The following is a 57,671-nucleotide window of genomic DNA, read 5'->3' on the forward strand; positions in this document are numbered from 1 at the left end:
CATCGACGACACCGTCAAACCTGTCGTTTGAATCCTTGGTGAATTGAAATTCCCGGATGGCGGGCCTGCCTTCAAAGAACCTGTTTTCCATACCCTGGACGAAAAGATTCTGAAGCTGCCTGGTATTGGCTTCGCCCATGCCGGTGTAGAACGGGATATCGGTCGGAACATCCGGCATGCCGGAAATGTGATCGAAATGGAGATGCGTCATCAGGACGCCTTTGAGCTCGACACCTTTGGACTGCACAGCCGACAGGGGCTCGTTGCGAACTTTCATCCTGTCGAGTTTGGCAAAGTTGCGGATCACCAAGCCGACCCCGACCCCTTTAGGATCCTGCACGAAGCGCTTTGAAACGCCGGTGTCAACCATAAAGGCTCCGTGGCTCGGATGCCGCAGGAGATGCGTGTATATCTCGATCGGCTCCTCGCGATCCCTGATTCCTGCCTTGACGGCCACCGGGTGCTTCAGATTGAGTAGCCCCGACAGCGGAGCCACCCAGTTCGCACTCAGGATGGTCTCGACCTCGATCGGCCCGGGCTTATCGATCAAAGCCTCCATGGCCGATGAACTAATCGGCCTGCCCAGATTTGCTGCGGTAGTCGGATGCCTAGTCTGCATAAAGCACGCGATACACATGTTGGTCTCCCATTCATAATGATTGCTCCCGATGTGAACCGCGTTGATCGTGGAGCGGTGGGAACCAATCTTATATATGAAGGATCTTTCAGTTTTTGGATTCGCTTATTTGAATCAGTCCTCTATCGCCGCTAACCCCATGTAAATCCGCGCACTGGGATTGCCCGGTCGCGTCCCTTGACACCATTTTCGAGGCAACCATTCAGGTCTTGCCGGGCGACGACGCGACGGCGCGGAGTGATCGAGATTGAGATCGGCGGCGTGACGGTGATGCGGTCGGTCGGTCGACGTTCACGCCACGCCAAGAGTCAGGCGGGCTCGGATCTTGGCAACACCGACCGTCCGCGAGCTTGCTCTGGCACTTCAGGATGCGTCGCGCTGCTTGCGGGCATAGGCGTTGAGGCGGGCGAGTTCCTGGAGGTAAATGCGATGCAGCCTGCGCGGCGCGACGAGGCCCTCGACGAAGCCGGCGATGCCCGTCTCGCCATCAAACCTGGAGGTGATGTTCACCAGCGCCTGCTCGCCGTGGGGCGTCACGGTAAATGTCCTGACGAGGCCTGAGTTGCCGATGTCAGTCTGGACCAGGGTTCGGCCGGGCTCCGGCTCAGTGACCTCCATTCGGAGCTCGCGGACGCCGCCGGCGGATTTGATTTTGAAGCTGACGACGTTGCCTGCCCCCACGCCCCCTTCTTCGACTTGGAAGTCGTAGAAGGGGGGCGGCAGGAACCGAGCGTGAAGGCGCATGTCTGCGAGGTATCGGTAGACGTCGTCCGCGGGGGCGTCAATTGTGCGCTCGGCGGACGCGACGACGTGTTTTGCCATGGTCTGATCTCCATGTTTGTGGGTTGAAGTGCTGGTTTCTGTTGGCCATCGCAGTGCGTGGCCGGCCGCTGCGGTGACCGGCAGGGGTTTGTCGACCTATTGCGCTGCCATCGTCCTGATGACACCGGGAAGAACCGCCTTGATCTTGGAGCAGCGGGAACCTATTTTATATACGAAGGATCGTTCAGGTTTTGGATTCGCTTATGGGAAACGCCGTTCAACTGCCACTAACGCCCCGGAAAGCACCGCGTCAGGAGCGGGCGATCGCCACCGTCGACGCGATTTTCGAGGCAACCATTCAGGTTTTGTTGAGCGATGGCCTGATCCGCCTGAACACAACACGCGTTGCGAACCGCGCAGGCGTTTCGGTCGGGACGCTGTATCAGTATTATCCGAACAAGCAGGCCTTGCTTCTCGCGGTGCTGGAGCGACACCTGGAGATGCTGGTGGTCGCCATCGAAAAAGCGTGCGGAGAAAACCCATGCCCGAAGAAAGAGGCTATCGCCGAAACCATTGTGGGGGCCTATCTTCAGGCGAAGATGGCGCAAGCCGAGGTTTCTCCCTCCCTGTACCGCATCGCTATGGAACTCGACGCCCGCGCGCTGATCGAGGCTGCGGCTCAACGGAATGCGCAGGCAATTGAGGCGCTGCTCTCCAACGTTGCCGATGGCAGTTTCGCCGATCCGAGCTTGCTCGCTAAGACGTTAACCGCCGCCCTGTACGGAACGGTTCCTGCCTTTTGCCACCGGGTTTTGGCGCCTGCCGATGGCCTTGAAGCCCAAAGGCAACTCACAACAATGTTTCGCTCGTATCTTGTTGCAAGCCAATCGGGGTAGCGGAGTGGCGCCGCCCGTCAAAGCCAAGCGCATGCGCCTCGTCATATGGCAACGCTCCACATTGCCGCTGGATTCATAAATCAATAACCATCTTTTCGATTGCAAGCTTAGAGATGGAATACGAATAGCACCGATGAAAATTCCTTTCGAATACACAATTGAAACAAAAGAACTACGATTTGGTCGATGGATCTATGTCATTCAATTGAACGAGGGCCGAAGCCGGCCCAGCAGAAAATTTCGAACGTAGGAAGCTGCACTCGATGACGCTTACCAGATGCTCTCCCATATGCTCTGAACTATTACAGTGCTCGTATTTTTATAAGCGTCAGGCATTTACTACTGATGATATCGCCGCGTCTCTCGATGACGCCACCAATCAGATAAAAACCCTCGGCGGGTGTGGCTTTTACCTGCAAATTTCACAATTGAGACGCTAAGCTGCAGTCAGCCACTTCGCAACGTGTCGCACTGCCGGCGTCGGCAGTTTGGACCGATTGTTTAGTCCATCGAACGCGATAGATAGCTTGCGACTTCAACGACCCAAGGCCGTCTTAAGAGCATGCGAGCCGGATTGGTGCTTCTCCACGCTTGATTCCATCACAACGCTTCCACGCCCGGTTGATTTCGCACAATAAAGTGCCGCGTCTGCGCCTTTAAGGGCCGCCTCACAGCTGGTTCCGTTCGTCGCAACCTCGCTAATCCCAAACGAAGCGCCGATGGAAACTTCGCATCCTGGTAGATTCATCTTGTTTGAAAGGGAGGCTGACAAATGTCGGCAGATTTCCGCGGCTTCTACTCCCGATAGGCCCGGCATCATGATAGCGAACTCGTCGCCACCCAGCCGAAAGAGCCTATCTTCTGCGCGAATACCTGCTCGCAGCCTCTCAGCCACCACCTTCAAGAGTTCGTCACCCATGGCATGGCCGCGAGTATCGTTTACCGCCTTAAAGCCATCCAGATCAAGGCAGACGACCATCAACGGTCCTTTCTCAATCAAAGCGGTAAATTCCGGCTGCAGAAGCGAACGGTTGGCAAGACCCGTTAGGAAGTCATGTGTCGCGGCATGCCGCATCTGCCGTTCCCTGCTCACCAGCATCTGCGCTGTCGTCTGGGTGATGCGGATCATTAAGACAGTGCCTGCGATAAGTACCACGCCCACAGTCAGGATCAGGGGCAGCGACTGCCAAAGGATGTCAGAAGCAGGCGTTGGCGGAAGCCAGGACAGAACCTCGACTTCACCCTCTGTTCCCACTGCGATTTCGGCACGGGCGCGGTCTGGCGAAACGGCGGGAAGGGGACTGATTTGCGCGTCGTTGAGCAGAAAGCGCTTTCCGAAGAAATCCTGCAGGGTGCCGCCAATCGGCATGGCTGTGATGAGGATAGGTGCGCGATCGCCCTTCGGCTTGGATGTCCCAAAATCCGGCTGGAACAGGCTGGCCGAAAGGAGGACGGCTTCGTCCCCAATGACCACAATCCGACTGACCGCGAGCGGTGACGGAATGCCAGGTTTTTTCGGTTGATGCTCGCGAGAGCGGACAGTTGTCAGAAGTTCGGAGGCATCCTTCACCATCGCCGCCGGACCACGCACGAAAAAGGGCATGTCCTTCACGGTATCGTCCGTCCGGGTGTAGATGATCGCGTCATGTGAATCCAGGACGACCACAGAACGGGTCCTTGATGTGCCGATCAAAGAAGCGCCTATGTTTCTATCGGCCCACTCTGCGTCGAAGGAATTGTCCAGCTTTGCAATCGCCTCGTCCCAGATGGTCCAGGCTGTTAGAGAAAATTCGACGTCGGAAATCCACAACGAGATATTCCGCTCGACAAGCATCTCCTGACTTCGCCGTGCCTCCGCGTCGATCCGCTTCACACCGTAGTAGGGAAAGGTGGCCATTCCAGCGATGAATAATGCTATGCCGACAATCGCTGGGCCGACGAGCCTGAAATGTAAGAAGCGCATCGCTGCTGATCGTCCCTAATGTTTTGTCAAGTGTACTTTAGAATAATTAGCAGAGCTTACGATCACGTTATCGGGCTCTTTTGAGTGTCGCCTTGATCATCTTACGCCTGTGATCTGAACTCTTCCTTGAGCATCGCGCCTAGTTGTCCTTGCGAAAGATCTATCTGGCACCAATGTCGGCATTGCTGACAAGTTTTGCCGCGCTACGAGCAAGATAAATTTCCTCTCGCCTAGATTGTCTGCTATAGGCCACCCGCCCTGTCATTGCCCGCCACGCGGCGGTGACAGGACAGCCTCTCACAAAGCATTGAGCATTGAAGCCACGCGCAGTATTTGCCTGGTTCTTTGCGCGGTCTTGTTCGGAAACTTACAATTCCGTAAAGCGATCTGGATCGCACGCTACATCATGCGCTTCTCGCTACGGATCTCGCCATCACACTCTACGCTGCGGTGAGCCCATCGACCCAAAAACCGGGATCGGTTTTTGGGTCGATGGGCAGGTTCAAGAAATTGGAGTGTCCCTTGTACGTCCTATGCGGACACATGGCGCCTTAACTCCAGCCGGCGTAGAACACTCCTGCCAGGATGATGATGCCTAAGACGCCGCGATAGATCACGAATGGCCAAGTGGAGAAACGCTCCAGAAAGCGCATGAGACCCCAGATCGTCACGAAGGCGGAGATGCTTCCGACGATCAACCCGATCGCTAGAATCGACCAGCCTTCGAGCGAGAGATGCGCGCGGTAGAGCTCGAACAATTCCTTTAAGCCGGCAAGCGTAATGGCCGGAATGCCGAGCAGGAAGGAGAATCGGGCCGCCTCTTCCCGTTTGAAGCCGAGAAACAAGGCAGCGGTCAGCGTCGATCCCGACCTCGAAACACCGGGGAAAAGTGCGCCGACCTGCGCCAAGCCGACGATCAGGGCGTCGAGGACGCTCATCTTGTTCATATCCCGTCGATGTCTGCTGTAGAGTTCTGCCAATGCAAGGAGGCCAGCCATGACGATGCAGGAAACGCCGATGACCCACAAGCTCCGTAGGGGCGAGCCGCACGCGTTCAGGGACGAGGACAACAACAGGCCTCCGATCACGATAGGCACGGTGGCAAGGACGATGCCAAAGGCGAGCCGTAGGGCCGGCGAGGACCAATGTCCCTTCCTTACCGCGGCGATCGATTCAAACGCCACGTATCGGACGTCGCTCCAAAAGTAGGATACGATGGCGGCTAGGGCAGCCAGTTGCATCGCCGCCGAGAACGCCGACCCCGGGTCCTGCCAGCCAAGAAGCGCCGGAACGAGCCGCATATGCGCGGTCGATGATATGGGCAGCAGCTCCGTCAATCCCTGAACGACTCCCAAGGCCGCCGTTCGCGTATATCCAAGGGCAACGAAGCCCGTATCCAAGCCTTGCGTGCAAATGTCAGCCACGTTTCAGCACCTCCGTTTCTACTGGTATCGCTGCCCCAATCTGTTTGATTGTCGGCGCCAATTTCCTGTGCTTGCAGATCAAGCTGAAATGTACCTTAAGAAATGAAGGCAATGTCCATTCGACGCCGATGGGGCCATGACATCGCTTCGAAGCCGCCGGCTCTGCACCAACTGATCGGCCTCGTCAGTGATGAAACGAGCGAGAGCCCATCAGACTGGACGACGCGCGAGTATCTCGCCTATTTTTACCCGGATACGAGGGATCGAAGGCGTCAGCGAAACAGTCGAACGCTGCTTAATCAACATGTGGCTCGCTCATCATGTCCTTGACCTGAAGCGATGGATTGCCGCGATGCCTTTGATTGGCACTGGACAGCTTCCGCCTCCTCAATACCCCGGGGAGTGCCGGATCAATCGGCTGATAGGCCGAGATGAACGATGTCTCCCCTCGACCAGCCTTCTGCAAGGCCCATCAGAAACTCCATCTCCCGTCTCAGCGTGACGGTCCGACTGACATCGCCTGCATGGTCGGTTTCGGCGCGCACGTGATAAAATTCACCGACCGCAATTCCGGCCGCTTATCGTTTGTCTTCAAGCGAGGACTTCAAACCTGCAAGCTCCTCCCTGACAGCGAAGTAGCGCCGCATAACGGCGATCAAACGCAGGTCGTTTTCTGCTCCATTCATATTAGCGCCTTCCAAAATGCTTTCATTAGGAAGAAGCAGATTCGCTGTCTCCTGTCACGCCTCGACCGACGATGTCGAAATTGCATTTTCGCAATATGCAATATGGAGGGAATGTGGTCATGGCAAAGCGAGAACAGACGTCTTAGAAGACACCAAATCGCTCAAGCATCTTTCGAAGCCGCTGGTTCTGTTGACGGAGTTGTTGAGCCAGCAATGCTTTGAGGCGCGAATTTTCCATTTCAAGCACAGCCAGGTCATCGATCGGGGCTTCAAACTGAGTGGCAGCTGGTCGCTCGTCGTGTTCGTACGTCGTATGATCAGGATGATCTTGAGACCCATTTCGCGTATGCGCGTTAAGTCTCTTGGAGACCGCCGTTTGGGGGGACGCTTTTTCGAACGAGAGATGGAATTGCGAGGATCGTTATCGTGTTGCGATGCATCAATCTGCGCCGCTTCGTTCAATGAAGCGGCAACCTGAATTGGGTTACCGGTTTCACCGCGGTCGCGCTGAGCTTGCGGTCTTTGATCCACCCGCATTTCGCCATTCTGACCTGACGTCTCCAATCCCATTTTGACTTCGAACAGATGTGGCGCTTCTGTCTCGGCCTGACGCGCGAGTGCCTTAAGATCAGTGTTTCCCCAGATCGAATTGGGCCGTGTTGTCGACCGTCGGCGCTTCGACTTGACTTCGACAACGAAGTTTCATTGCGGTGTTTTCATAGGTGTCCAATCATTAAGTGCGAACCAAGCTCACGAGGCGCCAAACCGCTCAAGCATCTTCCTGAGCTGAGCATTCTGTAGCTGAAGCTTTTGAGCTAGTTGGCGGCGCAGCGTTTTGATGTCCTCGTCAAGGCTTGCCACCTCATCGAAGAAAGGATCTCGGGACGATGAGGATTGCGCCAGCGGAACCTTGTGTGCGACGCCTGTGCTTTGCGCGACCGCGTCGACCCGGGCTTTCTTCGCGGGTGCTCGACGCTTGACCGGAGGCTTACTTTGAGGCTCTGTGCTTGCTCCGCTTTGCGGCGCCGAGGTGCCGACTTCGACCGCCGGGTAAGGAACGTCGACAGGCGTAGCTGTTCGAGCCTCTTCGGCATCAGTCGGTGGCTTCAACGCCTCCACGACAACGTCGGGATTACCTTGCGCCTCATTCGATGCCGCCGACACCTGATCGACCGGAGCATCCTTGTCGTAGTCCGCTGTGACGATCGCTTCCGGTGATGGAGACGGAAGCGTGGACATCTGGTCCTCTTCGATCTTGGGAGCCTCGGAATCGGTGTCATGCCCGACCAAACTCTCTTGCGCTTTCGCCAGTCGCCGCCGCGACGTCAAGTCGGCAAGGAATCTCCACGGTGTTTTCATAGCATTTCAACCTCGCGCAGACCGGACCGCGATCCTGCCGCCGTTGCTATACCCTCGTTGTTCGGCGGCACGATGAAACGTGCCCGCCGAATCTCCCCCATTGAAAATGGCGCAGTTAAGGGTCGTGGCCGTGACCGGCCCTTCCGCTTGTCGATCAACCAAGCCCAAGCCGCTTGCGCAGCTCGGCGTTTTCCTGGCGCAACTTTTCTGCCAGGATTTTGCGAAGCCTCTTGTTCTCTTCCTCGAGCTGAATGAGATCTTCCAACTCATCGATCGCGGGCGCAGACGTCACTGCCGTTTGCTCGACAGGCTTCGCTGTCTGCTTCCTTGGCGCGCCCTTGCCTGCGCGCGCGCCACCCGTGACTTTCGTCTCGGTTGATTTGCGTCTCCCTCCCCTGGACCGCCGTCGGTTTTCACCGAACTCGCGGCCGGCGACGGCGCGGTCACCGCCTCCGATGCGACGGGAGTCGCTTCGACAGCTGCCTTTGGACGCCGCGGTGCACGCTGCTTCTTTGCTTCCCCGCTTTTACCGGAACATCGGTCTCCGCAACCCCAGTGGTGGAGCCCACATTATTCTCGCCAGCCATCGGTCCTCTCCTCCATAGCCAAGTCTCTTTTCGACGGAGTGCAAGGCCGAGTCAATAAAGCTGTCGGTAATCACTAACAACACGGCGCCGGGAGACTGTTGCCGCTTCGCCGGATGCTCCGGACGGCTATGTGTCGCGCTTGGCGACCTGACGCTGATGGATATCTTCACTCTGCCGAAGCAGTGTCACCTTTGGCGTCGGTCCACTCTTCGTGCTGCCGACGGCTACCGATGATGCGCTGGGAAGCCGCAAATGGCAGGCGGGCACCGCCGGCGGCGAAGAGATACTAGATGCTCCTCTTGCCGGCATCGCGGTGTGCCGAGATGGTGATGCTTTCTGTCATCAAGAGAAAAGGTGTCGCCAATTCAGCCGCCCCTCCCGCGGTTTCCGATTGGCAGCTACTTCTAACGATCCAATGTCTGGCGCGGCGTCTCGCCGAAGGCTCTGACATACAGGGCGGAGAATCGACCCATGTGGGAAAAGCCCCAGCGCTTGGCGATGTCGGAGATCAGCACATCCCGCGACCTCCCCGATTTGAGCTCACACCTTACCCCATCAAGGCGTAGCTGGCGCAGATAGGCCATTGGCGTCATGTCCTTGAATTGCCGGAAAGCCGCCTGTAGCCCACGGACACTGACGCCAGCTTCACGGGCAATGTCCTCTATCGTCAGCGGAGACGCAATCTGCGCCATCATGAAGTCAATCGCTCGTTTAACGTGTCTAGGAACGGCCGAGGGCTGACGACGATTTAGCAAGGCGGAATATCGATGCGGGAACGATTCCAGCAGCGTCACCATGATTGTGCGAACAAGCATTTCATTGGAATGCGTTGCGATGAAATCATTCGCGTTCGTCACAAGGTCGGTCCACAGTAGCTTGCACATTGCCGCCAACTTGCGGCCCGGACCATTGCGGGTGTCGGCGGTTACCATCAACTCGATATCTTGCATGACGGGCGCGTCAATCATCTCGCTGAGTTGCTGCGTAAGCGCTTTGCGGCTAAATCCAATGCCGATATGGCTTCGATTGGGGCGGAACCGCAGAGAATTCGAATGCCCGAGGTCGCATGCGAAAATCGTCCCTGGAGCCAACAAATGTCGTTGTCCACGTATCTCGAACTCCAACGCTTCAGTCAGCGGAAGATACATAGCATACATATCCGGGGGGTCGGAGATACAGATCTCCATGTCGGGGGGACAATTGCCGGCCCAAATGCCGAATTCACCAATGGAAAAATGCTGGTCTGCGACAGAAATCGCTTTGCTACCAGCGATTGTGTTTACGAGTGCCGGTTTGAGGGTTTCGGCATAGTGCTTACGAAGTTCGTCGACGCCGGCTTCACTGACGTTGAAACGGGAAACCCTTTCTTGACCACCCACGCTTGCGTTCCTCCTTGATCGCAACACCGTTCGCGCTTCCACCTCCGCATAAAGAATTGCGGATCAACTTAGCGCGATGCAGCAATGGGACGCCTGGAGCGCCGCACAGAACTCCCTTCCCGGTTTTTATTCGAGAGGTGAACGGATCGCGGTGCAATTTTACTCTTCAATTAAAGCCAAATCAGCCGAGCGCCTTCCTCCAAGGCAATACCGCGGGACACCTTGGGTCTCGCCTAACAAGTGAGAGTATGACCAACCGGCTACTCGCAATCATCATAGCTCTTACAGGGCCATTCCTCTTATTGAGTAACGTTTACATATGTAACGTTTACACAAATAAACGCTTGTATGTTCTGCTGTCAACGGTCTATTTCAAGACACTGTTACTTGGCCACGCATCCACGAAAGTTAAGAGTAATTTATGGTCGGAATCAGGGACATCGCAGCGCATTTGAACGTCTCCGTTGCAAGCGTCTCGCGCGCGCTTAACGGTCATCCATACGTTAACGAGGATCTGCGAACACGCGTGGTCGAATGCGCCCGGCTGCTTGGATATCAGCCAACTCAGTCCGGACGCAGCCTACGGCAGGGCCTATCGAGGACAGTTGGCTTTATGATCGAGACACATCCGAAACTTGCCGGACTCATAGACCAATTCCTCATGTCGATCTCTGACGGTGTTCAAAGTGTGATGCATCGTCATGCCCTCAATCTGGTCGTCCTTCCATGCAGCGCCGACGAGGATCCCGTGGACTTTGTCAGAGACGTTGTGGCGCGACGTTTTGTCGACGCGCTCATTCTCTCTGCCACACGGCCGAATGACAAACGCGTTGGAGTTTTGGCGCAGGCCGGCATGCCCTTTATAACCCTGGGACGAACTGGGTCTCGCCCCGAGCACGCATGGATCGACCTCGATTTCGAGAATTTTGCGGAACAATCGGTCGATCGGCTTTATCGGTCCGGACACAAAAGAATTGCGGTGATGGTGCCCGTCGGCCCGTTGAATTTCGGGCGCATCACTTTGGAGGGCTACAAACACGCCTTGGCAGCGCGTGGCATGCCATTCGACCCGGCGCTTGTTGCTCATGTGATGCTCGATGAAGCCAGTGCATCAGCGGCCTGTGATACTTTCCTCAAGAATGCAGATCCGCCGACAGGTATAATCCTGATCAACGAGGCTTTGGCTTCGGGCGTCTATAGGCGCCTCGGAGAAGGCGGTCTGGAGCCTGGTCGGGATATCGCCATCATCAGCCTCGAGGATGGCCGCCTACGCACCCTCCCCTCACCGCTCACAAGGTTTCGATTTGACACCCGTGAGATTGGTATTGCATTGGGCGAGGCGCTTCTTTCTCGGATCCCCGCATTTGCCGAGCTCTATCCTGCAACCAAGGATCAGCAACTCTTCCAGTTTGAGATCGTTGAGGGAACAGGGGCCGAAGGTAAAACATCCGACCCTCCCGCCAAAACCGCGTCGTCGAGTTGAGGATGACCAGTATCACTCGACAGCGGTGTTATCTGTCACTTGGCACCTAATCGCAAAATCCTGTCTTAACGACATCAGTTAGTTAGCATTGAAGTAAACTTGAGAACTGGCATCGAAATTGAGAACGGCGCCGGGCCGTTTTCCATTTAAGCTGAGCTTCGACTGCGGCGTGCTTCATAGTCAAACACTTTGGAAGTGAGCCCCCAACTTCAAAGAAAACAGGATCTTATCGCCTGCGAGAGTGCATTGAGGCTTGGAAATCTGCCGTTACGATTCTCATATTTTGGTGTCAAACGTCGTTAGAACGGTCGCATTCTCATGATTAAGTGCCAAGCGACAGAAGCGCTCCTCTTCAACGGGCCGGCTAAAGAGGTACCCCTGAATCTCATTGCAACCACTATCAACGAGGAACCGAGCCTGCTCCTCCGTCTCAACACCTTCGGCGATCACCTCCAAATCCAGTTTCTGGGCTAGCGAGATGATTGCCGAGGTTATAGCCATATCGTCGGCGTCGTGCGGAATATCAGCGATAAATGACCGGTCAATCTTGAGGCGCGACAATGGAAATCTCTTAAGCGCACTGAGGCTCGAATAGCCTGTTCCGAAATCATCGACCGCGAGCTTTACTCCCAACTTCTCCAATTCGTGCATTCTAGCAATCGAGCTGGCGAGATCCTTCATGATCAGGCTCTCTGTAATCTCAAGCTCAAGCCATGTTGGATCGAGCCCGCTCTCGCTCAACGCGTTCGCCACAGTCTCCATCAAACACTTTTCCTGGAACTGTCTGGCGGAGACATTGACACTGATCCTAATTGGTTCGAGCCCCTTGTCCTGCCATGCGTTGGCCTGCCTACACGCCGTCTGGAGTACCCATTCGCCAATGGGCATGATTAGGCCCGTCTCTTCGGCAAGCGCAATAAAATCTCCGGGATAGACAAGACCCTCGCTCGGATGGTTCCAGCGGACCAACGCTTCGGCCCCAACGATTCTGCCTGTTTGGAGGTCCACCTGCGGCTGGTAGTGCAGCACAAACTCGTCGCGGAGAAGCGCTTGCCGGAGTTCGTCGGTCCGGGAGAGCTTCCTTCGGACGGTGGCGGTCATTTCCGGCGTGAATAAAGCGATTCCGTCCCGACCCAGCTCCTTCGCCCGATACATGGCCATATCCGCGAAAGCGAGCAAGTCTCCTGCAGTCTTGCCGTGGCTCGGATAACTGGCGACACCGATGCTACAGGTCACCCTGAGTTCGATATCGTTGAGTGCGATCGGGCGCGCAACCGCCTCTTTTATTGCAGACAATCGACCTAGGCAGCCGTTAATATCCATTTGCTCAAGAATGATCACGAACTCGTCCCCCCCAATTCTAGCGAGAGACCCCTGGTCACTTGTCAGCTCGCAGATCCTGTCAGCGACGATCTTCAGCAGTTGGTCGCCGACCGAGTGACCGAGGCTATCATTGACGAGCTTGAAATTGTCGAGATCAAGGAATGCTAGTGCGACTTCACTCCCTACGGAATCGGCTGTTTGCATTGCAAGGGTGAGTTGTCGATCTAGCAACGCACGATTGGCCATCCCTGTCAGAGGATCATGATCAGCGAGAAACCCAATCCGGGCCTCCGCGCGATGGCGGCTGATTGCAATCCCGGCCATGTGCAAAGCAATCGAAACAAAATCGGAAAAACCAGGCTGATACCGTGTGCCCTCAGACGAATAGAGAGCGAGGACACCTTCGACTTGGCCATCGACGTCGGAAATTGCCAAACAGTGGCACTCATGGTCAAGTTCAGAGATACCCGCCTGATCAAAGACGAGCTTGAGTGCCGCGGCGGTGGCCGTGAGATCTGTGGGAATGGTACGAATGAATGTTGCATTGACACGCCTGCGATATTCCTCCGTCAAGCTAGGCGCAGCCGCCAGACGCAGCTCCCCTGTATCTGGCGCAATCGTCAGGAGCGCAGCGTGCACACCGTCTGCGAATCCCTCAATCATCCGGGCAAGTTCTTCGAGAAAATCGGAGAGGGGCATTCCGCGCGCTATCATTTCGAGCAGATAGGACTGAGAGCGCATCCGTCGTTCTGCCGATTTCTGCTCGGTGATGTCACGGGAAGCCCCGATAGTGCCCACGATTTTTCCGGATGCGTCTCGCAACGGGACACGCGTGATCATCAGCCATCGTTCCCGATCGCCGCGAAACGCCAACTCCTCGCTACCGAAATGGGGCTGCCCTGTCTCGGCCACATGGCGTTCAACATCGGCGGCTATTTGAACGATGTGGCTCGGCAGAAAGTCGAAATCGGTCCGCCCGACCAAATCCTTCAGATGGGACAGCCCGTTGTTGAAGACGACCGCTTGGTTCGCAAACAGAAAACGTCCTTCCAAATCCTTCGCATATATATAATCAGGGATCTGGTTGATCATGTTCTCCAGCCAACGCTGGCGTCCAGCCAAGTCAGCTTCGTGGCGAAAGTCCTCCGACGTTCTGCGCAACATGGCTGTGTTCGGAGCCAGCTCCGCCTCGGGGATCGAGACGGGCAGTTTGCCGTCAGCAATGGCGCCTTTAATCAAGGGAATTCCTCGGAATAGATGTGAAAGATCACTCTGCGTCAGCGAAGTTATCCTCGGGTGAACGTCGATTCACGACTGGGACGAAGCTGCGGTTATGGTGAACGAGTCCTTATTGGTGTGGTTTGGCGCGATGTCTGAGATCTCGAAGCGGCCGCCGCGTCCGGCATGCGAACCAATGACGGCCGCGTGCATTCCAGCAGCTCGCTCTGGATCAGCAGTATGAAACATGAACCGGAATCGGCATAGCTCATATCGACCTGGTTCGGGGTAACCAAGTGAAACGCCTTTTTTCAGGGCTCGCGATCCCGAACTCGATCTGCTTTTCCCCTGACGGTTCGTCCGGGTTCTTCGCCGACACGAGGGAAGGAATTATTTATCGCGTTCCCTTGGATCCGCAAACTGGCAACGTCATAGGCGATCACATGATCTTTCATGATAGCCGTGTTATTGCACCCTCCGGCCGGCTATTTCAAAGTATCAGGATGCCCTTCACGCAACCCAGTTGCCCGGCATTCGTTGGAGAACATGCGCAGGGCATGCTGGTCACATCTGCCTCAATCAATCTCTCCGCAGACGATATCCAGGGAAATTCAGCGCTTTACAGTAACGGCTTCGAAGGGGTGCTCGATCCCCATTTTGCGATTCAAGACTGGCCTGTGTAAGCCAGCTTTTGGCAATGAACCGTTGTTGATCCACAACACCGGTGCCGTCACCTAACCGACCTTCACATAGGCCGCCGGCATCATCCGCGCTTTATGTCCAAGCTGAGTGATCGAGTTTGCCCAGTAGTGCACGCTGGCGCAGGCGTCCAGCCCGATAAGACAAAGCTCTAGCTTGCTGAAGAATTCGACCACCTGCGATCGCCGTAAAGCGCGGTGCGTTATAACGGTGCCACCGTCGCCAACAGCGTAAAGCTTAATTGGACACGAGAACATCCATTTTGCGCGCCAACAGTCCATTTTGCGCATGGAAACCCTCATTCGTCGGGCGAACGGTGGAGTAGGCAAAGCGAAAACAGGATTTCGTTAAATGATTTCAGGCAAATAGATTATCTGGCCTGCTTTACTTTGGACGTCCCCAGAAGCGGCATTTCATCCCACCGCTCGAATGACTCGATCGGATCATTTCCCAGAATTCCCCACAGACAGGAGTTATGACGAGCTCCTGTACTTCATTCCGCGGGAGTATCGGATGAAACGTGCATTCCTTTCCTCAATAGGCTTCCTCGCCAGAACCTTTCCTTGTTGCTGCTGGTCACGCGAGACCTTTTCGCTCTTTCGTGGAGAGGCGGCGTTGACCACCACGTTCAGCCCTTAGCGGCCAAATAGGTGCAGCGCGTTGATAGCAGTAACGAGAACCGCCTCAATCCGGAAAATCCGGAGAGTGCATGAGGCAAATAGAAAAATGTTAGAAAGGGATAGGCTTCGGCTTATCGTAGATCGATCGTATGAGTGGAAAGCACGCCAATACAGCTTATCCGGTCCAGAAGCGGTTTGACGTTCTGTCGAGCGAACCGTGTGCCGAGGCGCAGAACGCCGACATGTTAGTTCGGGCAAATGCCGTCGATAGCAACAAAACGCGCCAGATGTCGTACCTGTCAATCGCTAATCTGGCTTCCTGGTCATTCGACGTTGGAACCGGTGGCCTTTGGTGGTCCAGCGAACTCGATCGGCTTCTCAATCAATTTCCAGAGAAGGTTGATCGGCACCAAATGCGGGAGGCTGTGGGTGGAGCGCTGGCGCCCTGGCTACAAGCCATTGCCTTGCGCTCCGCTTCGTCGGACGGCGATCAATGGCAAGACCTAAAACTAAAGGTTGATGCACCCAACAGCCCCGGCAAAATCATCCAATTTCAATGTCACGCAGGAGCACGCCACCACCGCTCAATGATCCTCACAGGAATTGCATATGAATACGAACACGAACCTGACAGTATAGATCAGCGTGACCGGTTGTTTCGCGAAGCATTCGAATATGGACCATTCGGCGCGGCGCTGATCGATTCACACGGTCGCTATCTGAAAGTGAATGAAGCATTCGCGGGATTGCTGGGTTACACCCGTGAGGAGCTTTCCGGGCGTTACGCCCGAGAGGTCACACCGGCCGGCGATATCAGTATCAACCGCGAGGCCATGCAGGCGCTTTTGCAGGCGGGTAACGGACGGACGACAATCTCCAAACAATATTTCCATCGTGATGGGCATTTAATCGATACCCGAGTGGAAATGGCGACAATCTCAGGAGATATAACAAGACCTGATGAAACCTTGCGCTTTCTTGCCTTCGTGCAGGACCTCACAGAGCTCCGGAAAACGCAGGCCGAGCTATACACGTCTCAGATTCGCTCTGAACTCGCACTCGAAAGCGCGGAAATCGGCATATGGGAATGGAACGGCGAGGACAATACAGGTTTCTATTCACCCCGCACTTGCGAAATCCTCGACGTTGACCTGAAGGAGCTTTCCTCTGAGGAAAGCTGGTTTGCACGCATCCATCCAGAGGATCTTCAGAAGTACGTTGACACCCGCACGCAGCATTTGAACGGCAATACCCCTCAGCAAAAAGCGGAAATCCGTATTCGCCAACGAAATGGTTCATACAAGTGGGTTGAGGATCTCGGCAAAGTCGTCGATCGCGACGAGCATGGTCGACCGTTGCGTGTGGTGGGAACATTGCTGGATATTCATGACCGCAAGGTCATGGAAGAAACATTGGCGCAGCAATCGCGCGAAATCGCTTCCCTCGCAGAACACTCTCCTGATGGGATGATTCGTTATGATTGCGAATTTCGCCGATTGCACGCCAATCCCGCAATGCGCCGCTTTCTAGGTGGAATTGATCCAAAAGAGGTCATCGGCCTGCCTGCAGCCGAAGGCGATATCACGGGCATTCCCGCTGATTATCTTGAGACGCTGCGATCTGTCCTGAGGACCGGCCAAGAGGCCGAACTGGAGACGAGCTACAAGTCAACCTCGGGATCTAACAACTGGCTGCACGCTCGCTTTACACCGGAAATCAATACCGACGGCAAGGTCTCGACCGTTCTGGTATTGATGCGCGACATTACGGAAGCCGTTTCGCACCGAGAAGATATACAGAAGCTCGCCTATTTCGACGCCCTCACGGGACTTCCCAATCGCGCCCGGTTCAACCGCGTGTTTGAAACCATACTTGCCGACGCTGAAGCTAAGAAGGAGCAATTCGCGCTCATCATACTGGATCTCGACAATTTCAAGGACGTGAACGATACGCTCGGCCATGCGGCAGGTGATCAGCTCCTCTGCGAGGTCGCCCGGCGTCTCTCGGCCGAGCTGCGGCATTCCGACAATTTTGCCCGCCTTGGCGGCGACGAGTTCGCGATTTTTCTGCAGGATGTAAGACGTCGCCAAGATGTAACAGAAATCACCAACCGGTTGTTGACGGCAATAGCCCGGCCTTTCCATTTTGACGGCCGCGATATGCTAGTGTCGGGCAGTCTAGGAATAGCATGCTACCCGGACGATGGCGCCTCCCCTCGCGATCTCTTTGCTCACGCCGACGCCGCCCTGTATGAGGCAAAAGCAAGAGGCAGGAACAATTTTCAGTATTACGATGAAGCATTTACCGTGCAGGCAAGACTGCGAGTGAAGCTCGGTAATGCCTTGCACACCGCGTGTGCCAATAATGAGCTGGAACTCTATTATCAGCCAAAGGTGAACCTCTCGTCCGGCGAAATTATCGGTGCCGAGGCATTACTGCGCTGGTGGCATCCTGAGTTCGGACTCTTGATGCCCAATTCCTTCATCACCATCGCTGAGGAAAATGGGACGATAATCGAGATTGGCGACTGGGTTATTCGAGCAGCCGCGCAAACGGCTATCGACTGGAACTCCAAGCGCAGTAAGCCACTGAAAATCGCCATCAATTTTTCGCCTCGGCAATTTAAGCAGAACGACCTTGCAAAACAGATTGAACTCGCCTTGACGCAGACGGGTTGCCGAGCGGAATGGTTGGAATGTGAAATCACCGAAAGCTTGCTGCTTGATGACGAGGCCAGTGTCCAAGCGACTCTGGAAAAGCTGCGGACGATGGGGCTAAGTATTGCCATTGACGATTTTGGAACCGGCCATTCGGCGCTTGCTTATCTCAGTCGTTTTCCCATTGACGTTCTGAAGATTGATCGTTCTTTCGTCGCCCAAATGGCCAAAGATCATCGCAGCAGAGAGCTGATAAAAGCATTCACGTCGATCGCCGATGCGCTTGGAATGACCACCGTGGCCGAAGGCATCGAGACGAGTGGGCAAGCTGATAGTCTAAACGAATTCGGCTGCGAAATCGGGCAAGGCTATCTGTTCGGCAAGCCGGTTCCGCTCCAAGACTTCGCGAAGTATTTTGAGCACCGTTCACCTGTATGATCCGTAGGCTTGCAAGTCCATGTAAAGACGGTCGGCTATCTCTTTTGTCTCGGTGGAGGATCTCTTGTCGTCGCTCGATGTAAGCTCTTGAAGAGGAATCGAACCACGGACCTACACTTTCCGTTGCTTCCAATCAGCACTCAAGTAGCTGAAACACAACGAAAGCTTAATCGATCCCTGCCGGCCCGGCGCCCCCACGCCGAGGTCCGTGGCAATGTCCCAGAGGCTATGGCCGGCACGGGTAACGGACCTCTTGTGCCTCTGGGTTTCCGTACGCTTGGAAAGTCGTTTCCCGCCGGAGAGCGGGAGGTTTTACTTGGTGAGGTCCGCGATGCGATTGAGTGCGCCGGCAAGGCCCTTCAGGGAGACGGCCAGCGCCAGCGGTTGGGCCGGGCTGGCGGCGGAGACGGTGACGTTGAGGGCCTTGCCGGCCCTGAGCTTTGCAATCGTGTCTGCCTCGAAGGTCAGCGGTACGAGGCAGCCTTGCGGCAGGCAGGTCGAGAACGGCAGAATATTGCCGAGCGCGGCATCGTCGATCTTCAACTGAGCGCCCTGGGGCAGCGCCAGCCCGAGCGGCAGCACCAGTGTGCCCCGGAACTTGCCGTCGGGGGCCTTGCCGATCTCGACCGCCAGGACGGTCTGCTTGGTCTGGTTGTTGGTTTGGACCTGTCTGACGAGGCAGGACGGAGCATTGGCCTGCATCTGGCACACGACGCCCCAATCATCGTAGGTCTCGACGAGCGAGCTGGCCCCGCCCGGGAGGGGCGCTGCAATCGCGGTACCGGCGACGAGAACGAGCGCCGCCGTCAGGCACGAACGTTTCAGCAAAAGAAAACGGAATGAAGTCATTCTAACAAGCCCTATGGTTTAGAGGCAAATCGCCTTTGAGCACGGTTTGGGGCCGCCAATGGTCCGGGATCGGCGGCCTGCGAAGGTCGGCAGGGTTAATGTCTTGTCCCCGCCGGAACCGAGATACAGCTACTATTGTCGAGGCAGATGACCGTTCCGTCCAAGCGCGGGTCAGCGAACAGAACGTGGCTGCCATCGGCAGTTTCGGTGTTGTCGGATTGCGCCGGGGGGAGCGGTGCGAAGCGGCCCACATCGAAGGCCATCGTGACGGAACTCGCCGTCGTGCCGGGTTCAGGGTTGGCTGCCTGCTCCACTGTCAACACACCGGGAAGGAAGGTCATACTGTAGTTGGCGGACGCGGCCAACATCCCTTGGGTGATCGCATAGGCGCCCGGCGCACTGAGGCTCGTCGCCAAGGTAGCGAGTCTTCCTGAAAGCCTGTCGCCGTTGACCAGGCTCGCACCCCCGACCGTGTAGGTGAGCGCCGGATTGGCGAGGCCATAGCGGCGGCTGAGAGAATCGGCGGCGACCGTGATGGCGCGTTGGTTGACGGTGAGGTCTGCGCCCGTGTAGCTGATGGCGTAGTTGGCGTTTGCCAGCGACCCTTGCGTGATCGCGTAGGCGCCGACATTGGCATATTGCCCCGCCATGGTCGAAAGCGATCCGGAGAGCGTGTCGTTGTTGACGATGCCCGTCGCCGTGTAGCTCAGCGTCGGGTTTGCATCGCCGTAGGTCTTCGACTGCGCATCCGCCGTCACCGTCAGCGCTCGTTGGTTCACGCTCAAGTTGGCGCCGGCATAGGTCAGGGCGTAGTTGCTGGAAGCCGCGAGCGTCCCCTGGGCGATCGCATAAGCACCCACATTCGAATACTGCCCCGCTGAAGTCGACAGCGATCCCGAGAGCGTGTCGTTGTTGACAAGGCCTGTCGCCGTATAGGTCAGCGCCGGGTTGGCATCGCCGTAGGCCTTCGACACCGCATCTGCCGTCACCGTCAGCGCACGCGCATTCACGGTAAGGTTGGCACCTGTATAGCTGATGGCGTAGTTGGCATTGACCAGCGATCCTTGTGTGATCGAATAGGCGCCGACATTGGAATATTGCCCTGCAGTGGTCGAAAGCGATCCGGAGAGCGCGTCGTTGTTGACAAGGCCCGTCGCCGAATAGGTCAGCGTCGGACTGGTGTCACCATAGGCTTTCGACAGCGCATCGGCCGTCACCGTCAGCGCACGCGGGGTGATCGTCAGATTGGCGGCATTATAGGTAATCGCGTAATTGGCATTGCCGAGGCTACCGATGGTGATCCCGTAGCTGCCCACATTCGAATACTGCCCTGCCGAGGTCGAAAGCGACCCGGCGAGCGTGTCGTTATTGACGAGGCCCGCCCCACCGACGGTATAGGTCAGCGCCGGATTGGCATCGCCATAGGTCCTGGAAATGCCATCCGCCGTGACCGTGATCGCGCGCTGGTTAACGCTGAGGCTACCGTTGACAAAGTTGAAGCCATAGCCGCTCGACGCGAGCGAGCCCTGCGCGGCGATGATATCAAAGGTTCCGACGCTCGCTGACGATGCCACGCCGGCCGAGGTAACGCTGGCCGATCCCGAGACGACATCTGAAAGTGTATCGCCAAGATAGGCCCCGGTTACGCCCGCATCCAGGCCGGTGATCGTGGCATTCGGCAGCGTCGCGACGTCGCCATATGTCTTGCTTGTATCGACAGCGGCCACGGTCAAGGTCGGGTGATAGGCAAAGACGTAGCGATTACCTGTCGCCGACACCGCGTTACCAGCCGCTGTATTCCAAACGGCCGTGTTGCCGCTGTCAAGCCCATCGAACGTGTCGCCAGTCGGGTTGGCGGAATAGATCAGCCAGCGGCCGGATGTGGCTGCGACCGCACTTGATCCGGCATTGTTGATGAAGGCACCACCGGCCACGAGCGTAGGGGAACTGCCGGAAATCGCGGCGCCGGATGCGATCGTCAGGTCGCCCGCCGTCGCGATCTTGATCTGATCGCCGGTCACGCCTGTGACGAGGCAGTTGCAGGCATCAGTGACGTTCGCCGCAACCGTCAAAGAGCTGGCGTCGTAGATGTCGATAGCTCCGCCGGATGCGACGAATTGGCTGAACTGATTGCCGCTGTTCGTGAGCGTGAATGTGTTGCCCGCCCCCTGCAGCATCAACGTATTGGCGGAAATGGCGGCGGTTTGAGTGACGTCCCCGGGGCTCGACAGGTTGACCGTGCCGCTGACCGAAAGTGCCGTATCGACGGCGAAGTCGTTCACCGCAAAGATGGAGCGATTGGCGAATGTGAGGCCGGATGCCGTCGTGCCGGCAGTCGCGTTGGCATAGGCTGCGTCAAGCGCCGACAGCGTACCGAGGGCGGTCGTGTCACGCCGCCAGCCGCCCGAAACATCGACATTGTTGACGGTACCAAGCGCCGTGCGGAACGTTGCCCCATCGGCCGCACCCGTTATCGCGTTGGCGGTCGTATAGGCCAGCACGTCGGTGCCGTTGGTCGTATCGATCGTGCCATTGGCGACGATTGCATAGTAATAGCCGTTCGCCCCCGTCGTAACTGTCTGCACCGCGCCATTTCCGACGCGCACATTGACGAGGCCCGCACCGCCCGCCCCCGAGGCGAGCGCGGTCGTGCCGCTGTTCTGGTAGGCGATGCCGGAGATAGCCTGGACGCCGTTGGCATAGAACGGGGTGAGATATGCGTAAAGGCCGGGCGAGACGGTGAATGACGAGCCAAGCCCGGTGCTCGAGGAACCATCCTGCAATTGCGCCGTCGTGAGGCCGGTCACATTGCCCGATACCCCAGCGGAATCGTTTGCGATACCCGTGGTCGTCCCGCTCGTTTGTGTGTCCCAATAGGTATTGGCTATCGAGCCGCCATAGGCATATCCGACAAGGCCGCCGGCGGTGCCGCCGCTGACCGCGCCGGTCGAATAGGCATTGCGCAGCGTCCCATATAAGAACCCGATGAGTCCGCCGACGCTATTGCCGCCAATGACGGCGCCCGTGGCGTAGACGTTGGTGATCGTGACTCCATGAGAGGACGAGTCGGTCCCACCGATAAGGCCGCCGGCGCTGTTGCCCGTGTCGACAACAGTGCCCGTCGCGTAAGCTTTATAGACGGCACCGCCGTTCACAAATCCGGCGAGGCCGCCCACATTTGCGGTCCCGCTGACAGCGGCGGAGGAATAGGCGCTGTTGATCGCGCCCCCGTTCAGATAACCGACGAGACCGCCGGCGTTGCTGCCGCCACTCACCCAGCCGGTGACATAGGCGTTGTTGATGGTGTTGCCGGACTGGTATCCGACAAGGCCGCCGACGTAACGTCCAAAGGGATTCGTATTGGCGACCGAGACGTTGACCAATCCGATGTCCTGAATGAGGCCGCTGCTGTAACCGAATAGCCCTGCGCCGTCAGCACTCTTGGAGATCGTCAGATTGTTGATCGTATGGCCAAGGCCCTCGAACGCGCCGGTGAAATAGTTGAGGTTGTTTGGACCAATCAGCGCATCTGTATATGTGGCGCCCGACGCATCGAGACTGTTGGCGAGTGCATATTGCCCGGCCAGACCGACCGAGGTGATGTTGGCCACATCCGCCATCGAGTAGAGAAGCGAATAGACCGCGCCATTGACGGTGAGCGAGCCGCCCTGGTTCGATGTGGCGAGTGTGCCATCGGCGTTCAGATAGGTGAGGTTCCCGGTGAAGCCGGAGCCGGTCAGACCGAACGAGAGATTGCTGGCCGACGAGCTGTCGTAGGCAAGCGCGACGGAGCCCGCGCCCTTGACCGTGATCGGAGCATTGATCGTGAGCGCGCCGCCTGAGAGCAGGCGGAGACTGCTACCTGCCGCCAGCGTGAGCGGGCTGGCGACCGTCAATGGCGATCCGCTCGCTGTCGACACGGTCAGCCCGCCTACCGTCACTGCCTGATCGATCGTGAAACTGGCGCCAAGCGCGTTGATCAGAAGGTTGGACGTACCGTTGATGGCGGCGGTGGCGCCTGCATCATTACCGCTTGCGGCTAAGGCGGCGTCTTTCGTGATGCCAGCGGTTGAATAAAGCGTCGAAACCGTCGAGCCCGACAGCGTGTTGCCGAGGAGATTGAACCCGGTTTGAGCGGGCTGGTTGGATGCGGTGGCGAAGGCCGCAGAGTTGGTCGCGCCGGTTCCGGGGTTGGCAGTCGTATAGGTGATGAGCGCATTGCCGGGCGCAAAGGCACCCGCAGCGCCAAAGATGTAATAGTACCCGTTAGCGCCTGTTGAGGCCGACCCAAAGCGACTGCCGTTGGCGAGACCGGTCACGGTGACCGCGCCGTTCAGGCCGGAGGCTGCTGGTGTCACCTGGTTGTCGATATAGGCGGTGCCAGAGATCGCCTGAATTCCGTTCTGGAAGATACTGGTGAGATAGGGATACAGACCATTCGTGCCGCCGGCGAAGGCGGAGCCGAGGTTGATGCCCGCCGTCTGGAGACCCGACGTAGCAAGCCCGCTCACATTCCCTTGCTGGCCGGCCCCATCATTGCCTATGCCATTGCCGGCGATGCCACTCGTCGACGTGTCCCAATAGGCGTTGCTTACCGAGATCGTGCCACCGCTCTGCGGATAGGTCCAGCCGATCAACCCGCCCGCATAGGTCTGAAAATATTGAGTCGGTGCCGTGACCGAGCCCGTCGCATAGACATTGCTGATGCTTGCCGTCCCGCCGTAGGCCTGAAGCATTCCGACAAGGCCGCCGGCCTGGCCGTATGCCACGCTGGACACTGCACCGGTCGCGTAGGCATTGGTGATTGAAGCGTTAGCGGACGTGAACGCGTAATTTTGTCCGACCAGGCCGCCCGCCGCGCTGCCGCCGTAGACCGCACCGGTCGCGAACGCGTTGTCGATCAGTGCGGAGGCGTTGGTCGAAGCGCTGTTCACTCCGACCAGGCCACCGGCTGCTATTAGTCCCGCCGTCGAGCCGACGGTTCCGGTCGCGTAAGACGAGGCAATGGAAGCTGTCATGTTTATGTAGGCGAAGTTCTGACCCACGAGGCCGCCGAGCGTGGCGTTCGCGTCACCGGTGACGGTCCCGGTCGCGTAGGAACCGGTGATCGCAGCGGTATCGGAGTTGGCATAATTATAGCCCGCGAGGCCACCGGCGGAACCGAGGCTTCCCGTCGTCACCGTGCCCGTCGCGTAGGAGCCGGTGATCGTGGCGGAACCCCCTTTGGCATAGTTCTGTCCGACGAGACCGCCGGCGAGGCCCTGCGATCCCGCCGCCACCGTGCCCGTCGCGTAGGAATTGGCGATCGTAACCGGAGCGCCGTTGCTCAATGTCGCGCCGACAAGGCCGCCGACGTTGGCGCTCGTTCCACCGCTCACATTGGTCGAGGCAAACGAATTGACGACCGAGGCTTGCGTACCATTGCTGACCGTCGTCAGAAGACCGACCAGCGCGCCATCCGTCGCCACGGGATTAGGGTATTGGGGCGAGATGCCTACGCCGCTGACGGAACCGCCTACAAGGCCGATATTGCGGATCGTGCCGCCCGTGACCGTGCCGAACAGGCCGACGGCCGCATTATTGGTCGTGCTGTTGATCGTCAGGTTGGAGATCGTATGGCCGAGGCCATCGAAGCTGCCGCTGAAAGTTGGGATCGGTGCATCGGTAAAAGGTATTGCCGCAAGATCAAGGTTACTAGCGAGGGCGAAACTGCCCGAGTTTGCTGTGCTAACGTTCAGCAGATCCGCGGCTGAATAAACGAGCGTCTGCTGTGCGCCATTGAGGAACAGCGCTTGCGAGCCCGGCGTGCCGGTGAAGTCGATGCGGCCGGCAAAGCCCGTCGCCGACAGTCCAAAGTCGACCGTGCCGCCCGCCCCTCCTCCGACATTGGTGTTCAGCATAAGCGCGCCAGTGCCGCCGACCGTGACGGTCGCATCGATGTTGATCGAGTGAGCGGCATTGAGCTGGAGGAGATTGGCGCTCCAGGCCAGCGGTGCTGCGATGGTGATGTTGCCGGCCTGCGAGCCGGCAGAGCCCGCTCCGCCGGTCGATACCGTAACATTCGCCGTCTGAAGCGCATTGGTCAGCGTGTTGACATTGATGACACTGTCATTGCCGCTAGCCATGAAGCCAGAGGAATTGCTGTCCGTCGCCGTCGAGATCGTCACGTTGTACGGATCGAGCAGGAGGTCGCCGAAGGAACCGTTGGCGGCGGAAAGATCGGTAAAGCCGGTATAGGAGAGTAGCGCCTTACCGGAGACTTCCGCATTGCCGCCATTGCCGGAGAGCGAACCGCCGCGGGCGGTGATGGTGCCGGCGAAGCTGGTGAGATTATCCGACCACAAGACGACATTGCCGCCATTGCCGGTCGTGACCGCATCGGCATTGATGGTGGTGTTGGCGTCGACTGACAGCGTCTCGGCGTGCTTCAAGGTGCCGCCGCCCTGCCGCCCGCCGCCGATATTGACGATGCCGCCGCCGGTCTTGCCGGAAGCATTCACCTTTGCAGAAGCGAGCTTGATCGACCGGCCCGTGACGGTGACCTTGCCGCCCGTGCCGGCGGCATTGCCGGCATCGAGCGCACCGGAGACAGCCACCTCGCCGTCGCCGCCGGTGAGCGTGATGTCGCCGCTCGTGCCGGAAACACCCTTGGCTTCGATCGTGCCGGACATATTGACCGCCTGGCGCGCCATATCCCTGGCGGCGGCGGCCGAAAGCTGCACCGTACCGCCATTGGCGGAGATCTTGCCAGTGTTGGAGACGAGCGCTTTCGTCCCCGCGGCCGCTGTCGGGATCGCCACCTGCAGGAAGCCGTCACCGGCCAGATCAAGCGTCGCCTGCTCGCCCGAGCCAAGCGCCGCCTTGCCCATCGGCACAGTGATCACGCCGGAGTTCTCGACCGAGCCGCCGATCAAGGCGAGATAGCCGCCACGATTGATGGTGATCGTGCCCGCATTGGCCACGGAACTGGATGCACCATTGCCGGTAAACGTCCGCTTGCCGGCCATGAAGTCGTCGTCGGAGATGCCGAGCGTTGAGGCGACGAATGCGCCGGTATTGACGGTCCCCGTTGGCGTGATGGCAATGCCGTTGGGGTTGACCAGATAAACCTGCCCGTTGGCGGTGAGGCTGCCGGCAATCGTCGTCGTGGTCGAGCCGGTGACGCGGTTGAGGATGGCCGAGGAAGCATTCGGCTGGACGAAGGTGACGCCGTTGCCCTGGCCGATATTGAAGTTCTGCCAGTTGACGACGGCATTGGCGCTCGTCTGGTTGATCGTCAGCGTGCCGTTTGATGGCGTGCCGATCGTCGCACTGCCCGCCGCGACGCTTCCGCCCGTCGGCAAGGACTGGGTGAAGGCCGGATTGGCCCCGACCAGTGCCGTGGAGGCAAGAAGGGCGATGAGCCTGGTCCTCGTGCGGACGGGACGGACGATGGAGCGGCGGTCTTTGACGTGCAGCATGGCGATGGTCCTAGAACTGGAACGCTGCCGAGAGCGTGAAGCGATTGTCGTTCGAACCATCACCGAAGCGCTCGGTGCGGCCGTATTCGAGGCTGAGGGTCGTGGAATTGAAGCTCGCCTGCTCGGCGGCGCCGAGACGCAGGCCCGCCCCATAGGACGCCCCTTGCGTCCAGGCTGTTTCCAGCGCGGTGGGGTCGTGCAGGAGCACACCGCCATAGGCGCCGAACAGATAGGGTGAGACGAGGAAGGCGCCGCTTGACGCTCCGTCCGCCGGCAAGCCTGTGCCCTGCTGTGCCGGGAAAGCGGGAAGCGCGAACGGCAGGCTGAACGGCATCGTGAACGGAAACTGCGCCTCGGCGCGGACGACGAAGCCGTCATCGCCCTGCATCAGGCCGGACGGGAACGTCGAAAGGCCGGTGGTCGAGGCAAGCCCGATCTGCTCGGAATTGAGCAGCGGTTGGCCAAAGGAGGTCTGCGCCGTGGCGCCCAGATCGAAGGTCAGGTGTTCGGCGACCGGCTGGCGATAGCCAAGCGTGAGTTCGAGCTTCTGGAAATCGTCGTCGGCACCCTGCCGCGACAGCGGCGTATCGCTGGCGGCAGCGTCCGCAGCACTGCGCGCGCCCAGGCCATTGATGCCGAAGGAGCCGGTCAGCCCGGCCGAGAACAGCGAATCACCGAATACATACCAGGAGAGGTCCGCCCCGGTGCGCAGGATGCGCAACCGATCCTTCGACAGAGCGACGCCGCCAAGATTGATGGCGCTCAGCTCCTCGTCCTGCGCGTCGAATGCGCCGGTCAGGTTGAGCGTCAGGTTGCGCGACCGGATCAGCGGGTAGTTGAGCCTGGCGGAATAGCGGGTGAAGTCCGACTGGAAGGCATTGCTGCCGGCCTCGGCTTCCGGCGCGGTGCGCGAGGCCGTCGCCTCCAGATTGAGGCTCAGTCCGTCATTGCCGAGCGGTACGGTGACGCCGCCGGCCAGCATGCGGTTGCGCGGCGACCCCGAGAAGAAGCCGGTGTCGCCATCGAAGCGCGGTGCGCCGGAGGCGCGCAGATAAATGAGTTCCCCGAAACCGAACACCGAATTGAAGTCGATGCCCATGCCCGTATTGTATTTGCCGAGCTGGTCCGACTGCCGATTGTCCGTGTTGAGGGAAAAGAGCACCGGCTTGTAACGGGCCTCGATCGTCAGCACACTGCCGCCAGCCGTCGTCCCCCTGGAAAGGGTAGAGCGCAGCACGGCACCCGGCAGGTCGCCGGCCAGCAGCACGCGTCGTTCGATCTCGGCATTGCTGATGCTTCTCTTACCTACCAGGGGCGCCAGCAGCTTCGCGACGCGTTCACGGATGTTGTCCGGCAGATGCGAAGTGTCGATCCTTTCCAGGAAGCCGTCGATGACGGCGATGCGCAAGGTCGCGCCGTTCACCAGGCGTTGCGCCGGCAGGAGCACGCGCACCAACGGATAACCTTTTGCGGCATAGGCTGTCTGCAAACGGGTCGTGGCGGCGAAGAGATCGGCAGCGGTGACCGTCTTGCCGGCAAGTTCCGCCTTTAGCTTCACCGCGTCTTCCGCCAGCGCCGGCAGACCGCCCTCGATGACGACACTCCCGATATGAACGTTGAGCTTTTCCGCACCGGCGGGCGCGGTCTGCCCCGCGCCTTCGGGAATCACGATACCGCGCGCTTGCTTCTGCAATTGTGGTTCGAACGTCTGCGGCGTCACCTGCGAGGCGGTCTGCGCCAGAACCGGTCCCACCGAAAACAGCATGATCGCCGCTCCGGCGAGCAGCGCGGCCCGCCGCGCATCGTCATATCTCGAAATCAAATTTAGCCCCGACCTACCTGTTTCCCCCGCATGCTTTATCCGCCCGTGAAGCGGCTACTTTGCCTGCAATCGCGAGAACTGGCCGTTCGAGGGAACCTCTTCCGCGCAAGAGCTAGAAAAATTCTCCGCGATTGTCTGCGTCCATTTTTGACTGCCCGTGAACAGGCATCCGCGATTCACTACGCGTCAGGGGGTGCTTGAACCGACTGCTGCCGAACAACGTCGGAACCTATGCGATCACGCAGGGGTCGCTTGCAGAGCGTTGCCGCCGTAGCGGCTTGAGTGCCAAGTGGTATTTGGCGTCTATCGAGGGTCGCCGGTCGGCAGGCCGATTTCGACGAGCGTTCGCAGAATGGCCTGGGTGGCGGTGAGGTAGGTGTCGCTCGCGTTGCGACTCGACAGTGGGAGAGTGCGGACGGTGAAGTCAGGGCGTAGCGCCATGCCTTTCAGGAACGCTTCCCATGCCTCCTTCTTGCGGCCGAGGCGCCGGTAGGCAGTCGCTAGCAGCATGTAGGAGCGGCCGGAGCCAGGAGTGATGGCAATCGAGCGTTCCAGCAATCCGATTGCTTCTGCGTTGCGATCGAGCAGCAGGTTCGCCCAGCCAGCCCCGAGCAGCCAGGTCCAGCGGGAGACCGCCGGCGTATCGAAGCGGTCGGCCTCGGTGAATGTCCGTAGCCCATCCTCGAAGCGGCCGAGTTGGACCTCCGCGAGACCGATCTGATAGAGCGCCGCGCCGTCCCAGGGATTGAGCGTCAGCTCGCGCGCGCAGGCGACAAGACTTTCGGCGAACTGGTTGGTCGCCGTCAGGAAGCGGCAGTATGCGCCCAGCACGGGTATGGATTGCGGTCGCGACCGTAAAGCATCTTCCAGCAAGGCGCGGGCATCGGTTTCGGCGGCGGCGCTTTCGGCGGCGCTATACCAGCCCATTTGCACAGCGCGCAGATGCAGGCCGACAAGCGCCACTCGCAGGTCGACGTTTTCAGGATCGGCGGCGCGATACTTCTCAAGAATCTCCCGTGCCGTTGCGAAACGCTCGCGCGTCGTCTGGTTGATCGACGCGACGGCCTGCTGGATCGCGATATCCGCGCCTGTCCTATGCGTACTGTCCGGTTGAGCAAGATTGTTCATCCGGACGGCCAGCGCATAGCCGACGCCCGCCGCAAGGCGGGACTGGAGACGTTGTGGATCTGTTTCCCCCGCGTTCACCGATATCTCGGCGACTGTTTGGATCTCACCGCTGACGACATTGATAAGGCGCGCCTGAATGGTCCAGGATTGTGCAGTTTTGCTGAGATCAGCTTGCACCCTGTAGGTGGCACGCGTGTTCGATCCCTCGTTTACGACGAGATCGATGCCTTCGATCTTGGAAAGGCCGCCGATCAGCTCGGCGGTGATGTTGCGGGAGAGCGCGACACCCTCGGGACTACCGGCGGCATCTGTAATCGGTAGTACTTCCAGCACAGGCCGGGATGGTTGGAAAAGAAGGGAACGGCTGAAGAGAATGAGGAGCGCTACAACTAGAACGCCGAGGCTGGCGAGCATCGCGGCGCGAAGTCTCCGGCGTGGCCTTGTGCTCGGCTGGTTTCCCGCTTGCCGGAGCTGCGGCGCCGCCTTCTCGTGCCCCTGTCCGTTGGTGACCTCGAGGGCGAAGAGATAGCCTCGGCCGGAGACCAGCTTGATCATCTGCCGCTCGCTATCACCGAGCGCGGTGCGGATTTCGCGGATGCACTGGAAAAGGCTGTCCTCGCCGACATGGATGCCGGGCCAGACGGCCTCCATCAAGTCCTGCTTGCCGAGCACGCGATGGCTGTTGGCAACGAACAGTTTCAGCAGTTCGAAGGCTTTTGGGCGCAGCCGGGTCACGGACCCGTCGGGCGCGCGCAATTCGGCACGGTCCGGATCCAGAACGAAGCCCGAAAATAAGAACAAGTGCCCCCCACGCCCTTTCGCAACACGGCGCACCATAATGAGCACGCGGCGGACCCGTCAACCGGCAGGGTCCGCATGCGGGGACGGGATGACGCGCCGGTGCCGGCGGGCAATTTCAGAAAAGAATCAGAAAATTTCAGAATTCCTCCGGCCTGCCTTCAGGACGTTGCGCCGCCATCCCGGCTATCTGTCGAACGGGTCGCAGGGTGGCGGCTTGTGACCGGGGAATGACCGTGCCTGATAAAAAGAAGAGAGTGCAGATCTGTCTGTCATGGCTCTATATCGCTCGAGTGGCTTGCGATGACGTCCATGCTTGAGCGGCGCTTCCGCCTTCTGCCGGAAGCGAGCGGGATCGACCGTTTGATGGCGGCGGAAGCCTTTGACGATGCGATCGGGTTGCTGGCTCAGAATTTCGTCGCAAGCCACGTGGCCGCGCCGCGTTCATCGGCGCAGTTCGCCTCGCAGCAGCGATGGCTGCTCTCCCAGGCGGCGCTCACACGGCATTTTCGCGCCGCAGAAGTAGGCGGACCGGGCGTGTCGCGGCGGGTTATTGGGCATCTCGCCGTCCAGCACAACATTTCCAGCCGCAACACCGCCTATGCCTTTTTCGACGAAATCCTGAAGTACCGTCTGGTCCTTCCGGCGCTCGAAGGGAGCCGCGCGGGGGAAGTGGTGCCTGCACCCGAAGCACTGCCGGTGCTCGGCGGGTGGTATGAGGTGCATCTTGCCGCTCTCGACTGTATCGACGGGGGGGATAGGAGCATCCGCTTTCGCAGCGCGCCCGAACGGCTGCTTCCTCTTCTCGTGCCGGCTATAGGAGATCGCCTCTTGGCGAGCCCTGAGATACGAATGCCCGGGCCGCTCTACCGGATCTTCGCCTGGAGCGATGCAGGTGGGCATTTGATGGACCGGCTTGTCGCGGGCATCGACCGACACGCATCGCAGCCTGGCGGTTACCTCACGGATGTCAGATCGATCACGCATCTCGCCGATTTCCTGGCGCTTTCACGGGCGCATACCAGCCGGAAGTTCGCCGAAGCGGAATCGATCGGCGGCTTAGGCTGGAATGGCCGTCGCGGGCGCTCGCGCATCTGGATTTCGGACGGTTTCTATACGGAATACGCAATAGCGCAGGCGCACAAGCTCATCATCTTCCAAGAGGCATTCGCAGAGATCGAAGGGCGAGCCTCAAAAATGAACGACGAGGATTGTGCCGTTTTTTCATAGTTTCGGCAGAGCTTCTCTTTTCGGTGCCTGAGGTGTGCTGTATCTCCAACGCCAGACGTATATCCAGCGACATCAGAGGTAACGGCGCGCTACGCACAACGATTTTGTTGCCAATCCAACGCAGGATGGCTCGCGCCGCACTTGGAATGGGTGTTACGAACTCGCGGGGGCAGCATTCGTAGAACGAGCTTCTGGTGCGTTTTGAACGAGGCGACGAACTGAAAAGCAAGCACTGCCAGCGCAATCCGAACAATATTGGAAGGCGACGGATCGTGTTCATCTAGGGCGAATATTCGAACTGAGGTGGCCTGTACATTCACCCGAAAGACCGAGATCGGTGGCAGCCGCGACAGCAGAACAGATATATCACCTTGAGGAGATCAGAACTCACGGCGCCTCATTTCATGTCGGGACGTTCTGCCGCAATTTCAGCGGTTTAGATGCGAGATGGAATGCACTCAACCGAAATTATTGATGACTTCCGCTTAGGGGTTCAGCGCATTGTTGAGGTCGTGCAATCCGACCATCAGCATCATGGGTGTCAGACGGAGAAGACAGGAAGCCGACAGCCTCATAGAAGACTCGTGCGTCATCTGAAATCGCATGAACCAGCACGCCTCGGATGCCTAGTACTTCAGCGGCATTGAGCAGGCGCAGGCTCGCGTCGCGCACCAATGCCCTGCCAATACCACGCCCCTGGTAGGATTGATCAATGGCGAGGCGACCAAGCACAGCGACCGGGATTGGATCAGGCATATTGCGCCGAAAACGGCCAGGTGCTTCCGGCTGTCTTACCGCGCCGGAGGCGAGCGCGTAATAGACGACAACGCGGCTTCCCTCGCACACGACGAAGGTCCGCGCCCCGCCTGCTTGATTGGAACGGGCGCGGCGACGCAGCCAATCGTCCAGTTCAGGGACGCCGGAATTGAATTCGGCCAGCTCATGATGATCGGCTAGGGGTGCCGGTGCGCTGAGGGTCACACCTCATCCCACGGCGCTTTAGTCGACATGGTGCGTGTTAGACGCTCATTGAGCTGCGCAGGCGCATCGAGCCGGGCAAGGTATTCGGCATAGATTTCGGGGCTTACCGTGAAGATAGTGCGGTCGAGCAGCACCTCCTCGGCACGTCGCTCGGACACCTCCAACATGAAATCCGTGCGCGTCTTACCGAGCAACTCAGCGGCGCGATCAATCAAGTTGCGGGTCGTCCGCAGTTTCAGCGGGCTCCGATCTCTGCGAATGAACCCCGACTGAATGGTGCCTTCAGCTTCCGTTCCAACGCGGGCGTCTAGAAGAAAGACGTTCAACCGCGGTCCTATCCGCCTGAGGAGACACAGTCATGATCCGCACGTCTTTCATTGCAACCGCACTCGTCGCACTCGTTGGTCTCACCGCCGCAGCTCCCGCCATGGCCAACGATGTACGTATCGAACAATATGGCTGGTCGAACTCTGCCGGTGGCGCGCAGGAAGGGTACGGAAACCGGATCAGAACCTACCAGAACGGTGGCTACAACCGGATTGTCGGTCATCAATATGGCCGTCATAACCTTTCGGCTGTCGGTCAAGAAGGCAATGACAACTATGGCGCCACCTATCAGAACGGCGACCGCAACGTGGCCGGCATCGGCCAGTTTGGTTCCAACCACACGACCATCCTTACCCAGGACGGCAATGGCAACATAGCGGCTGGTGTCCAGGTCGGTCGTGGCTGCAGCGCCAATGTCAGTCAGGGCGGCAACGGCAATGTCGCGGCCTTCGTCCAGGCCTGCCCGTAAGCGGCCGCGCGATGACGCAAAATGAGGTCAAGATCGCAACAGCAGACCATTAGGGGAGACGACCCATGCCAAATAGCGTCACACATCCACGCCGCCTGATGGCGATTCTCGCGCTAATCCTGCTTCCCGTCGGCGCCGTTGCGGCCGTGACGACTGCCAACCAATCTGACGAGGAGCAGCTTTGCGAAATCAAAGCAACACCTGGAGCAGGTATGGTGAGACTGGATGCGCTCGTCCACGCCGACAAGCATGTCGGCGGGACTTACACCTTCCATGTCGAGAAATCAGGAGATGACGGAAGCTCTACGATCAATCAGAGCGGCGACTTTGATGCGACGGGGGGACATGCGGCAACCCTCAGCTCCGTCTCGCTCGGCTCCAAGGGAACCGAATACAAGGCGACACTGGATATCGTGATCGGGGATAAGAGTTTCAGTTGCACGAAGCAGATCCACGGCAACTGATCGGCCTCCACACCCTGCAGATCTCTTCAAAAGGGCGCCGGTTTCTGGCGCCCTTTTTGCTTTCGATCAGGCCACAACAACTGAACGACAACTGAACGGGCAATTCCGACTGGGTTCAGCTTAAAGATGCGAAAGTTGATCATCGGCTAAGGCAGCCGGCAAATGGAGATCAGGATGACCCGCAACGTGTTTAAGATCCTTACCGTCACTCTTCTTGCCGCAAGCCTGGGGCAAGTAGCTTTGTCTGTACCAGCCTATGCTGGCGGCCGGATCTCGTTCAACCTCGCGCCGGACAATGCCGAGGACGCGGGTCTTTTCTCAACCGGGCTGCGCGTCTATTCGCTCTACCGCGGCCTGAAAGACGCCGACATCCGGCAGCTGGGCCGGAGTAACGCCGCTGGCATTGCCCAGGTTGGCCGTGGCAACCTCGGCTTCATCCAGCAACGGGGCAATGGTCATTCCGCAACCTTACGGCAGAATGGCAACAACAATGCCTATGGCATTTTCCAGTATGGGCGAAATACTGAAACCGACGTGGTGCAGGATGGGGATAACGGCAGTGGCGCTACCTTCAGCTATGGCTGGTAAGGCAGTTCACAACAGTCCCGAAGGCGATGTCACGTTGTTTCATCAACGCCTGGACAAGGCTTGCCCGTAATTCAGATAAAAGCCCTCCTCGCAGACAATTCCTGCCTTCAGACGACGGATCGGCAAGACCTTTACCCTGCGAAAAAGCCAACCCCTTGACCAAACCCTGATCAGAAAACCATACTTAGAGGTGGCTCACTTTTCGGTGGAAAAACCGGCTCAGTTCTGCGCGGAAATCAACACCTCCGGCCGTCCCTGTCACCACGCCGTCTTTTTTGTCTGTGGTCGTCATTACCTCCTCCTTGCGCGGATATACCAACTATTCTTCATCGACTTGCAGAACTCCAGAGCCGTAGTAGCGCGCAGAAAAAAGTCATGTGAGCGTTGAGTTTATGGGCTTCCGTAGTGCCGTCCTCACAGGGTCAACCACCGTCTGCCGCGAAGCTCAGAGGCGTCCTATTCTTGCTCACGATACCGACTTCAGACGTCCGGCCTCATCCTTCGCGGCCTGCACGGAATTCCTGGTAGCGGATCACCCCATTGATGCCGAGCCACGCGATCGGCTCGGGCGGCAACTTGCTCGGCTCCGGTTGATTTCTGTATTGTTCGAGTTCAGGGCTACCCGCCCCTGTCGCCAGATCGGCAGCCATCATCCCCGCGAGTGTGCTCTTGACGGTGCCGAGACCGTTCTCGCAACAGGCGGAATACAGCCCTTCCTCTATCTCTCCGAACGCGGGCGCATGGTTCCGGCTCAGGCATAGACGGCCGGACCAGGTGTGTTCGAAAGGCAATCCCGTAAGACCGGGGAATCTAGCGTCGAAAGCGCGGCGATGGCCTTTGGCCATCTTCATCATGCGGGACTGCGACGCCGTGATGGTGGTCTCATAGGTATATTTGGTGCGGATGACGATGCGCGATTGGCCGTCCATGGTGAATTTTCTGAGGGTCGCCCCCATGGAATCTGCAGGTAGCAGCGCCCACCGGTCTCGGCCCGAAACAACGCAACCTTGCTGGTCCGCCGGAAAGGGGGCGGTCATCGATGCGTAGGCGAAGATATGCATCAATCGCCGGCTGAAATGCCCAAAATCCTCGATATGGCCATTGACGCCGAGGATGACATTTGGTGCCGTGACGGTGCCCCGCGACGAGATCGCCGTCCAAACCCCGTTTTGCCGTTTCAGCGACGTCACGGGTGAATTTTCGAAGAGATCGACCTTGGTCGCGAGACCGGCTGCGAGTCCCCGGATGTAATCGGCAGGTTGGATCGTTACCGCACCCGGCGTGAAGAGGCCCCCTTGGTAATACGAGGTTCCCGCAAGTTCGCGCATTTCGACCGCATCGAGGAAGGTATGCGGCTCGCCATTGGCTCTCAGGGAATGCCCGAAGCTCTCATTGAGCTTCATCCCGCGCTCAGTCGCGGCTGCATTGATCTTGCCCGATCTATTGAACGTCTCGGCCGACATGCCAAACTCTTCGGCTATGTCGGCAGCAAAACCGATGGCGAACCGGTTCTGTGCCATTTCCACTCTGGAGGCGTCGGCACCACCACTGGCATATTCTCCGGATGAAAGATTATGCGGCACGTCGATCATGAAGCCGGAGTTTCGTCCCGCGGTATTCACGGCGACCTCCCGCGCATCGAGTACGACGACCTTGTCGCCAGGCTTGACTTGTGTAAGGCGCCGGGCCGCTGACAGCCCGGCAAATCCTGCACCGATGATCACCCAATCGGCGGTGACATTGCCCTCGAGAACGCGGACGGGGAAGGTGCGCTTGCTGATCGCAGTCCACCCCGACACGCCGTTCTCCGCGGGAAGCCGCTTTACCGTCTTCTCAATCATCGGATGGTCTCGTCGACGGAGCGATCGGAGATGTCGATCCAGATGGTCTTGAGTTCGCAATAGTTGTCGTGTGCGAAGATCGACTTGTCGCGGCCGCCGAAGCCGGATTCCTTGTAGCCGCCGAACGGGGTCGTCGCGTCGCCTTCGCCGAAGCAGTTGACCGTGACGAGGCCGGCCCGGATGTCGCGCGACAGGCGGATCGCATGCTTCAGGCTGCCGGTATAGACCGATGCCGTCAGGCCATAATTGGTGTCGTTGGCAAGGGCGACCGCCTCGGCCAGCGTGTTGAAGGTCGTCACCGACAGGATCGGCCCGAAGATTTCTTCCTTGAACAGCCGGCTGGAGGAGGTGACGCCGTCGACCACCGTCGGCTCGACGAAGATGCCGCCATGTGTTTCGCCGCCATGGGCGATCGTCAGCTTCTCGCTTTTGACGTCGTCGAGGAAGGAGGTGACCTTCTCATAGTGGTTCTTGCTGACGAGAGCACCGACGCGGTTTTCCGGATCGAGCGGATCGCCCGTCTTCCACTCGCGCATATAGGCACCGATGCGCTTCAAGAGCTCGTCCTTGATCTTGGCATGGACGATGAGGCGGGAACTGGCGCTGCAGTTTTCGCCCATGTTCCAGAAGGCGCCATTCACCACCTGCTCGGCGACGAGATCGAGATCCTCTGCATCCTCCAGCACCACGGCCGGGTTCTTGCCGCCGCATTCGAGCACGACCTTCTTCAGGTTGGAATCGGCGGAATAATGCAGGAAGCGCCGGCCGGTCGGCGTCGAGCCGGTGAAGGCCACCATGTCGACATCCATGTGCAGGCCGAGCGGCTCGCCGACCTCCCGGCCGCTGCCGGTGACGACATTGAAGACACCGGCCGGGATGCCGGCTTCATGCGCAAGTTCGGCAACCCGCAGCGTCGTCAGCGTCGTCTCCTGCGCCGGCTTGACGACGACCGAGCAGCCGGCCGCCAATGCCGGGCCGATCTTCCAGGCGAGCATCAAAAGCGGGAAGTTCCAGGGCAGGACGCAGCCGACGACACCGATCGGCTCGCGCACCACCATCGCCAGCGCATTCGGGCCGACCGGATTGGTATTGTCATAGAGCTTGTCGATTGCCTCGGCGTGCCAGCGAAGGGTATGGATGGTATCGGGCACGTCGACGGTCTGGCATTCGCGAACCGGCTTGCCGCTGTCGAGGCTTTCCATCACCGCCAGTTCATGGCGGTTGTCTTCCAGCAGCTTGGCGAACTTGATCAGCGTCGCCTTGCGCTCGCCAGGCGACAGTTGCCGCCAGCGGCCATCCTCGAACGCCTCTCTTGCCTTGAGGACGGCGTAATCGACATCGCTTGCGTCACAGGCGGCAACGTCCGCCAGAAGTTCGCCGGTCGCCGGGTTCGTCGTCTTGAACGTCTTGCCGGAATTGGCCGGACGGAAGCTGCCATCGATGAAGGCATTGGTCGGGAACTGAAGGCCGGCGGCGATTGCCTTGTATTCGGCTGCGGTCAAGGGTTCATGCATGATTGGCTCCCGAGGTGATCTGGGCGACCGTGCGCTTCAAGGTGGACACAACGGTCTCAAGGGTTCTTTTCTCTTCGGAGTTCAGTCCGCGCAGCGGCGCGCGGACCGGACCGGCTTTCAGGCCGATGATCTCGCAGCCATGCTTGATCGACTGCACGAACTTGCCGGTCTCAAGGAAATCCATCAGCGGCAGCATCGCCGCCATGATCGCCCGGCCCTTGTCGAAGTTCTTTTCGAGCACGCAGGCCTCGTAGAGCGCCACGTGTTCGCGCGGCAGGAAGTTGGAGCCGGCGCAGACCCAGCTCCTGGCGCCCCAGGCGAAGAATTCGAGCGCCTGGTCATCCCAGCCGCAGGACAGCGCGATATGAGGGAACTTCCGGGCGAGCCGATGCAGGTTGCCCATGTCGCCGGAGCTTTCCTTGATCGCCACCACGTTCTTGGATTTGCCGACGCGGGAGAAATACTCCTCGCCCATCATCACACCCATGCGGGCGGGATAGTTGTAGAGCATGATCGGCAGGTTGGCGGCGCGGTCGACGGTCAGCGCATGAACGGCGTTTTCGCGCTCGGTCGGCAGGGCATAAGGAGGCGACGACACCAGGATCGCATCGGCGCCGATGTCCTTCGCCGCCTTGGCATATTCGACCGAATCTTCGGTCCGCGTCGCGCCGGTGCCGATGATCAGCGGCAACCGGTTGCCGATCACCTCCTTGGCATAGGCGCCGAGCTCGAAACGCTCCTGGCTGCTCTGGGCATAATATTCGCCCGTCGATCCGCCGACGATGATGCCATGCACGCCGGCATCGATCAGGGATTCCAGGACCGCAGCAAACCCGGCCCGGTCGATCTGCCCGTCCGAGCTCAGCGGCGTGATCGCAGGCGTGTAGATACCTTCAAACTTCACGGCAGTTTCTCCAATGATTGCACGCTCGGACCGCCGATCATGGCGTCCGACTTAAGTCCTTGTGGCGCGATGAACATTTCCATGTTCTCGCGGGACAGTTCCCAATGCTCGAAGACCAGGTCGACGACGGCGTCTTCGTCGTGAGCGCTCAAGGCCTCGATGAAGCTGTCATGGTGCTCGACCGCCACCTGCAGGCGGCGCCGCATGTCCTGATTTCTCGGACGGAAGAAGGTGTGCCCGATGCGCGCATGGTCGATCAGGAGCCGGCCGAGGCTCGGCTGCAGATAGACGTTGGCCGACATCTCGCCGAAGATTTCGTGGAAACGATTGTTCTCGAGAACCATCGTAAACGCGTCCATGTCCACGCTGGCCTGGCGAAAACGCTCCTGCGTCTCCTTCAGATCGGCAAGCTGGGCCGGCTTGAAGTTCTGTACCGCGAGGCGGCCGATCGCCGCGTAAATCATCGGCGCAACCAGGAAGAAGTTCCTGAGCGTCGCGTGGTTCATCGGAATGACCCGGGCCCCGCGGTTCTCGCGAATATCGATATAGCCCTCCCCCGCAAGCCGCCGGAAGATGTCGCGAACCGGGGTGCGCGAAAGGCCGTAGCGCACGCTGAGGCTCACCTCATCAAGATCGGCGTCAGGATCCAGCTCCATCGTCAGGATCTGGCGCTTCAAATCGCCGTAGAGATCGTTCTTGCCACTCTTCACTGAAGACTCCACTGAAAAGAGCTGCTGAGTCAAACCCAGCAGCCCTTAGATGGATCATTTTGCCGCCTTGGCCTCGGCGATCCACTTATCCCAATCGGACTTATGGGCGGCAATCCAATCAGTGGTGTGTTTCATGATCTGCCCGTTCGACTTCTCCCCGTCGTTCACAAGCTTGTTTTCGGCATTGATGTCTTCGATCGGAATCTTCACGAGTTCAAACCATTTCTTCGCCGAAGGGTTCGCTTTGACGAATGCCGTATTCGCGATGACCATTTGGTCGTTCACCGGGAAGCCGAGATTCCCAAGGCCAGGCACCGTGGTGTTGTCCGTCTTGCCGTCGGGAAGCTCGGTCTTTTTGACGTTGAGCCAGACGACCTCCTTGCCCGGCCGCAGCACGGCCGACACCCATAGCGGCGTCCAGGTGTAGTAAAGCGTAGGCTTACCTTCCTTGATCCGCTCGATCGCGTCAGGGATGATCGTGAAATAGCCGCCCTGCTGATGCTCGACGGTGTCACGGAGCCCGTAGGCGTCGAGCTGGTGTTCGATGACCCGCTCACAGCCCCAGCCGGGCTCGCAGCCATAGAGATCGGCCTTTCCGTTGCCGTTGGTATCGAACAGCTTGGCCTTCTCGGGGTCCTTCAGATCCTCGAGATACTTGATGCCGGTGGCGTCGGCGGTCTTCTTGTCGATCAAATAGCCTTGAAGGCTATTGCTCGTAAGCTTGCCGAGGCGCACGAGTTTGTCATCGCCGCCGCCTTCTTTCCAATAGGCCTCATGCAAGGGTTCCCAGTGCGCTGCATAGAATGTGAGATCACCGTTCGCGACCGCCACATGAGCGAGCTGCACCTGAGTTTGTGTCGGTTCGGCCACGTCGTAGCCTAGTTGCTTCAGCCCCTCCGACACGACATAGGTCTGAAAGAGTTCTTCGGTGATGCCGGACCATGCTGGCATGACCTTATCGGCCGCGGATGCCGCGCTTGTAATCGTTAAGAATGATGCGGCCGCCAAGGCGGCGATCGTCTTGATTTTCATGATGCCAGTTCCCTCTTTTGATTAACGCTCGACCATCCAAAACCGCGCAGCGCTGAGCGTCTTTAGCCCTGCATCTCAGTTCTTCCTCCCGAGGAATGGTCTGATTGGTAACACATGTTTTTCGAATGCAACGCCGCAAAAAAGTAGACCGTCAGGTGACTTTAATGCACTGATCTCCTTGCATTGTTTTAGAAAAAGACGGCGGTCACTAATACTATGGAGCGTTTCGCGCGGCAGGGATTCGACGCGCACTGCGATGCCTAGTCTCCTTCGCTGGCAGCACCTTCTTCATGCGTTCGAGCCTGGTTTGTTGAGGGCTGCGCCCATGCTGAATACGGAAGCATTTAGAAAAGTGAGTGGCTGAAACAAAGCCGCATGCCACCGCGATGTCGACGATCGGTTTGCTGGTGGCTTCTATGAGCTGTCTCGCTCGATCTAGGCGTAATGTCAGGTAATATTTATGTGGAGAGGTACCAAGATAGGTTTCGAACAAGCGCTCCAGTTGTCGCCTAGAAATCGTCAGGGTATCTGCGATCTGTTGAAGCGAAAGCGGCTCGTCCAAGCTCCCCTCCATCAGCGCGACCGCTTGAGGCAGTTTGTCGCTTGCGCAATAGGCGGCCCAAGGAGACCAACCCGTCTGCCGCTGCGTCCGGTCTCTCGCTCCATCCGAGACATTGCGTTTGCAGACGTCGACCGTAAGGTATGTGCCAAGTGTATGCTCAAGAAGCGCTATTGCGAGATCAAAAGCTGAGGTTTCTCCCGCACAGCTCCATATCCCGCCATCTCCGGTATAGATGGCGTCACTCACCTTGGGTCCGTTGAATGTCTCCGAAAACGCGGCCAATTGCTCCCAATGAATAGTGCACTCAGTGTTGTTCAGCGCCCCCATCTCGGCGAGCAGCCACGTGGCCGTTCCGAGAGCGACCACCGGAATGTTTTGGCGGATACATAGGCGCACCGCACCTGATAGCTCTGCGCACGGCATGAGTTGGCTGATCCCGTCCGCGACCATGACAACCATTTCCGTGCGAGGGGACGATGTCATTTTGGGCATGACGTCGGCGAACCGAAATTGGGTCGGCATCGAGACGCCGAGGCTGGAGGTTTCGGAAATCCCCGATTTGCTGGCGAAGACCCAGCGGAACCTCTGCCGTTCCAAAATCGCGTTGGCCTTTTCGAACGGCGCGAGAAACGAGGATAGGCTGAGCAATGAGAAGCCGGGGAATAGAAGCACCGCGATCGTAGCCGTGTCGCGTGAGTTTCTAGCAGCCGGAAGGGGTGCTATGGTCGCCTGGCCCGCCACGTTTATGGCGCCATCGCCCGCCCACTCCGATATTGATCTCATGTTTGAGTTCCCTTCCGAAAGCGGCCGCTGTCCGAAGTAGTCAATGATCCTCGTTAAGTGCGTCGACCGCCGGGATTTCGCGGCTGCGGCGGTCGATATAGGCGCGCAATGCTTCGTCGACGGATTCCTCAAGCTTCGGTTCCTGGTATTCCGACAGCAGATAACGGGCCTGCTCCAGTGCGCGCTGCTTGATGTCCTTTGAGCCGTCCGCCACCCATTGTTCGATGGAATTGTTGTCGAACAGTTTCGGAATGAAGAACGCCTTTTCGAAGTTCGCCTGGGTGTGTGGGTGGCCGAGATAGTGACCGCCCGGCCCGACATCTCGAACGGCCGACAACGCTTCGTCAAAGTCATCCCACTTGATGCCTTCAGCCATGCGATAACCCATGGCGCAGACCTCGGAATCGACCATGAACTTCGCTATCGAGCAATGCATCCCTGCCTCGTTCCAGCCTGCCGAATGCCAGATATAGTTCGCACCTGACATCAGCACCGCCATCATCGTCATCGCGCTCTCGTAGCCCGACTGGGCATCGAACATCTTGGCGCCGCCCAACAGGTTTGACGTGCGCCACGGGACATTATAGTGCCGCGCCATCTGGCCAATCATGAAATTCATCAGCGAAATCTCGGGCGTACCGGCCATCGGCGCACCGGACTGCATCGAAACCGTCGAGAGGTAGTGCCCGTAGATCGCAGGGCATCCTTTGCGCACAACTTGAGTGTAGGCGAGCGCAGAAAGCGCTTCGGCGTTGAGCTGGGCAACGGCCGCAGCCGTCGAAGCAGGGGTGTTCGCGCCTCCCAGAACAAATGGAGAGCAGAGAACCGGCTGGTTGCGCCGATTGAACGCTCGCATGGCGCCAAGCATGGTCTGGTCCCAGACAAGCGGCGAGTTGCCGTTGCAGTTGCCGGTGGCGACGGCATGCGTTTCCATGAAATCCGCGCCGAATAGGATGGCACACATATCAAGCACGTCTTCGGCGTTCTTGGGCGATGTCGTCATGCCCATGAACATCTTGTCCGAATACTTCATCGACGAATAGGTGATGTGGAGATGACGATGCGCCACCACGATATCCATCGGTTCAACAATGTGATGCGCGGACGAGTGCAGCGCGGGCATCATGTGTGCCAGTTTGTGGAACGTCCCAAGGTCGGCGATCGTCGGGCCACGGCGGACATCGTCGAGGTCCCGCATATAGGGTGCACCCGTCATTGGCACGAAGATCGACTTTTTGCCGCCGAGGTCGACATTGTTCTCCGGATTCCGGGCGTAATATTTGATCTCGGAGGGAATCGTCTTTATGAGTTCCATGATGAGTGCGCGGTCAAGATGAACCCGTTCGCCCCGCACGTCGGCGCCAGCGCGCTTCCAATCCTCAAGGGCAATTGGGTCGCGAAACACAACGCCCACCTCTTCGAGGATGTCCATTGAAGCGTTATGAATGCGCTCGATCTGCTCCTCGTCCATCGGCTCAATGTTCGGAAGCCCGCGCCTCAATGTGGGAAGCATTTGGAATTTCGGAGTAGTCCGCAGCGCCCGGCGAGCGTCCCGGCCGCCTCTTCTTGCCCCAGTGGATTGCACGTTCATAACGCTTGCCCTCCCAATAATGTACTCTTGTGTTCGGAATTCTTGACTATTATGTACGGGAAGCTCAACGCCGCACACGAAATCGAATGATGACCGAGGCTCTTGGAATGACCAAATGCAAAAGTCTCACGTGTCAGTTGACTATTATGCTAGCGTCGCGACTCTTCTCTGCCTTTGGAAGGAGGTAGGCACATGGTTCGCAGGTTTTATGACCTTCCATCACTCACCACACTGGCTGTGTTCGAGGCGTCTGCGCGTCATCTTAGTTTCAAGCTGGCCGCTAGCGAATTGAACGTGACGCCGGGTGCTGTCAGTCGCCAGATCAAGACAATCGAAGAGGAAATAGGAGTTCCGCTATTTATTCGAAACGGAAAAGGTGTTGCTCTCACCCATGCCGGCGAGGAACTCTACGGTGTCTTGGCCAACGGATTTTCCAAGGCTTCGGAGATGGTCCGTTCGATCAAACGACGCGATCGGGCCCGAAATGTGACGATCGCCTGCAGCGACGCGTTCGCCACCATGTGGCTGATCCCCAGAATGGCTGATTTCTGGCGGCGGCACCCCGAAATCGCGGTAGATCATCTCATTTCGGACGACGCAAAGGACTATCGCAGAGCCGAGGTCGATCTTCGGATACGCTACGGCTTCGGTGCGTGGCTCGACGAAACCGCAGAACTGCTGTTCGACGACACGATCTATCCTGTCTGTGGGCCCGCCTTCGCCGCCGCCCACGAGGGCGCCACCGCGCGCGAACTCGCGGAGCTGCCACATTTGCATGTTGATTGGGTTGATCCCGATTGGGCTGGATGGGAAGAGGTGCTACTGCGAGCGGGCATTCCGCACTCGCTGAGTGCCGGACGGCGATTTGGGAAGTTCTTTGTTGCCATACAGGCCGCCATGGCAGACCAGGGTGTCGCAGTTGGATGGGGGCGCCTTGTCCGTCATCTGCTCGAGGAGGGAAAGTTGGTGAGGCTCACCGAATTATCTATCCCAGCGCCAGGTGCCTATTACCTGACTACCAACAACAACCGCGAGCTATCGACTGCAGCTATTGTCCTTCGAGACTGGCTTCTGGAAATGGCTGAGCAGGAGCGCAATATCGTCATGGACGACTTAAAATCGGCCAAAAGACATAACTGGTGAGCCGGACTTCGCCTTGTCCGGCGCCGTAGTGATGCGAAGGACCGAACTTGATGACCTTATCTACGCGGCGCGGCGTCGCAATGTCTCCTTTGACCTGCCGGCCGGCGATCTTGACGTGAATCTTTGGACAGACTTTGGAGCTGGCGTCCGCGAGTGCGCGGCTGCTTTTTGGGCACTTTCGCGGTGACTAGATTGGCGTTGTTGCTTCGGTGCAGTGGCAACCCATGATGCATTCGTAGGCGGCACGATCGGCCGCCGCTTTTGTAGGAAACGATACCAAATTCCCCGACGCCTCTGCGTGTAACGGGAAGATCCGCATCGTTAGCGGTGATTAGGGTCAGTTTCGTCGTAGTCTTCACCGCCGAGTGCCGAAGATGCGACCTCCCAAGAATTGGCTGTCGAAATAAAGTCACCTGGGACGCTACTTTTTTGCGCCGGGTAATCAGCCAACGATGTGATAATTAAACTGATAATCAAATAACGAACTAAATGAGGGAACAGATGGCTGAATGCGGAATTCTCGATCCGTTTGCTTGTAGTAAGCTTCCACTTGCTGACTGGATGACTGTTGGCCTCAGATGGCTGGTGGACAATTACCGCCCCTTCTTCCAGGCCGTGAAGACTCCCATCGACTCGATGCTGCAGTCCTTCGCAACCACGTTGAGCACCGTGCCGCCCACTTTTGTTGTTGTCGTGGTCATGCTGGTCGCCTGGCAAATTGCCGGCTTCCGGCTGGCTATCGCATTGACGGTCACCTTGATCTTCGTAGGCTTCATCGGCGTATGGCCCGAGACGATGCTCACCTTGGCCATCGTTCTGACCTCGCTGCTCTTCTCCATCGTCATTGGTCTTCCGCTCGGTATATGGGCGTCGCGCTCCGATACGCTCTATGCGATCCTCCGGCCCCTGCTCGACGGGATGCAGACGATCCCGGCTTTCGTCTACCTGGTGCCCGTCGTGATGCTCTTCGGGATCGGCAATGTGCCGGGAGTCATCGTCACCGTCATCTTCGCGGTCGCACCGGTTATCAGATTGACATATCTTGGTATGAAGCAAGTCCCGCCTGATGTGGTCGAAGCGATGCGCGCATTCGGTGCGACGGAATCTCAGCTGCTCTGGAAAGCGCAATTGCCGCTCGCCCTGCCGACGATCATGGCAGGTGTCAACCAGACACTGATGATGTCGCTGTCGATGGTCGTCATCGCTTCGATGATCGCCGTCCAAGGCCTTGGCCAGATGGTGCTGCGCGGCATCGGACGTCTCGATATTGGCATCGCGACGGTCGGCGGCCTCGGGATTGTCGCTTTGGCGATTGTGTTGGACCGTTTGACGCAAGCGCTCGCCAAACCGCGAAAAAAAGGTGAATGGCTCACGCGGGGGCCGGTCGGGCTCGTCCGGTCCTTCATGAAAACCTCCCACGCCCATACGGGTCAGGACCTGCCGCAATCGTCGGCCATCAAGAACTGAGGTGGTGCTAATGACCGATGCAGTTATCGAATGTAGCAATGTCTGGAAGATTTTCGGCGAGAAATCGAAAGATGCCTACAAGGCCGTCAATGACCATGGGCTGAGCAAGAAGGATATTCTGGAGCGATATGGTTGCGTTGTCGGCGTCGCAGACGTCTCCTTCACTGTGGGCAGAGGAGAGATTTTCTGCATCATGGGGCTTTCCGGATCCGGAAAGTCAACGCTTGTTCGCCACATCAATCGTCTCGTCGAGCCGACGGCTGGCGTCATTCGCGTAGCCAACCAAGACGTCAACGCTCTCCAAGGACCGCAACTGAGGCAATTGCGGTCCGAAAGCGTGGGAATGGTCTTCCAGAATATGGCGCTGCTCCCACATCGGACCGTGATCGACAACGTCGCGCTGAGTCTTGAACTGCGTGGGATGAGCCGGGACGAACGGCACCAGGTCGCATTAGAAAAACTCAAGCTCGTGAGCCTTGATGGTTGGGGCGACCGCTTTCCAGACGAATTGTCGGGTGGCATGAAGCAACGCGTCGGTCTTGCTCGCGCCATGGCCGCCGATCCGGAAATATTGCTGATGGATGAGCCATTTTCGGCGCTCGATCCTCTCATCAGACGGCAATTGCAGGAGGAGTTCCTCGATCTGTCGAAGGTGCTCAAGAAGACGACCGTGTTCATCACCCACGACCTCGATGAGGCAATCAGATTGGGGACCCACATTGCTATCATGAAGGATGGACGGTTCGTGCAGGTCGGCACCGCAGAGGAGATTGTCACCGAGCCAGCTGATGACTACGTCGCGGACTTCGTGAAGGGAATCTCCCGCTTGGAGCTGGTTTCGGCTGGAAAAGTAATGCGACCCTTCACGGATGCGCAGTCATCCTCAGGTTTGGGTCCGTCCGTGCTCGCAACCGACAAGCTATCGAAAATTCTGCAGATCGCCAAAGAGCACGACGGCGTGATCACTGTCACAAACGGAGAACAACCAGTCGGCCAAATTTCGAGATATGATCTTTTGAATGCGATTGGCGGCTGACTTTAATCAAGCTACTAGGCGCTCCCAAGGCGTTCCCACTTGTCGGATCATTCCTAGTTCCCGGCAAGCGCTTCGCTGGCAATGACAGGCTCATTGCCGGCTTTTTTTATCGGCTCGTACATCACGGCAATGCGGCGGATTAAGTAACTTCGGAAAGCTCGCCTGCGGGGCTTCGCATTTCTCAACATTCTGATTTCGCTAGAAAATCCTCTGTTTTCTTCAGCCGCGCATGACATTGCAGTTTCAAAATTTTTTCCCACTCGCTCTGAACACCGGATCGGTGGTGGCTAGGTAAAGGAATATCGGATGTTAGGCTCCCTCAAAAATACACGCATAATCACGAAGATCTCTCTGGGCCTTCTCCTATTGATCGCGGTAGGCACCGTGGTCAACATTATCAGCTATCGTTCGCTTGCTGAGCAGGAAAGGGCTGCCACGACGACCGAACATACCTATGCCGTGCTCGGCACAGCCAACGGTCTTATAGCTTCCATGGTTGACCAGGAAACCGCCATGCGTGGATACCTTTTGTCCGAAGACGAGAATTATCTCGCTCCCCAAAAGGCTGGTGCGAAAGCCTTTGCCGAAAATTATGACAAAGTCCGCGCCCTGACCGCTGACAATCCAATGCAACAAAAACGGCTGCAGGAACTCAAAGAGTTGGTCGATGGTTGGACGAATGACATAGTGGTGCAGGAAAGTAAGCTGATGGCGAATTGGGCAACCCGTCAGCAGGCTCGCGATTTAGAAATGTCCGGTGTCGGCAACAAATGGATGGACCAAATCCGTCACAAGGTCACCGAAATCATGGCTGCCGAACAGGAGCTTCTCGCAACCCGCTCCAGAGATGCCGCAGCGGCGGCGGCCAGTGCACGTTTCAGTATTGTGGCTGGCTCGGTCGGAATGATTGTCTTCGGCCTCATCGTGCTGTTGGTAATGAACACTGGCGTAGTGCGACCGCTCAAATACATAGACGATGTCATGCGCAAGCTCGCGAGCGGCGATACGGTGTTCACCATTGCCGGCGCGGAGCGTAAGGACGAGGTAGGTGCGATGGCCCGCGCGGTAGAAGTATTCCGTCAGGGCGCAATCGCCAACAAACATCTGGAAATGGAGGCAGAAGCAAACAGAAAGCGTTCTAAGGCCGACCGTGTTGCCGCTCAGAAGAAGGCCGATGCCGATGCCGCCGAGCGGCTGAATATTGCGACTTCGGGTCTCGCTGCCGGCCTAAAACGGCTTTCCTCGGGTGATCTATCGTTTCAGTTGAAGGAAGCCTTTGCTCCCGATTTCGAAGCCTTGCGCAATGATTTCAACCTGTCGGTCCGCCAATTGGGCGATGCGCTCTCCGCAATATCCTCGTCAGTTGCCATAATAGACAACGGTACGCGGGAAATTGCCTCTGGCGCCGACAACCTTTCCCGGCGCACCGAACAACAGGCTGCATCTCTTGAAGAAACCGCAGCAGCGCTGGATCAGATCACCGTCAACGTGACAAACTCTACCAAGCGCACTGAAGAAGCAAGACTGGTTACCACACGCGCCAACCAGTCTGCCGAACAATCGGCAATCGTCGTGGCCCATGCTGAAGACGCCATGAAGAAGATCGAGGAGAGTTCTCAGCAAATTTCCACCATTATCGGTGTCATCGACCAGATCGCCTTCCAAACTAACCTTCTTGCACTGAACGCCGGCGTTGAAGCTGCGCGCGCGGGCGATGCGGGCAAGGGCTTTGCGGTTGTTGCCCAGGAAGTCCGCGAACTTGCCCAGCGTTCGGCGCAAGCGGCAAAGCAGATTAAGGATCTGATCCAGAACTCCTCGGCCGAAGTCGAAGGCGGTGTAAAGTTGGTGCGCGATACTGGCGAGGCTTTGAAGGCGATCGGAACCTACATTGTCGAGATTAACGATCATATGGCAGCAATTGCCACTTCGGCCAAGGAACAAGCGACGGGGCTGGCGGAAGTTAACGTGGCGGTGAATGCCATGGACCAGACGACGCAACAAAATGCGGCGATGGTGGAAGAGTCCAATGCAGCCTCCAGCTCACTGGCAAACGAGGCTGCCAAACTTCGCGAGCTCATTGACGAGTTCACGCTTGATGACACGACAGAGGCACCGTCAGCTGCTCTCCATCGTACCGTCCGTGCTATGGCCGAACCGACGCACACCAATGAGTCATACCTCCGGCTCGTCCCACCGCAACGTTAACCCAGAGGATTGCTGCAACTGGACCCCGTGCGAGCAATTGGAAACAGTTTTGTGCACTAATGGCTTTCGGACGCGATCAGTTGGCGCGTGACTTCCATGATGCACATTACTGCGTCGACTTCTCACGACGCAAATAACTCTATGTCAATATGTTCGAGAACGGTTCGTCACCCGAAGGCTGTGACAGAGTTTGAGCCGCTGTTCGCTTTACGCGATGCAATTTAGATCAACCCGTGCCCGTTGCCGGTCCAGCGTGCGGCTTTGCCTTTTCGGGCACCGATATCGCAAAGCGACACACGGTCACGTCGCTTTCCGTCCCGTCCATGGCGCTTTCCAATCCGCATGGGTAGAACGATCGCTCTACCATTTTTCTTATGACATCGAGAAAAGAAAAAATCGCCAGCGACCTCGACCGCCAATTTGCAGAGATGGGTTTTGCCGAGCAAGGCGTTGAAGCGTTGCGGGCGGGAGCCGATGTGTCTTTGCGCACGCTCTACAAGTATTTTCCGAGCCGCGAAGCGATGGTGGTTGGTGCGCTGGAGTATCGCGATAAAGCGTACTTCGACTGGCTCGCGGGCGGACCCGAGAGCGGCGTAGACCACGTCCTACACCCAATCGTTCGGCTTGGTGACTGGTTGCGCGAAGTAGCGAATACAGGCTGTCTGTTTTTGAATGCTTTAGCGGAACATCCCGACAGCGCCCCAATTCGCGACGTGGTCTTGGACCATAAGGAACGGCTTGCAGATGAATTTCGCATTCGTCTTCAAACCATCGCTCCTGACAAAGACATCGATCAGCTCGCCGAAACGCTTTTCCTGCTTCACGAAGGCATGACACAGACCGCGCGCTTGCACGGACGAGACCGAGCGACGGCAGCGGCGCTGCGAGCGGCGAAAGCGGCACTGGCGGCTGAAGGTATCGCCTGAACTCTTGTCCACGAATTCTAACCCCATTGGGAGGCAAACATGAAGATTAAAGAAATTCATATCTATAGCCATGATCTACCCGTGAAGAACGGACCCTATACCATGGCGAATGCCCAGGTCTGGGCGTTGAAGACGACGCTTGTCCGGCTCGTCGGTGTGGACGATACTGTGGGCTGGGGCGAGACCTGCCCAGTCGGCCCGACATATGCGGAATCTCATGCCGCCGGTGCCGTCGCGGCACTCACGGAAATGGCTCCGGGACTCGTCGGCTCGGATGTCTGGCCGCTTGCACTTCAGCGCAAGATGGACAGCCTGCTGAATGGCCATAACTACGCCAAGGCAGCCATCGACATGGCGGCCCACGACCTGATCGGCAAGAAGCTGGGTTTGAGTGTGGCCCAGCTGCTCGGTGGCGCTGCCACCGACAAGGTTCCGTCGTATTATGCGACCGGAGTAGGCACGCCGGATGACATTGCCCGCATCGCCCGCGAGAAGATGGAGGAGGGCTATCCCCGTATTCAGGTCAAGGTGGGTGGCCGGCCGGTGGAAGTCGATATCGAAGTAGTCCGTAAGGTTTGGGAAGTCATCGGAAAATCGGGTATGCGCCTTGCAGTCGATGCCAATCGCGGCTGGACCACACGTGATGCGTTGCGCATCAGCCGTGAATGCCCGGACATTCCCTTCATCATGGAGCAGCCGTGCAACACGATTGAAGACCTGCAGAAAATCCGGCCGCAGGTGCACCATGGCATCTACATGGATGAAAACAGCGTGAATCTCGCAACCGTCATCACGGCTGTCGGCACCGGACTCGTCGACGGCTTCGGCATGAAGGTGACGCGCATCGGCGGACTGCACAATTTCGCGACCTTCCGAGATATCTGCGCCGCCCGCAACCTTCCGCATACCTGCGATGACGCCTGGGGTGGGGATATCATGAATGCTGCCTGCGCGCAGGCAGGCGCAACGATCAACCCCAGGAATTGCGAAGGAGTGTGGATCGCTTCCCCATACATAGAGGGCCACTACGATACCAAAAATGGCGTTCGGATTGAGGGTGGCCATATCGCTCTGCCGAAGGGTCCTGGTCTTGGCGTGACGCCGGAAGAAGGCGTCTTCGGCAACCCAGTCGCCAGCTTTTAAACTAAGACCTGGAGGGTAACATGAGATTTTCAGGCAAATTGGCTCTTGTCACCGGCGCTGCCGGCGGTATTGGCGCCGCTATCGTCAAGCAGCTTCGCGCCGAGGGCGCCCGGGTGGCCGTAGCTGATCGCGATGTGTCCGCAGTCGAGGCGGATGCCTACCTGCCGGGCAACCTGCTGGAGGCATCCTATGCCGACGGCTTGCCACAGGCCGCCTTCGATGCGCTCGGCGGCCTCGATATCGTCGTCAACAATGCCGGTGTCATCACCCGTGGCAAGGTGACCGAAACCACGGATGCCGATTGGGACCTCTCCGTTGGTGTCAATATGCAGGCGCCATTCCGGATAAGTCGTGCGGCAATCCCACTTTTGGCCGCTCGCGGCGGCGGGGCGATCATCAACACCGCTTCGTGCTGGGGTCTTCGCCCCGGCCCGAACCACGCCGTCTATTGCATGACAAAGGCGGCCATCGCCTCGCTCACCCAATGCATGGGCATGGACCACGCCCACCAGAACATCCGTATCAATGCAGTTTGCCCGAATGAGGTCAACACGCCGATGCTGCGCACCGGCTTCATTAAGCGCGGCTTCGATCCGGATACGGCGGTTGCCGAACTTGGGAAGACCGTGCCGCTTGGCCGCATCGCCGAACCGGAGGATATTGCCGATGTCGTGCTCTTCCTCGCTTCGGACGCCGCCCGTTACCTCTGCGGCACGGTGGTCGAGGTGAACGGCGGAAAGGCGGTGGGCTGATGCGTTTCGAAGGAAAGGTTGCGCTGGTCACCGGTGGCCGTTCAGGCATCGGTCAGGCGATTGCCCGGAGATTGCAGGATGAGGGTGCGCGGGTCTTTACCGCGCAACGTGGCGAAGACCAGGAATTCGAAAGCTTTCCGGTCGATTTCGCCGATCCAGCCAGCGCGGGCAAGGCGGTTGAAAGCGTGGTCAAAAACGCTGGGCGGCTGGATGTGCTCGTCAACAATGCGGGCATGATGCAAGAGGCCCTCGCGGAGGACATGACGCTGGCTGATTGGGAGCGGAACATCGCCGTCAATCTCACCACGCCCTTCATGCTGATCAAGGCCGCCCTGCCGCATCTTAGAACTTCGAAGGGCGCCATCGTCAATATCGGCTCGATCGAGGGTCTGGGGTCGAACCCGAAGCACGCGGCCTATTGCGCCTCCAAGGCGGGGCTCCACGGCCTGACGCGCGCAATCGCGATTGATCACGGGGCCGAGGGCATTCGCTGCAATGCGGTTGCGCCGGGCTGGATCGATACGGAACTCAACGTCGGTTTCATCGAGAGCATGCCTGATCCGCAGGCTTTCCGCCGCGAAATCGGGCGAATCCATCCCGTCGGACGGACAGGAAAGCCGGAAGAAGTGGCCGCCCTCGTGTCTTGGCTTGCCTCGCCGGAAGCGGACTTCGTCACAGGTCAGGTCTGGACCATCGATGGTGGCCGCATGGCAAAGCTCAGTCTACCCTGAGCGCATGCCGGATGGCACGCGCGGCAGAGATGTTCAGCAACCAAACTCTAGGGTGCTTTCTTTTTCGCGGATCGCGCAACTCACGCGAACTCGATGTAACGAGCCATGTTCTGGTGCAAGAGTTCTACCATGATATCGCGTGCCGGGTCCCTCACCGCCTTCATCCAGGCGACTGCCAACGGAAGCTTATGCATCGGAAAATCGGCATTCCTGGCCAGAGGGACATAGCTGACACCAGTGACGGCCAGCTTGGATGTCCAACGTGGCACGATGGCGGAGCCTATACCCGCGGCGACGAGATTGATGATTGTCTGCTTTTCGTCGGCAATCTGTGCGATGCGTGGACGCATTCCAAGCTCGGTGAACAGCCCCATCGTCAGGTCATGACTGTGTGGTCTCGAGCGCCGCTCAGGAACAATCAGCGGCTCACCCGCCAGATCCTCGATAGAAATCTCGCTTCTCTCTGCAAGAGGGCTATCGGCAGGTAACGCCACCACCGCCGTTTCGAAGAGCAGTGGCTGTACGGCCAAGCTGCGGCTAAGCCCCTCCCTTGGCCTGATCAATACGAGGTCCAGCCGGCCGGCCAGCAGCTTCGGAATGAGCCGGATCGACTTATCTTCCACAAGCTGCGTAACGGTGTTCGGTGACCGCTCTCGAAAATCCTGGAGAAGCAGCGGGACGAGACCTGCCGCGGCGCTGTCGATCGCACCGATGCGCAGGACGGACGCCGGCTGATGACGCGCGCTCCGGAATTTCTCGGCCACCTTTTCGAGGCGGGCAAGGATGGGCCTCACCTCCTGCAACAGCAAGATGCCATCCTCGGTCAATCCGACGCTGCGGGTCGTTCTGCTGAACAGCGGTACGCCGAGCGATTCTTCAAGCAACCGGATGTGCCGGCTGAGCGACGCAGGCAACATGCCAGCCTTCTGTGCGGCACGACCGAAATGCAGCTCCTCCGCCGCTGCCACGAAACACCTCAACTGCTCCAGTTCCATCGTCCCCTCATTATTTCATTTATTTATATAATTATATGAGCATTGGCTCTTGGGAAAGAAGGAAATAGCGTCGGCCCAATGCGCGAGAGGACGCGCATCTGCATCACTCGAACAAGGGAGGAGCTTGCTATGTCGAGCGAGCTGGAAGGGCGCGTATTGCGCAAGATTACCTGGCGCATCGTGCCATTCATCATGGTCCTTTATCTCATAGCCTTCATCGATCGCGTGAACATCGGCTTTGCGTCGCTGACGATGAACCAGGATCTCGGATTTTCTTCGACCGTATTCGGCGTTGGTGCCGGCATCTTCTTCCTTGGCTATTTCCTGTTCGAGATTCCTTCGAACCTGATCCTGAACAAGGTCGGGGCACGGATCTGGATCGCCCGAGTGATGATCACCTGGGGCATCGTATCCGGTGCCATGGCGCTCGTTCAGGGCACGACGAGCTTCTATGCTCTCCGTTTTCTTCTCGGCGTTGCTGAAGCAGGCTTCTTCCCCGGTATCATTCTTTATCTTAGCTACTGGTTTCCGGCCCGTCGCCGTGCGGCGGTGACGGCGATGTTCATGGCCGCCGCGCCGCTATCCACCGCAATCGGCTCGCCGATTTCTGGTGCGCTGCTTGAGATGCATGGCATCTTAGGCCTCGCCGGCTGGCAGTGGATGTTCATCATCGAAGCCATTCCGGCCCTCGTCTTCGGCGTCATTGTCCTCTTCTACCTCACCGACCGACCGGAAAAGGCAAAATGGCTTTCGGAAGACGAGCGCGCCTGGTTGGTCAAATCGATGGAGCAGGAACAGGCCGGCAAGCCGAAGGCCAGCCACAGCATCTGGGCAGGCTTGGCAGACCTGCGCGTGCTGGCACTGTCGCTGGTTTACTTCGGCACGTCCGCAGGGCTCTACACGCTGGGCATCTGGGGGCCGCAGATCATCAAGAGTTTCGGACTTTCCTCCTTCCAGGTTGGCCTGATGAACGCCATTCCGGCCATCTTCGCCGTCATCGGCATGATCCTTTGGGCTCGCAATTCCGACCGGACCGGCGAGCGCACCTGGCATGTGGTCGGGGCCTGCCTTCTCGCAGCTGCCGGGCTTGCCTTTGCAACCGGTGCTGCGAGCGTATTTACCGTCCTTGTCGCCCTGACGTTTGTCAATATCGGCATCAGCGCCTCCAAGCCGCCTCTTTGGAGCATGCCGACCCTCTTCCTGTCCGGACCGGCCGCAGCCGCGGGTATTGCAACGATCAACTCGATCGGCAACCTTGGTGGCTTTGTTGGTCCGTCGATGATCGGCTGGATCAAGGACACGACCGGAAGCTTCGCCGGCGGCCTCTTTTTTGTCGCCGCGCTGCTCGTGGTCTCGGCAGTCGTCACCCTGCTTCTCGCGCGCGGCGCAGCCCGCGAGGCCGGACGCAAGGCATCCGTTCAACACTGAAATATAGAACTGGAGAAATACCATGCGTGAATACAAGATTGCAGCCATTCCCGCCGATGGTATCGGCCCGGAAGTAATCGCAGCAGGATTGCAGGTTCTGGAAGCACTGGAAAAGCGCAGCGGCGACTTCAAGATCCACGCCGAGACCTTCGATTGGGGCTCGGACTATTACAAGAAGCACGGCGTCATGATGCCGGCTGACGGACTTGATACGCTGAAGAAGTTCGATGCGATCTACTTCGGCGCCGTTGGTGCACCGGATGTGCCGGACCACATCACGCTCTGGGGCTTGCGGCTGCCGATCTGCCAGGGCTTCGATCAATATGCCAACGTTCGCCCGACCAAGATTCTGCCTGGCATCACCCCGCCGCTGCGCAATTGCGGGCCGGGCGATCTGGACTGGGTCATCGTGCGCGAAAACTCCGAAGGCGAATATTCCGGCCATGGCGGGCGTGCTCACAGAGGCCTGCCTGAGGAAGTGGGAACCGAAGTTGCAATATTCACCCGTGTCGGCGTCACCCGCATCATGCGATACGCGTTCAAGCTCGCCCAGTCCCGCTCCCGCAAGCTGCTGACCGTCGTAACCAAATCGAACGCACAGCGCCACGGTATGGTCATGTGGGACGAGATCGCCGCGGAAGTGTCAAAGGAATTTCCGGACGTCACCTGGGACAAGATGCTGGTCGATGCCATGACGGTGCGCATGACGCTCAAGCCGCAGAGCCTCGATACGATCGTCGCGACCAACCTTCATGCCGACATCCTTTCGGACCTTGCAGGCGCGCTTGCAGGTTCGCTCGGCGTCGCCCCCACCGGCAATATCGATCCGGAACGCCGTTTCCCGTCGATGTTTGAACCTATCCACGGATCGGCCTTCGATATCACCGGCAAGGGCATCGCCAATCCGATCGCAACCTTCTGGACTGCGGCCCAGATGCTGGAACATCTCGGCGAGCGGGAGGCCGCCACAAGGCTGCTTGGCGCGGTCGAACGGGTAACCGAAGCCGGCATCCTCACCCCCGACGTCGGCGGAACCGCCACGACGCAGCAGGTTACGGATGCCGTCTGCGCGGCCATTGCCGGCTCTAACATCCTGAAGATGGCTGCTGCAGAATGAGCTGGGACGATACGTCCGCCCGAAGCGCGCTGCGCCGAATGTTCGACGCAGCGGTCGCGAGCGCCGATCCGGTAAAGGTTGTTGCGCGGCATCTTCCCGAGCGCCCGAGCGGCCGCTGCATCGTCGTCGGCGCCGGTAAGGCATCCGCTGCAATGGCCGCGGCATTGGACATCGCTTGGTCGGACGTCGATTTGTCCGGCATTGTTGTCACCCGCTACGGCCATGCAGTGCCGGCCGGCCGCATCGACATCATCCAGGCATCCCATCCGGTTCCGGATGAAATGAGCGTCGAAGCCGCCATGCGCATCCTGGGATGCGTGCGAGACCTTGGGCCGGACGACCTGGTCGTCGCCCTCATCTCGGGGGGAGGATCGTCACTGATGGTCTCGCCGGCAGGCGACATGACACTGGCGGACAAGAAAATCGTCAACCAGGCACTGCTTGCCAGCGGCGCGACCATTTCGGAGATGAATACCGTCCGCAAGCAGCTTTCCGGCATCAAGGGCGGACGCCTCGCACAGGTCGCCTATCCGGCCCGTGTTGTCACATTGCTCATCTCCGATGTGCCGGGGGATGATCCATCGGAAATCGCCTCCGGTCCAACGGTCGCCAACGAAACGACGGTGGAGGATGCGAGGGAGATCGTTTCGCGCTATCGCCTGGCACTCCCCGCCGCTGCACAGGACCTGCTGGACCGGGGAGGTTACGCGTATCCAGGCCCAATGAACTCGGAAGTCCGGCTGATTGCGTCCCCATCCGTGGCGCTGGAAGCTGCGGCGAATGAGGCCCGCACTGCCGGACTTCGACCACTCGTGTTAGGGGACGCCGTGCAGGGAGAGGCCAAGGAGGCCGGCACCGTCTTCGCGGGCATTGCACTTTCGGCGCGCAAGAAGGGACTGCCGATCGCAGGACCCGCCGTGCTTCTTTCTGGAGGAGAAACGTCCGTATCGCTTGCCGCCGATTCATCGGGCCGCGGAGGCCGTAACACGGAATTCCTGCTCAGCCTCGCCATCGGCCTGAATGGGGCTGAGAACGTCTGGGCGATTGCCGGCGATACTGACGGGATAGATGGCGTCGAGGACGCAGCAGGAGCAATCATATCACCCGACACCATAGTCCGCATGCGCCAGGCCGGCATCAATCCTCGCTCGGCTCTTGCGCGACATGACAGCTATACGGCGTTCAATGCGATCGGTGACCTCGTTATCACGGGCCCAACACTTACGAATGTCAACGACATTCGGGCAATTCTAATCGGATGAAACCGTTATGTCATTCGAAGCGCTCGCCGAGCCAAGATCGTCGCGACGGTCGAGGCGACCCAGCTCTGAAAATCCCACCGACTGCAGGCAACCGCTAAGGATACCCAATCCATATGAAAGGCACATGGCGTCTAGACGACATGTGCCGAGGACCTCTGCGCATCGATGTTGGAAGTGTTTGATGGCCTGATAGACGAGTAGCGCTTCTGAAGCGACAAATCGGGCCATTTGCCAATATCTTGGTTTATACTTTGGTCAGTAAGTCGCATGCAACATGGCGGC

42 protein-coding genes and 3 pseudogenes (1 of these 45 running past the window's edge) are annotated in these 57,671 nt (G+C 58.5%); 20 read left to right on the plus strand and 25 right to left on the minus strand.

The window, feature by feature from the left end; genetic code table 11:
- Positions 1-559 carry the 5' portion of an MBL fold metallo-hydrolase gene (locus N2601_RS29005; protein WP_260304504.1) on the minus strand. 257 nt of this gene lie to the left of the window's left edge, so only the first 559 of its 816 coding nucleotides appear in the window; the start codon lies at positions 557-559; the stop codon falls past the left edge of the window.
- Positions 560-1,000: 441 nt separating this feature from the next.
- On the minus strand, positions 1,001-1,459 hold the full coding sequence (locus N2601_RS29010) for an SRPBCC family protein (RefSeq protein ID WP_260304505.1): 459 nt from the start codon (positions 1,457-1,459) through the stop codon (positions 1,001-1,003).
- A 203-nt stretch (positions 1,460-1,662) separates the two neighbouring features.
- Here N2601_RS29010 and N2601_RS29015 point away from each other — a divergent pair, with 203 nt between their 5' ends.
- On the plus strand, positions 1,663-2,295 hold the full coding sequence (locus N2601_RS29015; protein ID WP_260304506.1) for a TetR/AcrR family transcriptional regulator: 633 nt from the start codon (positions 1,663-1,665) through the stop codon (positions 2,293-2,295).
- Positions 2,296-2,830: 535 nt separating this feature from the next.
- Here the strand turns inward: N2601_RS29015 and N2601_RS29020 are convergent.
- The 7 genes and pseudogenes from N2601_RS29020 to N2601_RS29050 all read right to left on the minus strand — a co-directional run bounded on the left by N2601_RS29020 (position 2,831) and on the right by N2601_RS29050 (position 9,693).
- Positions 2,831-4,258, minus strand: a complete 1,428-nt coding sequence (locus tag N2601_RS29020) for a diguanylate cyclase domain-containing protein (RefSeq protein ID WP_260304507.1) — start codon at positions 4,256-4,258, stop codon at positions 2,831-2,833.
- A 551-nt stretch (positions 4,259-4,809) separates the two neighbouring features.
- Positions 4,810-5,682, minus strand: coding sequence for an undecaprenyl-diphosphate phosphatase (locus N2601_RS29025; RefSeq protein WP_260304508.1), 873 nt, complete (start codon positions 5,680-5,682; stop codon positions 4,810-4,812).
- A 410-nt stretch (positions 5,683-6,092) separates the two neighbouring features.
- Positions 6,093-6,227 carry a hypothetical protein gene (locus N2601_RS29030; protein ID WP_260304509.1) on the minus strand — a complete coding sequence of 45 codons (135 nt, stop codon included), beginning with the start codon at positions 6,225-6,227 and terminating at the stop codon, positions 6,093-6,095.
- 283 nt (positions 6,228-6,510) lie between these two features.
- Positions 6,511-7,088 (minus strand): annotated as a pseudogene (locus N2601_RS29035) (hypothetical protein).
- 30 nt (positions 7,089-7,118) lie between these two features.
- Positions 7,119-7,697 (minus strand): hypothetical protein, encoded by a 579-nt coding sequence (locus N2601_RS29040; RefSeq protein WP_260304510.1) that lies wholly within the window; start codon positions 7,695-7,697, stop codon positions 7,119-7,121.
- 184 nt (positions 7,698-7,881) lie between these two features.
- Positions 7,882-8,019: a hypothetical protein gene (locus tag N2601_RS29045; RefSeq protein WP_260304511.1), complete on the minus strand. Its 138-nt coding sequence runs from the start codon at positions 8,017-8,019 to the stop codon at positions 7,882-7,884.
- A gap of 699 nt (positions 8,020-8,718) precedes the next feature.
- Positions 8,719-9,693, minus strand: coding sequence for an AraC family transcriptional regulator (locus N2601_RS29050; protein WP_260304512.1), 975 nt, complete (start codon positions 9,691-9,693; stop codon positions 8,719-8,721).
- A 421-nt stretch (positions 9,694-10,114) separates the two neighbouring features.
- Here N2601_RS29050 and N2601_RS34280 point away from each other — a divergent pair.
- Positions 10,115-10,195: pseudogene (locus tag N2601_RS34280) on the plus strand (hypothetical protein); the annotation flags it as partial.
- Between the two features lie 111 nt (positions 10,196-10,306).
- Complete coding sequence (locus N2601_RS29055; protein ID WP_260304514.1) at positions 10,307-11,176, plus strand: substrate-binding domain-containing protein; 870 nt, start codon at positions 10,307-10,309, stop codon at positions 11,174-11,176.
- Positions 11,177-11,452: 276 nt separating this feature from the next.
- On the opposite strand, the gene N2601_RS29060 is transcribed toward N2601_RS29055, so the two are convergent.
- Entirely contained in the window at positions 11,453-13,738 is a 2,286-nt protein-coding gene (locus N2601_RS29060; RefSeq protein ID WP_445945023.1) for an EAL domain-containing protein, read from the minus strand.
- Positions 13,739-14,013: 275 nt separating this feature from the next.
- Here N2601_RS29060 and N2601_RS29065 point away from each other — a divergent pair, with 275 nt between their 5' ends.
- Positions 14,014-14,400, plus strand: a complete 387-nt coding sequence (locus N2601_RS29065; RefSeq protein ID WP_260304515.1) for an SMP-30/gluconolactonase/LRE family protein — start codon at positions 14,014-14,016, stop codon at positions 14,398-14,400.
- A 51-nt stretch (positions 14,401-14,451) separates the two neighbouring features.
- Here the strand turns inward: N2601_RS29065 and N2601_RS29070 are convergent, their stop codons facing one another.
- Positions 14,452-14,706 carry a hypothetical protein gene (locus N2601_RS29070; RefSeq protein ID WP_260304516.1) on the minus strand — a complete coding sequence of 85 codons (255 nt, stop codon included), beginning with the start codon at positions 14,704-14,706 and terminating at the stop codon, positions 14,452-14,454.
- A gap of 479 nt (positions 14,707-15,185) precedes the next feature.
- Here N2601_RS29070 and N2601_RS29075 point away from each other — a divergent pair, with 479 nt between their 5' ends.
- A complete protein-coding gene (locus N2601_RS29075; RefSeq protein ID WP_260304517.1) occupies positions 15,186-18,131 on the plus strand; it encodes a sensor domain-containing protein in 2,946 nt (981 codons plus the stop codon).
- A 312-nt stretch (positions 18,132-18,443) separates the two neighbouring features.
- On the opposite strand, the gene N2601_RS29080 is transcribed toward N2601_RS29075, so the two are convergent.
- The 4 genes from N2601_RS29080 to N2601_RS29095 form a co-directional block, all read right to left on the minus strand.
- Positions 18,444-18,980 (minus strand): invasion associated locus B family protein, encoded by a 537-nt coding sequence (locus N2601_RS29080; protein ID WP_260304518.1) that lies wholly within the window; start codon positions 18,978-18,980, stop codon positions 18,444-18,446.
- Positions 18,981-19,075: 95 nt separating this feature from the next.
- Positions 19,076-26,440 carry an MBG domain-containing protein gene (locus tag N2601_RS29085; protein ID WP_260304519.1) on the minus strand — a complete coding sequence of 2,455 codons (7,365 nt, stop codon included), beginning with the start codon at positions 26,438-26,440 and terminating at the stop codon, positions 19,076-19,078.
- Positions 26,441-26,450: 10 nt separating this feature from the next.
- Complete coding sequence (locus N2601_RS29090) at positions 26,451-28,262, minus strand: ShlB/FhaC/HecB family hemolysin secretion/activation protein (protein WP_260304520.1); 1,812 nt, start codon at positions 28,260-28,262, stop codon at positions 26,451-26,453.
- Positions 28,263-28,565: 303 nt separating this feature from the next.
- Complete coding sequence (locus N2601_RS29095; protein ID WP_260304521.1) at positions 28,566-30,191, minus strand: winged helix-turn-helix domain-containing protein; 1,626 nt, start codon at positions 30,189-30,191, stop codon at positions 28,566-28,568.
- Positions 30,192-30,491: 300 nt separating this feature from the next.
- Between N2601_RS29095 and N2601_RS29100 the strand changes: the two genes are divergently transcribed.
- Positions 30,492-31,418 carry a hypothetical protein gene (locus N2601_RS29100; protein WP_260304522.1) on the plus strand — a complete coding sequence of 309 codons (927 nt, stop codon included), beginning with the start codon at positions 30,492-30,494 and terminating at the stop codon, positions 31,416-31,418.
- A gap of 485 nt (positions 31,419-31,903) precedes the next feature.
- On the opposite strand, the pseudogene N2601_RS29105 reads toward N2601_RS29100, so the two are convergent.
- A pseudogene (locus N2601_RS29105) lies at positions 31,904-32,399 on the minus strand (GNAT family N-acetyltransferase).
- On the minus strand, positions 32,396-32,674 hold the full coding sequence (locus N2601_RS29110; RefSeq protein WP_445945048.1) for a type II toxin-antitoxin system TacA family antitoxin: 279 nt from the start codon (positions 32,672-32,674) through the stop codon (positions 32,396-32,398). Before N2601_RS29110 ends, N2601_RS29105 begins: the two are co-directional and overlap by 4 nt.
- 83 nt (positions 32,675-32,757) lie before the next feature.
- Here N2601_RS29110 and N2601_RS29115 point away from each other — a divergent pair, with 83 nt between their 5' ends.
- The 3 genes from N2601_RS29115 to N2601_RS29125 all read left to right on the plus strand — a co-directional run bounded on the left by N2601_RS29115 (position 32,758) and on the right by N2601_RS29125 (position 34,247).
- Positions 32,758-33,195, plus strand: coding sequence for a curlin (locus N2601_RS29115; RefSeq protein WP_260304524.1), 438 nt, complete (start codon positions 32,758-32,760; stop codon positions 33,193-33,195).
- A 65-nt stretch (positions 33,196-33,260) separates the two neighbouring features.
- Positions 33,261-33,659 (plus strand): curli-like amyloid fiber formation chaperone CsgH, encoded by a 399-nt coding sequence (gene csgH / locus N2601_RS29120; RefSeq protein ID WP_260304525.1) that lies wholly within the window; start codon positions 33,261-33,263, stop codon positions 33,657-33,659.
- Between the two features lie 174 nt (positions 33,660-33,833).
- Positions 33,834-34,247, plus strand: coding sequence for a curlin (locus N2601_RS29125; RefSeq protein ID WP_260304526.1), 414 nt, complete (start codon positions 33,834-33,836; stop codon positions 34,245-34,247).
- A 494-nt stretch (positions 34,248-34,741) separates the two neighbouring features.
- On the opposite strand, the gene N2601_RS29130 is transcribed toward N2601_RS29125, so the two are convergent.
- The 7 genes from N2601_RS29130 to N2601_RS29160 form a co-directional block, all read right to left on the minus strand.
- A complete protein-coding gene (locus tag N2601_RS29130) occupies positions 34,742-36,088 on the minus strand; it encodes an NAD(P)/FAD-dependent oxidoreductase (protein WP_260304527.1) in 1,347 nt (448 codons plus the stop codon).
- Positions 36,085-37,602 (minus strand): aldehyde dehydrogenase, encoded by a 1,518-nt coding sequence (locus N2601_RS29135; protein WP_260304528.1) that lies wholly within the window; start codon positions 37,600-37,602, stop codon positions 36,085-36,087. Before N2601_RS29135 ends, N2601_RS29130 begins: the two co-directional genes overlap by 4 nt.
- The gene (locus N2601_RS29140) at positions 37,595-38,506 is read right to left on the minus strand and encodes a dihydrodipicolinate synthase family protein (protein ID WP_260304529.1); all 912 of its coding nucleotides are present in this window, start codon (positions 38,504-38,506) and stop codon (positions 37,595-37,597) included. The genes N2601_RS29135 and N2601_RS29140 overlap by 8 nt, the downstream gene beginning before the upstream one ends.
- A complete protein-coding gene (locus N2601_RS29145) occupies positions 38,503-39,162 on the minus strand; it encodes a GntR family transcriptional regulator (RefSeq protein ID WP_260305270.1) in 660 nt (219 codons plus the stop codon). The genes N2601_RS29140 and N2601_RS29145 overlap by 4 nt, the downstream gene beginning before the upstream one ends.
- A gap of 108 nt (positions 39,163-39,270) precedes the next feature.
- Positions 39,271-40,248: a glycine betaine/L-proline ABC transporter substrate-binding protein ProX gene (gene proX, locus N2601_RS29150; RefSeq protein WP_260304530.1), complete on the minus strand. Its 978-nt coding sequence runs from the start codon at positions 40,246-40,248 to the stop codon at positions 39,271-39,273.
- 214 nt (positions 40,249-40,462) lie between these two features.
- Positions 40,463-41,593 (minus strand): GlxA family transcriptional regulator, encoded by a 1,131-nt coding sequence (locus N2601_RS29155; protein WP_260304531.1) that lies wholly within the window; start codon positions 41,591-41,593, stop codon positions 40,463-40,465.
- Between the two features lie 40 nt (positions 41,594-41,633).
- Positions 41,634-43,184 carry a trimethylamine methyltransferase family protein gene (locus N2601_RS29160; RefSeq protein ID WP_260304532.1) on the minus strand — a complete coding sequence of 517 codons (1,551 nt, stop codon included), beginning with the start codon at positions 43,182-43,184 and terminating at the stop codon, positions 41,634-41,636.
- A gap of 192 nt (positions 43,185-43,376) precedes the next feature.
- Here N2601_RS29160 and N2601_RS29165 point away from each other — a divergent pair, with 192 nt between their 5' ends.
- From N2601_RS29165 to N2601_RS29200, 8 genes are all read left to right on the plus strand, one after another.
- Complete coding sequence (locus N2601_RS29165; protein WP_260304533.1) at positions 43,377-44,327, plus strand: LysR substrate-binding domain-containing protein; 951 nt, start codon at positions 43,377-43,379, stop codon at positions 44,325-44,327.
- A 501-nt stretch (positions 44,328-44,828) separates the two neighbouring features.
- A complete protein-coding gene (locus N2601_RS29170; protein ID WP_260304534.1) occupies positions 44,829-45,794 on the plus strand; it encodes an ABC transporter permease in 966 nt (321 codons plus the stop codon).
- 10 nt (positions 45,795-45,804) lie between these two features.
- Positions 45,805-46,830 carry a quaternary amine ABC transporter ATP-binding protein gene (locus N2601_RS29175; protein WP_260304535.1) on the plus strand — a complete coding sequence of 342 codons (1,026 nt, stop codon included), beginning with the start codon at positions 45,805-45,807 and terminating at the stop codon, positions 46,828-46,830.
- 306 nt (positions 46,831-47,136) lie between these two features.
- Entirely contained in the window at positions 47,137-49,035 is a 1,899-nt protein-coding gene (locus tag N2601_RS29180) for a methyl-accepting chemotaxis protein (RefSeq protein ID WP_260304536.1), read from the plus strand.
- Positions 49,036-49,409: 374 nt separating this feature from the next.
- Positions 49,410-49,961: a TetR/AcrR family transcriptional regulator gene (locus tag N2601_RS29185; RefSeq protein ID WP_260304537.1), complete on the plus strand. Its 552-nt coding sequence runs from the start codon at positions 49,410-49,412 to the stop codon at positions 49,959-49,961.
- Positions 49,962-50,000: 39 nt separating this feature from the next.
- The gene (locus tag N2601_RS29190) at positions 50,001-51,104 is read left to right on the plus strand and encodes a mandelate racemase/muconate lactonizing enzyme family protein (protein WP_260304538.1); all 1,104 of its coding nucleotides are present in this window, start codon (positions 50,001-50,003) and stop codon (positions 51,102-51,104) included.
- A gap of 20 nt (positions 51,105-51,124) precedes the next feature.
- Complete coding sequence (locus N2601_RS29195) at positions 51,125-51,856, plus strand: SDR family NAD(P)-dependent oxidoreductase (protein ID WP_260304539.1); 732 nt, start codon at positions 51,125-51,127, stop codon at positions 51,854-51,856.
- Positions 51,853-52,587 carry an SDR family NAD(P)-dependent oxidoreductase gene (locus N2601_RS29200; RefSeq protein ID WP_260305271.1) on the plus strand — a complete coding sequence of 245 codons (735 nt, stop codon included), beginning with the start codon at positions 51,853-51,855 and terminating at the stop codon, positions 52,585-52,587. The genes N2601_RS29195 and N2601_RS29200 overlap by 4 nt, the downstream gene beginning before the upstream one ends.
- Before the next feature lie 80 nt (positions 52,588-52,667).
- On the opposite strand, the gene N2601_RS29205 is transcribed toward N2601_RS29200, so the two are convergent.
- Entirely contained in the window at positions 52,668-53,582 is a 915-nt protein-coding gene (locus tag N2601_RS29205; protein WP_260304540.1) for a LysR family transcriptional regulator, read from the minus strand.
- A 129-nt stretch (positions 53,583-53,711) separates the two neighbouring features.
- Here N2601_RS29205 and N2601_RS29210 point away from each other — a divergent pair, with 129 nt between their 5' ends.
- The 3 genes from N2601_RS29210 to N2601_RS29220 are packed head-to-tail and all read left to right on the plus strand — an operon-like array spanning position 53,712 to position 57,389.
- A complete protein-coding gene (locus tag N2601_RS29210) occupies positions 53,712-55,010 on the plus strand; it encodes an MFS transporter (protein WP_260304541.1) in 1,299 nt (432 codons plus the stop codon).
- 22 nt (positions 55,011-55,032) lie between these two features.
- Complete coding sequence (locus tag N2601_RS29215; RefSeq protein ID WP_260304542.1) at positions 55,033-56,127, plus strand: tartrate dehydrogenase; 1,095 nt, start codon at positions 55,033-55,035, stop codon at positions 56,125-56,127.
- Positions 56,124-57,389: a glycerate kinase type-2 family protein gene (locus tag N2601_RS29220; RefSeq protein WP_260304543.1), complete on the plus strand. Its 1,266-nt coding sequence runs from the start codon at positions 56,124-56,126 to the stop codon at positions 57,387-57,389. The genes N2601_RS29215 and N2601_RS29220 overlap by 4 nt, the downstream gene beginning before the upstream one ends.
- The last annotated feature ends 282 nt before the right edge of the window (positions 57,390-57,671 follow it).

It is taken from the genome of Rhizobium sp. CB3060, from assembly GCF_025200735.1.
Classification (GTDB): domain Bacteria; phylum Pseudomonadota; class Alphaproteobacteria; order Rhizobiales; family Rhizobiaceae; genus Rhizobium.

Coding starts and splice junctions, on each gene's coding strand:
- N2601_RS29170 (WP_260304534.1), top strand. CDS start 44,829: ATGGCTGAATGCGGAATTCTCGATCCGTTTGCTTGTAGTAAGCTTCCA.
- csgH (WP_260304525.1), top strand. CDS start 33,261: ATGCCAAATAGCGTCACACATCCACGCCGCCTGATGGCGATTCTCGCG.
- N2601_RS29135 (WP_260304528.1), bottom strand. CDS start 37,602: ATGCATGAACCCTTGACCGCAGCCGAATACAAGGCAATCGCCGCCGGC.
- N2601_RS29125 (WP_260304526.1), top strand. CDS start 33,834: ATGACCCGCAACGTGTTTAAGATCCTTACCGTCACTCTTCTTGCCGCA.
- proX (WP_260304530.1), bottom strand. CDS start 40,248: ATGAAAATCAAGACGATCGCCGCCTTGGCGGCCGCATCATTCTTAACG.
- N2601_RS29175 (WP_260304535.1), top strand. CDS start 45,805: ATGACCGATGCAGTTATCGAATGTAGCAATGTCTGGAAGATTTTCGGC.
- N2601_RS29015 (WP_260304506.1), top strand. CDS start 1,663: ATGGGAAACGCCGTTCAACTGCCACTAACGCCCCGGAAAGCACCGCGT.
- N2601_RS29010 (WP_260304505.1), bottom strand. CDS start 1,459: ATGGCAAAACACGTCGTCGCGTCCGCCGAGCGCACAATTGACGCCCCC.
- N2601_RS29180 (WP_260304536.1), top strand. CDS start 47,137: ATGTTAGGCTCCCTCAAAAATACACGCATAATCACGAAGATCTCTCTG.
- N2601_RS29220 (WP_260304543.1), top strand. CDS start 56,124: ATGAGCTGGGACGATACGTCCGCCCGAAGCGCGCTGCGCCGAATGTTC.
- N2601_RS29210 (WP_260304541.1), top strand. CDS start 53,712: ATGTCGAGCGAGCTGGAAGGGCGCGTATTGCGCAAGATTACCTGGCGC.
- N2601_RS29145 (WP_260305270.1), bottom strand. CDS start 39,162: ATGGAGCTGGATCCTGACGCCGATCTTGATGAGGTGAGCCTCAGCGTG.
- N2601_RS29085 (WP_260304519.1), bottom strand. CDS start 26,440: ATGCTGCACGTCAAAGACCGCCGCTCCATCGTCCGTCCCGTCCGCACG.
- N2601_RS29185 (WP_260304537.1), top strand. CDS start 49,410: ATGACATCGAGAAAAGAAAAAATCGCCAGCGACCTCGACCGCCAATTT.
- N2601_RS29195 (WP_260304539.1), top strand. CDS start 51,125: ATGAGATTTTCAGGCAAATTGGCTCTTGTCACCGGCGCTGCCGGCGGT.
- N2601_RS29130 (WP_260304527.1), bottom strand. CDS start 36,088: ATGATTGAGAAGACGGTAAAGCGGCTTCCCGCGGAGAACGGCGTGTCG.
- N2601_RS29080 (WP_260304518.1), bottom strand. CDS start 18,980: ATGACTTCATTCCGTTTTCTTTTGCTGAAACGTTCGTGCCTGACGGCG.
- N2601_RS29020 (WP_260304507.1), bottom strand. CDS start 4,258: ATGCGCTTCTTACATTTCAGGCTCGTCGGCCCAGCGATTGTCGGCATA.
- N2601_RS29215 (WP_260304542.1), top strand. CDS start 55,033: ATGCGTGAATACAAGATTGCAGCCATTCCCGCCGATGGTATCGGCCCG.
- N2601_RS29205 (WP_260304540.1), bottom strand. CDS start 53,582: ATGGAACTGGAGCAGTTGAGGTGTTTCGTGGCAGCGGCGGAGGAGCTG.
- N2601_RS29075 (WP_260304517.1), top strand. CDS start 15,186: ATGAGTGGAAAGCACGCCAATACAGCTTATCCGGTCCAGAAGCGGTTT.
- N2601_RS29160 (WP_260304532.1), bottom strand. CDS start 43,184: ATGAACGTGCAATCCACTGGGGCAAGAAGAGGCGGCCGGGACGCTCGC.
- N2601_RS29165 (WP_260304533.1), top strand. CDS start 43,377: ATGGTTCGCAGGTTTTATGACCTTCCATCACTCACCACACTGGCTGTG.
- N2601_RS29070 (WP_260304516.1), bottom strand. CDS start 14,706: ATGCGCAAAATGGACTGTTGGCGCGCAAAATGGATGTTCTCGTGTCCA.
- N2601_RS29115 (WP_260304524.1), top strand. CDS start 32,758: ATGATCCGCACGTCTTTCATTGCAACCGCACTCGTCGCACTCGTTGGT.
- N2601_RS29155 (WP_260304531.1), bottom strand. CDS start 41,593: ATGAGATCAATATCGGAGTGGGCGGGCGATGGCGCCATAAACGTGGCG.
- N2601_RS29055 (WP_260304514.1), top strand. CDS start 10,307: ATGATCGAGACACATCCGAAACTTGCCGGACTCATAGACCAATTCCTC.
- N2601_RS29100 (WP_260304522.1), top strand. CDS start 30,492: ATGACGTCCATGCTTGAGCGGCGCTTCCGCCTTCTGCCGGAAGCGAGC.
- N2601_RS29190 (WP_260304538.1), top strand. CDS start 50,001: ATGAAGATTAAAGAAATTCATATCTATAGCCATGATCTACCCGTGAAG.